The organism is Luminiphilus syltensis NOR5-1B, from assembly GCF_000158175.1.
GTDB lineage: Bacteria > Pseudomonadota > Gammaproteobacteria > Pseudomonadales > Halieaceae > Luminiphilus > Luminiphilus syltensis.
The window spans coordinates 2,003,918-2,061,588 of the sequence record NZ_DS999411.1 but is presented as its reverse complement, the minus strand read 5'-3'; the positions used below and the strand labels follow the sequence as shown (position 1 = coordinate 2,061,588).

At 56.2% G+C, this 57,671-nt stretch carries 53 protein-coding genes and 1 pseudogene (1 of these 54 cut by a window edge); 13 read left to right on the top strand and 41 right to left on the bottom strand.

The annotated features are described in order from the left end of the window. The 3 genes from NOR51B_RS09325 to NOR51B_RS09315 all read left to right on the top strand — a co-directional run. Positions 1–121: the final stretch of an ABC transporter ATP-binding protein gene (locus NOR51B_RS09325; protein WP_009019304.1), read on the top strand. Its footprint begins 1,703 nt before the window's first position; the window shows 121 of its 1,824 coding nt (coding positions 1,704–1,824); its start codon lies beyond the left edge, outside the window; its stop codon occupies positions 119–121. A gap of 198 nt (positions 122–319) precedes the next feature. Beyond that, entirely contained in the window at positions 320–1,633 is a 1,314-nt protein-coding gene (locus NOR51B_RS09320) for a TldD/PmbA family protein (RefSeq protein ID WP_230198438.1), read from the top strand. Positions 1,634–1,638: 5 nt separating this feature from the next. Further along, positions 1,639–2,919, top strand: coding sequence for a metallopeptidase TldD-related protein (locus NOR51B_RS09315; RefSeq protein WP_009021048.1), 1,281 nt, complete (start codon positions 1,639–1,641; stop codon positions 2,917–2,919). A 21-nt stretch (positions 2,920–2,940) separates the two neighbouring features. Here the strand turns inward: NOR51B_RS09315 and NOR51B_RS09310 are convergent, their stop codons facing one another. Genes NOR51B_RS09310 through NOR51B_RS09285 form a run of 6 tightly spaced genes read right to left on the bottom strand, consistent with a single transcriptional unit; the run spans position 2,941 to position 10,968 of the window. Beyond that, positions 2,941–3,936, bottom strand: a complete 996-nt coding sequence (locus NOR51B_RS09310; RefSeq protein ID WP_009021076.1) for an ABC transporter ATP-binding protein — start codon at positions 3,934–3,936, stop codon at positions 2,941–2,943. Next, entirely contained in the window at positions 3,933–4,913 is a 981-nt protein-coding gene (locus NOR51B_RS09305) for an ABC transporter ATP-binding protein (protein ID WP_040481985.1), read from the bottom strand. The genes NOR51B_RS09310 and NOR51B_RS09305 overlap by 4 nt, the downstream gene beginning before the upstream one ends. Positions 4,914–4,916: 3 nt before the next feature. Further along, positions 4,917–6,902, bottom strand: a complete 1,986-nt coding sequence (locus NOR51B_RS09300) for an extracellular solute-binding protein (protein WP_009020608.1) — start codon at positions 6,900–6,902, stop codon at positions 4,917–4,919. Beyond that, a complete protein-coding gene (locus NOR51B_RS09295) occupies positions 6,902–8,860 on the bottom strand; it encodes an extracellular solute-binding protein (protein WP_009021068.1) in 1,959 nt (652 codons plus the stop codon). Before NOR51B_RS09295 ends, NOR51B_RS09300 begins: the two co-directional genes overlap by 1 nt. A gap of 20 nt (positions 8,861–8,880) precedes the next feature. Then, entirely contained in the window at positions 8,881–9,948 is a 1,068-nt protein-coding gene (locus NOR51B_RS09290) for an ABC transporter permease subunit (protein ID WP_009020910.1), read from the bottom strand. Positions 9,949–9,951: 3 nt separating this feature from the next. Further along, entirely contained in the window at positions 9,952–10,968 is a 1,017-nt protein-coding gene (locus tag NOR51B_RS09285; RefSeq protein WP_009020659.1) for an ABC transporter permease, read from the bottom strand. A 316-nt stretch (positions 10,969–11,284) separates the two neighbouring features. Between NOR51B_RS09285 and NOR51B_RS09280 the strand changes: the two genes are divergently transcribed. The 3 genes from NOR51B_RS09280 (at position 11,285) to NOR51B_RS09270 (ending at position 13,214) form a co-directional block, all read left to right on the top strand. Next, positions 11,285–11,932: a class I SAM-dependent DNA methyltransferase gene (locus NOR51B_RS09280; RefSeq protein WP_009019367.1), complete on the top strand. Its 648-nt coding sequence runs from the start codon at positions 11,285–11,287 to the stop codon at positions 11,930–11,932. A gap of 87 nt (positions 11,933–12,019) precedes the next feature. Then, a complete protein-coding gene (locus tag NOR51B_RS09275; RefSeq protein ID WP_009021506.1) occupies positions 12,020–12,376 on the top strand; it encodes a cupin domain-containing protein in 357 nt (118 codons plus the stop codon). A gap of 103 nt (positions 12,377–12,479) precedes the next feature. Continuing rightward, entirely contained in the window at positions 12,480–13,214 is a 735-nt protein-coding gene (locus tag NOR51B_RS09270; RefSeq protein WP_009021402.1) for a ZIP family metal transporter, read from the top strand. Between the two features lie 87 nt (positions 13,215–13,301). Here the strand turns inward: NOR51B_RS09270 and NOR51B_RS09265 are convergent, their stop codons facing one another. The 5 genes from NOR51B_RS09265 to NOR51B_RS09245 form a co-directional block, all read right to left on the bottom strand. Beyond that, on the bottom strand, positions 13,302–13,892 hold the full coding sequence (locus NOR51B_RS09265) for a thymidine kinase (RefSeq protein ID WP_009021184.1): 591 nt from the start codon (positions 13,890–13,892) through the stop codon (positions 13,302–13,304). A gap of 54 nt (positions 13,893–13,946) precedes the next feature. Beyond that, positions 13,947–14,489 carry a hypothetical protein gene (locus tag NOR51B_RS09260; RefSeq protein ID WP_009020098.1) on the bottom strand — a complete coding sequence of 181 codons (543 nt, stop codon included), beginning with the start codon at positions 14,487–14,489 and terminating at the stop codon, positions 13,947–13,949. A 110-nt stretch (positions 14,490–14,599) separates the two neighbouring features. After that, positions 14,600–15,766, bottom strand: coding sequence for an ABC transporter permease (locus NOR51B_RS09255; RefSeq protein WP_230198437.1), 1,167 nt, complete (start codon positions 15,764–15,766; stop codon positions 14,600–14,602). Further along, complete coding sequence (locus NOR51B_RS09250; protein ID WP_009021634.1) at positions 15,763–16,497, bottom strand: ABC transporter ATP-binding protein; 735 nt, start codon at positions 16,495–16,497, stop codon at positions 15,763–15,765. Before NOR51B_RS09250 ends, NOR51B_RS09255 begins: the two co-directional genes overlap by 4 nt. Continuing rightward, positions 16,494–17,924 carry an alpha/beta fold hydrolase gene (locus tag NOR51B_RS09245; RefSeq protein WP_009019576.1) on the bottom strand — a complete coding sequence of 477 codons (1,431 nt, stop codon included), beginning with the start codon at positions 17,922–17,924 and terminating at the stop codon, positions 16,494–16,496. The genes NOR51B_RS09250 and NOR51B_RS09245 overlap by 4 nt, the downstream gene beginning before the upstream one ends. A gap of 114 nt (positions 17,925–18,038) precedes the next feature. Between NOR51B_RS09245 and NOR51B_RS09240 the strand changes: the two genes are divergently transcribed. Further along, positions 18,039–19,466 (top strand): sodium/proline symporter, encoded by a 1,428-nt coding sequence (locus tag NOR51B_RS09240; protein WP_009020480.1) that lies wholly within the window; start codon positions 18,039–18,041, stop codon positions 19,464–19,466. Here NOR51B_RS09240 and NOR51B_RS09235 read toward each other — a convergent pair. Beyond that, entirely contained in the window at positions 19,418–20,182 is a 765-nt protein-coding gene (locus tag NOR51B_RS09235; protein ID WP_050759451.1) for a hypothetical protein, read from the bottom strand. The genes NOR51B_RS09240 and NOR51B_RS09235 overlap by 49 nt on opposite strands. A gap of 166 nt (positions 20,183–20,348) precedes the next feature. Here NOR51B_RS09235 and NOR51B_RS09230 point away from each other — a divergent pair, with 166 nt between their 5' ends. Next, positions 20,349–20,888: a DUF6702 family protein gene (locus NOR51B_RS09230; RefSeq protein WP_154647652.1), complete on the top strand. Its 540-nt coding sequence runs from the start codon at positions 20,349–20,351 to the stop codon at positions 20,886–20,888. 174 nt (positions 20,889–21,062) lie between these two features. Here the strand turns inward: NOR51B_RS09230 and soxB are convergent, their stop codons facing one another. The 7 genes from soxB to soxC are packed head-to-tail and all read right to left on the bottom strand — an operon-like array spanning position 21,063 to position 27,438. After that, the gene (gene soxB, locus NOR51B_RS09225; RefSeq protein WP_009019974.1) at positions 21,063–22,775 is read right to left on the bottom strand and encodes a thiosulfohydrolase SoxB; all 1,713 of its coding nucleotides are present in this window, start codon (positions 22,773–22,775) and stop codon (positions 21,063–21,065) included. A gap of 30 nt (positions 22,776–22,805) precedes the next feature. Beyond that, entirely contained in the window at positions 22,806–23,405 is a 600-nt protein-coding gene (gene soxX / locus NOR51B_RS09220) for a sulfur oxidation c-type cytochrome SoxX (protein ID WP_009019335.1), read from the bottom strand. A gap of 5 nt (positions 23,406–23,410) precedes the next feature. Further along, entirely contained in the window at positions 23,411–24,211 is an 801-nt protein-coding gene (gene soxA, locus NOR51B_RS09215; RefSeq protein ID WP_009021488.1) for a sulfur oxidation c-type cytochrome SoxA, read from the bottom strand. A gap of 34 nt (positions 24,212–24,245) precedes the next feature. After that, positions 24,246–24,557, bottom strand: coding sequence for a thiosulfate oxidation carrier complex protein SoxZ (gene soxZ / locus NOR51B_RS09210; protein WP_009020010.1), 312 nt, complete (start codon positions 24,555–24,557; stop codon positions 24,246–24,248). Between the two features lie 12 nt (positions 24,558–24,569). Next, positions 24,570–25,040, bottom strand: a complete 471-nt coding sequence (gene soxY, locus NOR51B_RS09205) for a thiosulfate oxidation carrier protein SoxY (protein ID WP_009021627.1) — start codon at positions 25,038–25,040, stop codon at positions 24,570–24,572. Positions 25,041–25,070: 30 nt separating this feature from the next. Further along, positions 25,071–26,111, bottom strand: coding sequence for a c-type cytochrome (locus NOR51B_RS09200; protein ID WP_040481982.1), 1,041 nt, complete (start codon positions 26,109–26,111; stop codon positions 25,071–25,073). Beyond that, positions 26,095–27,438: a sulfite dehydrogenase gene (gene soxC, locus NOR51B_RS09195; RefSeq protein ID WP_230198436.1), complete on the bottom strand. Its 1,344-nt coding sequence runs from the start codon at positions 27,436–27,438 to the stop codon at positions 26,095–26,097. Before soxC ends, NOR51B_RS09200 begins: the two co-directional genes overlap by 17 nt. 204 nt (positions 27,439–27,642) lie before the next feature. Here soxC and NOR51B_RS09190 point away from each other — a divergent pair, with 204 nt between their 5' ends. Next, entirely contained in the window at positions 27,643–28,083 is a 441-nt protein-coding gene (locus tag NOR51B_RS09190; protein WP_009018920.1) for a DsrE family protein, read from the top strand. Beyond that, positions 28,080–28,457, top strand: coding sequence for a thioredoxin fold domain-containing protein (locus NOR51B_RS09185; protein ID WP_050759450.1), 378 nt, complete (start codon positions 28,080–28,082; stop codon positions 28,455–28,457). Before NOR51B_RS09190 ends, NOR51B_RS09185 begins: the two co-directional genes overlap by 4 nt. A 244-nt stretch (positions 28,458–28,701) precedes the next feature. On the opposite strand, the gene NOR51B_RS09180 is transcribed toward NOR51B_RS09185, so the two are convergent. The 19 genes from NOR51B_RS09180 to rluD all read right to left on the bottom strand — a co-directional run bounded on the left by NOR51B_RS09180 (position 28,702) and on the right by rluD (position 50,951). After that, positions 28,702–29,655, bottom strand: a complete 954-nt coding sequence (locus NOR51B_RS09180; protein WP_009019007.1) for a hypothetical protein — start codon at positions 29,653–29,655, stop codon at positions 28,702–28,704. A gap of 22 nt (positions 29,656–29,677) precedes the next feature. Then, positions 29,678–31,708, bottom strand: a complete 2,031-nt coding sequence (locus tag NOR51B_RS09175) for a polysaccharide biosynthesis protein (RefSeq protein ID WP_009019544.1) — start codon at positions 31,706–31,708, stop codon at positions 29,678–29,680. 67 nt (positions 31,709–31,775) lie between these two features. Further along, positions 31,776–32,750 (bottom strand): MraY family glycosyltransferase, encoded by a 975-nt coding sequence (locus tag NOR51B_RS09170; RefSeq protein WP_009021205.1) that lies wholly within the window; start codon positions 32,748–32,750, stop codon positions 31,776–31,778. Continuing rightward, entirely contained in the window at positions 32,750–33,679 is a 930-nt protein-coding gene (locus NOR51B_RS09165) for an NAD-dependent epimerase/dehydratase family protein (protein ID WP_009020738.1), read from the bottom strand. Before NOR51B_RS09165 ends, NOR51B_RS09170 begins: the two co-directional genes overlap by 1 nt. 24 nt (positions 33,680–33,703) lie before the next feature. Next, entirely contained in the window at positions 33,704–34,006 is a 303-nt protein-coding gene (locus NOR51B_RS09160) for a ComEA family DNA-binding protein (RefSeq protein ID WP_009020693.1), read from the bottom strand. Between the two features lie 100 nt (positions 34,007–34,106). Next, positions 34,107–34,829, bottom strand: coding sequence for an orotidine-5'-phosphate decarboxylase (gene pyrF, locus NOR51B_RS09155; protein ID WP_009019469.1), 723 nt, complete (start codon positions 34,827–34,829; stop codon positions 34,107–34,109). Then, a complete protein-coding gene (lapB, locus tag NOR51B_RS09150; protein ID WP_009019377.1) occupies positions 34,822–36,039 on the bottom strand; it encodes a lipopolysaccharide assembly protein LapB in 1,218 nt (405 codons plus the stop codon). The genes pyrF and lapB overlap by 8 nt, the downstream gene beginning before the upstream one ends. After that, entirely contained in the window at positions 36,032–36,337 is a 306-nt protein-coding gene (locus NOR51B_RS09145) for a LapA family protein (protein WP_009018951.1), read from the bottom strand. The genes lapB and NOR51B_RS09145 overlap by 8 nt, the downstream gene beginning before the upstream one ends. A 2-nt stretch (positions 36,338–36,339) precedes the next feature. Further along, positions 36,340–36,636 carry an integration host factor subunit beta gene (locus tag NOR51B_RS09140; RefSeq protein WP_040481981.1) on the bottom strand — a complete coding sequence of 99 codons (297 nt, stop codon included), beginning with the start codon at positions 36,634–36,636 and terminating at the stop codon, positions 36,340–36,342. A 231-nt stretch (positions 36,637–36,867) separates the two neighbouring features. Further along, complete coding sequence (rpsA, locus tag NOR51B_RS09135; protein ID WP_009020257.1) at positions 36,868–38,541, bottom strand: 30S ribosomal protein S1; 1,674 nt, start codon at positions 38,539–38,541, stop codon at positions 36,868–36,870. 96 nt (positions 38,542–38,637) lie between these two features. Then, positions 38,638–39,333 carry a (d)CMP kinase gene (gene cmk / locus NOR51B_RS09130; protein WP_009020239.1) on the bottom strand — a complete coding sequence of 232 codons (696 nt, stop codon included), beginning with the start codon at positions 39,331–39,333 and terminating at the stop codon, positions 38,638–38,640. Then, positions 39,330–40,631, bottom strand: a complete 1,302-nt coding sequence (gene aroA / locus NOR51B_RS09125) for a 3-phosphoshikimate 1-carboxyvinyltransferase (RefSeq protein ID WP_009019985.1) — start codon at positions 40,629–40,631, stop codon at positions 39,330–39,332. Before aroA ends, cmk begins: the two co-directional genes overlap by 4 nt. Then, entirely contained in the window at positions 40,628–41,521 is an 894-nt protein-coding gene (locus NOR51B_RS09120; protein ID WP_230198435.1) for a prephenate dehydrogenase, read from the bottom strand. The genes aroA and NOR51B_RS09120 overlap by 4 nt, the downstream gene beginning before the upstream one ends. A 7-nt stretch (positions 41,522–41,528) precedes the next feature. After that, entirely contained in the window at positions 41,529–42,635 is a 1,107-nt protein-coding gene (gene pheA / locus NOR51B_RS09115) for a prephenate dehydratase (RefSeq protein ID WP_009019078.1), read from the bottom strand. A gap of 13 nt (positions 42,636–42,648) precedes the next feature. Beyond that, positions 42,649–43,728, bottom strand: coding sequence for a 3-phosphoserine/phosphohydroxythreonine transaminase (serC, locus tag NOR51B_RS09110; RefSeq protein ID WP_009020370.1), 1,080 nt, complete (start codon positions 43,726–43,728; stop codon positions 42,649–42,651). Positions 43,729–43,731: 3 nt separating this feature from the next. Further along, the gene (gene gyrA, locus NOR51B_RS09105; protein ID WP_009018987.1) at positions 43,732–46,329 is read right to left on the bottom strand and encodes a DNA gyrase subunit A; all 2,598 of its coding nucleotides are present in this window, start codon (positions 46,327–46,329) and stop codon (positions 43,732–43,734) included. Between the two features lie 221 nt (positions 46,330–46,550). Then, positions 46,551–49,133, bottom strand: coding sequence for an ATP-dependent chaperone ClpB (gene clpB / locus NOR51B_RS09100; protein WP_009019198.1), 2,583 nt, complete (start codon positions 49,131–49,133; stop codon positions 46,551–46,553). A 113-nt stretch (positions 49,134–49,246) separates the two neighbouring features. After that, positions 49,247–50,002 carry a peptidoglycan editing factor PgeF gene (gene pgeF, locus NOR51B_RS09095; protein ID WP_230198434.1) on the bottom strand — a complete coding sequence of 252 codons (756 nt, stop codon included), beginning with the start codon at positions 50,000–50,002 and terminating at the stop codon, positions 49,247–49,249. Further along, positions 49,992–50,951 (bottom strand): 23S rRNA pseudouridine(1911/1915/1917) synthase RluD, encoded by a 960-nt coding sequence (gene rluD, locus NOR51B_RS09090; protein ID WP_009020516.1) that lies wholly within the window; start codon positions 50,949–50,951, stop codon positions 49,992–49,994. Before rluD ends, pgeF begins: the two co-directional genes overlap by 11 nt. 106 nt (positions 50,952–51,057) lie before the next feature. Here rluD and NOR51B_RS09085 point away from each other — a divergent pair, with 106 nt between their 5' ends. Further along, a complete protein-coding gene (locus NOR51B_RS09085) occupies positions 51,058–51,963 on the top strand; it encodes an outer membrane protein assembly factor BamD (RefSeq protein WP_154647651.1) in 906 nt (301 codons plus the stop codon). 6 nt (positions 51,964–51,969) lie between these two features. On the opposite strand, the gene NOR51B_RS09080 is transcribed toward NOR51B_RS09085, so the two are convergent. Then, entirely contained in the window at positions 51,970–53,583 is a 1,614-nt protein-coding gene (locus NOR51B_RS09080; protein ID WP_009021702.1) for an NAD+ synthase, read from the bottom strand. A 128-nt stretch (positions 53,584–53,711) separates the two neighbouring features. On the opposite strand from NOR51B_RS09080, the gene NOR51B_RS09075 reads away from it, so the two are divergent. Further along, complete coding sequence (locus NOR51B_RS09075; protein ID WP_009019169.1) at positions 53,712–55,361, top strand: sensor histidine kinase; 1,650 nt, start codon at positions 53,712–53,714, stop codon at positions 55,359–55,361. 14 nt (positions 55,362–55,375) lie between these two features. Further along, positions 55,376–56,755: a sigma-54-dependent transcriptional regulator gene (locus NOR51B_RS09070; RefSeq protein ID WP_009019651.1), complete on the top strand. Its 1,380-nt coding sequence runs from the start codon at positions 55,376–55,378 to the stop codon at positions 56,753–56,755. A gap of 8 nt (positions 56,756–56,763) precedes the next feature. Here the strand turns inward: NOR51B_RS09070 and NOR51B_RS09065 are convergent, their stop codons facing one another. After that, positions 56,764–57,270: a GspH/FimT family protein gene (locus NOR51B_RS09065; RefSeq protein WP_009021355.1), complete on the bottom strand. Its 507-nt coding sequence runs from the start codon at positions 57,268–57,270 to the stop codon at positions 56,764–56,766. Between the two features lie 109 nt (positions 57,271–57,379). Then, positions 57,380–57,671, bottom strand: a pseudogene (gene ispH / locus NOR51B_RS15700) (4-hydroxy-3-methylbut-2-enyl diphosphate reductase); the annotation flags it as partial.

Sequence of the window (57,671 nt, the reverse complement as noted above, 5' to 3'; positions counted from 1 at the left end):
CCGATTGGTCGTCATTGACCGAGGAAGCATTATTGAACAAGGCTCCCACGAAGCGCTTATTGCGCAAAAAGGCTTGTATAGCGAATTGTGGCGGCGACAGTCGGGTGGCTTCATCGAATGATCCCTCGGCACTTAAGATCAGCACTGCATCCCTTGATACGATCCACCGTTACTTGGGCCTCGTGACCTTGTTCTCCCGAGACATTATTCTTCAGTCCTCCCTGGAGTGGCCGCACAGCACCGACGATATTAAGGTATGGCAATCATGCGAAAAATGACGACAGCCCCGGGTTGCGATTATGTCGAAACACGCGAGCATATGTTAACGACAGACCGGAAAATGATGGTTAATGGCAATCTCACAGCCAACGCTGAAACGGCGGAGAGCGGGGTCAGCGCGCGGGTTTACCATCACGGGTATTGGGGCTTCGCATCCACCCCCGCCACTGACTCAAAGAGTCGGAATAAGGTGATGAACAAGGCGGTCGATAATGCCAGGGTTATGTCCCAGTTTGGTGATCGGCAGGCACTCGACTTGGGTGCAACGGCTTACCAGGGAGATCAAACGCCCCAGCGCAAACCGGCAATGAGCCAGAAGGAAACCATCGATTTTATGCAGGCGATTGACGACCACTGCAAGCAACGGTACCCCGGTTTGAAATCGACTACCGTCATGCTGCAGGAGGAGCACCATCGGAAGCGCTTTGCCACCAGCAATGCGGGAGAGGGCCTCAACACAATCGACCGCGCTGCCTGCTATATTTTCATGATCGCCGAAGATAAAAATGGCAAGCCTGTTGAACTGGCTGAATACGTTTCCGGAAAAGGCAGCTTCGCGGACATTGACCTTTCTATCGAAGGGCTGGAGCCCCGGCTGGATTCGCTTTACGACCACCTTCGGGCCAAGTGTGATGCGATTCCGGCAAAAGGCGGCGAACACACCATAGTGCTTTCACCCGAGCTCGCAGGCATGCTCGCTCACGAAGCCATGGGCCATCCCTGCGAGGCAGATCTGGTGCTCAGCGGCTCCGCAACCGGCGGTCTGGTGGGCGAGCCGGTAGCCAGCGAGCTCATCACCATGGTTGATTTTGCCCACCACTACAATGGTAAGGAACTCATGATACCTGTGTATGCCGACGATGAGGGTAGTGAGGCCATCGACGCGGTGTTGATTGAAAACGGCATCATGCGCAATTTTATGACCAGCCGTGAAACCGCCGCGCGACTGGGTATACCCTCCACTGGCAATGCACGCGCCTATCGATTCAACGACGAGCCCCTGGTCCGCATGCGCAATACCGCAATCTTACCGGGCACCAGCTCACTCGAGGAAATGATCAGCGACGTTGAGCAGGGTTACTATTTGATGAAGACCGGCAACGGCCAGGCCGACTCCACCACCGAATTCATGTTCGGCATTGATCTCGCCTACGAAATCAAAAACGGCAAACTTGGACGTGCCATCACCGACACCACAGTATCGGGAACCGCCATCAATATGCTGAAAACTGTCGATGCGGTCTCCAATGATATGTCGTGGTCCTGCAGCGGCTACTGTGGCAAGAAGCAACCCATGGTAGTGTCCATGGGTGGTCCCGCCATCCGGGCAAAAGCCCATCTGGGTGGGGAGTAGGGACCATGGAACACGAAGCCCATGTAGTCGCACAACAGATACTCGAATCGATGCATCACGCCGGTTTCGAGGAGAGTCGTGTGTCGGTGACCTTCACCGAGCAGGACGAGCTCAACATCGCGCACAACGAACCCGCCTTGTTGCGCAGCACTGAGGACTACAACCTGGCGATCAGCGGTATCGTGGATGGACGCAAAGCATCAACCACCCTGTCTGATATCGACTCCGCAGCGATTGGCGCCGCCATTTCCTCCATCCGAGACAGCGTTTCGTCGGCTCCACAGGACGAGGCCAATCGCTTTAGCGCGGATCAGCACATGACCGTTGAGCAAGGCCCGCTCGAATGTGATCGTGATTTACTTTCAAAAAAAGCCCTAGAGCTGCTCGAGTTCCGCGCTGCGACCACACCGAAAGTCATGATCGAAGAGTTCGCCGCAAGCCATCGACTAAGAAGATCCTGCGAACTGACCAGTCGGGATACAACGCTCTCCAGTGTTGTCGGGTGCTATAGCCTGGGCGGCATGTGTATCGCTTCTGAAGGCGGAAAGACCAGTTCACTTAACTTCACGGGAGGTAACGCCAATGACCTCTCCGAGAAGATGGGTTCTGAGTGGTTTGGGCTCGGTGAGATGCTTCGGGATACCGAACGCCAGATTCATACTCGCGCGCTGGGTCCGCACTTTACCGGAGCAGTTGTTCTAGCCCCCACTGCCGTCACCGATCTGGTCAGCTGGTTTTTGCAGCAACTGGGCTCCAGGGCCTTGATTGCAGGATCGTCCGTCTATCGGCAGTCCGTGGGTGAAGCCGTTGCCGCACCAACCCTTTCATTGCAGAGTGATTTTTCCGCCGCCGGCCATACGCCATTTAGTACCGATGGATTTATTGCCCCCGCGATTACCCTGATCGATAACGGCATTCTCACATCGCTACTACCGGATCTGTACAGCAGCTTAAAGACCGGATCACCTCATACCCCCAGCGCGTCGAGCTGGCGCATAAGTCCGGGCGCCGAGTCGCGAAAGGCGCTGATTGAGGGTGTGGAGCGAGGCGCCCTGGTAACGCGTTTTTCCATGGGCAGGCCCGCCGCCAATGGAGACTTTTCGGGGGTCATCAAGAACAGCTTCATTATTGAGGATGGCGCGGTTGGGGAGGCACTTTCAGAGACGATGGTCGCTGGCAACATGAAGCAAATGCTCCGGGACATCAACGGGATCTCGAAGGAGCATATCAATTACGGGGGTGAAGATTTCCCCTGGATCCGCATTCCCAATATGCATTTTTCGTAGGGAACTGATGGAATGACGCAGTCACCCGGTCGAGTCTGCTGAAGCCCCAAGCTGATTGTTAAGGTGGCAAGCGCTACGATGAGCTTCACCGACCAATTCAAGACTCGGGTATTCCACCTTACACCGTTCCTCGGCGCGGGGGCATCGTGGATGGAAATGACAGCCGGCTGGGGGTGCTATTGGCGACGGAACATCACCGGTTAAAATCTCACGCTCTACATTCCGATGCGGATCCGGAATGGGGATCGCTGATATCAAGCTGCGCGTATAAGGATGTCTCGCCTCTTTATAGAGCGTCTCGCTCTCCGCTGTCTCGACGATCCGGCCCAGATACATAATCGCGATTCGATCGGAAACATGCTTGACGACAGCCAGGTCGTGGGCAATGAACAAATAGGCAAGATTGAATTCTTTTTGCAAATCCACCATGAGATTCAGCACCTGACTCTGGATGGATACATCGAGTGCCGAAACGGGCTCATCGCAAACAATCAGCCGGGGGTTAAGGGCGATAGCCCTCGCAATACCGATGCGCTGTCGTTGACCGCCAGAAAACTCGAAGGGATAGCGACTCACCGAACGGGCGGGCAGACCGACAATATTCAAAAGCTCTCTAACGCGCGCCGCACGCTCCGGACCCTTACCGAGACCCTGAACCAATAATGGCTCTTCGAGAATCTCCCCCACCGTATGCCGCGAATTGAGCGACTCCATCGGATCCTGGAAAATCATCTGTATATTCTGACGTAATGGTCTCAGCGCACCCGGGCGCAAATGCGTTATATCGCTGCCGTCGAAACTAATCGACCCTCCTGTGGGTTGATAAAGGCGCACAATGCAGCGCCCCAAAGTCGACTTACCGCAACCGGACTCGCCCACAAGACCGAGGGTTTCCCCAGGATTGATGTGCAGCGACACGCCATCCACCGCACGATTGAAATACCTGGACCGATTGAAAATGCCCTCTCGAACCGGAAAGTGCATCTTCAGATCATTCACCTCCAACAGCGGTGTCATACGCTCACCCGGTGGTAACAGCTTACGCGATGGCCATCCGCAATAACCTCTTCCGCGGGGGGCTTCTGTCTGCATTCCTCGCTGGCCAGTGGACATCGATTTTCAAAGCGACACCCTGCGGGTAAATCGCGCAAGCCGGGTACCATTCCCTCGATGACGCTCAATCGTGACTTCGGTTGCGTATCAAGCCGGGGAATCGACTGCAAAAGACCACGGGTATACGGGTGCGCTGGACGATCGAAAATGTCGTACACACTACCCTGCTCGGCCACTTTACCGGCATACATCACCACAACGTCTTCACAGGTCTCTGCGATGACCCCAAGATCATGGGTTATCAGCATGACAGCCATACCCATCTCTTTTTGCAGGTCTTTGATCAGTTCAAGAATCTGAGCCTGAATGGTCACGTCCAACGCCGTGGTAGGCTCATCAGCGATGAGTAGCGCAGGGCGACAGGCGAGTGCGATGGCAATGACCACGCGTTGGCGCATTCCGCCCGATAACTGGTGCGGATACTCTGACATGCGAATATCGGGGCTGGGTATGCCTACCCGATCCAGAATATCCACACCCTGCTTAACGGCCTCTTCCAAACTCAGGTTTTTGTGCAGCCTTAAGCCCTCAACCAACTGCTTGCCGATGGTGTGCACCGGATTCAGCGCCGTCATTGGCTCCTGAAAAACCATACCGATATGGTTGCCCCGAATGTGCGCCATCTCGGCAAAAGTCAACGTCGCCAGGTCTTGACCGCGAAATCGAATATTGCCACCGGCAATACGACCCATGGGCTGCGGCAACAAACGCATGATCGACAGCGCCGTGACGCTCTTCCCGCACCCCGACTCACCCACAATACCCACGGTCTTCCCAGGTGAGACATCAAAACTGACGCCATCGAGCGCCCTGACCGTGCCCTCATCGGTATCAAATTCGGTAACCAGTTGGTCCACCCTCAATAGGGGCTGCTCAGACAACGCTCACTCCTTCCATTGATCATAGACATTGATCTCAGGCGGGAACGTCCGATCAGACTCTCTTGCCGACAGTACTTCCTCTTTTAAATCGCCATCAATCCAATGCAGCCACCATTCACCAACCGCCGGGTTCATCTGTACCCGACGATGATTGAAGTAATCAGGAAAGCGTACCCAACGCCACGTCGCCAGTCGCGCAGCCGGCTTGTAAAAGCCGGGAACAAAGGAACCGTAATCATAATGTCGCTCCAACATCCGATGCGACAGTTCAACCATCTCTTCGCGGTCGCTGGACGCACGGTAGGCATCAATCATGCTATCCATCTCGGGATCCGCAAAAACCTCCAGATTGTTGGTCTGAGGCTTAATCATTCGCTCAGGGTTAATTGAGCCGTCCTCAAGAAACGCGTCATCGTAGGCATTGTCTGAATGATAGAAATCCCAAAAGCGGGGATACTCCTCCCCAGACAGCGCGAATGCCACAAAATGGATTTCGTGCTTTTTCTCCTGTACTTTTTTCCAGGCGGCGGTGGCATCCATCATCTCAACCCGAAATTCAAGCCCTGCCTTGGCGGCTTCCTGCTTGAGAATCGTCAGGATATCCGCAAAACGCTCGTAGCCGGTCGACAATGTAAATGCCAGCTTCTTACCGTCGGCGTTAACGAGTATGCCGTCGGGGCCCCGCTCCCTGAATCCCGCCTGCGCAAAATACTCCTGAGCCTTTTGCACATCGAATACTCTTGCCTTCAAGGTTGGGTGGCTATAAGCGCCATAACCCATCGCAGGGGTGTTGATACGGTTTGCATCCCCGCGAAAATATTGATCGATCACCAGTTGCCAATTACTGGCGTGTTGAATGCCAAGACGGATATTGCGGTCGTCAAGCAGCGGTTTTGACGTATTGATCCATAAGCCGTAAGGCGGTCGGGTGAACTGATTATAGAAGGTCGATTTAGCGATATAGCCCGCCTGGACGTCGGGGTCGGAATCCGGAAGTTTTTCATACCAGTAGGCGGCAGTACGTGCCAGGAACTGATCGAGATCACCGCGCTTGAAGGCCTCGAACCGCTTCGCCGTGTCGCGGATCACACTGAACTGTAATCGATCAGGGTTGTAGCGATAGCGGTAATGTTTCTTGTCCCTGGCCCACCAGTCTTTATTACGAGTCAGGGTGATGGCGCGACCCTTTCGCAGATCGCCCTCCTCTAAAACATAGGGGCCTGTGGTGGGACTGAATCGCCACTGGTATCGCTCGACAAAATCGCTGCCAAACTCATCGTAAAAATGCTGTGGAATCGGATGCAAACCCAGAACGCGAAACGCAAAATCGGGTTTCTTGGTAGCAAAAGTGACAGAAAAGGTGTGCTCATCGAAACGCGTAATATTGGTATAACGCGAACCGAACCAGTTGTTGTACCAGGGCGCTCGAATCTCCTCGGAAGTATAAAACCAGAACATGAAAAGAAAATCATCGCTGGTGATGGGTACTCCATCAGACCAGCGCGCATCGGGGTCAAGCCGGACATAAACGGTACCGGTCTCCTCATCAAGAGCCCACTCCTTGGCAAGCCCGGGGATAAAATTCAGGGTATCCGGATGCTGGAGCGCCAGCGTAACGATCACATCATCGAGTATGTAGTTGCGAAAGGACCCGTTGGAGTCGGGCCCGACGGTGCGCAACGTTCGAGGAAAGTCAGTGATGTGAATGTAATTGGTACCGCCCTTCTTGGCCAGGGGCGAACCCACCTCGGGCTCGTCGGCACCATTTTCCCAGACGAGGTCTGTTCGCAGGTCAGCCGGAGTTTTAAACGTGTAAAACTCCGGGTTTTCCCCGTAATCGGCGTCAAGCCGCTCCGCCAGCGTTGGCCCTGATTCCTCAGATACGGACTCCGACTCGGAATCACCGCCGCCGCAGCCGAACATGACCGAAACAAGGCCTACCAACAGCAAACGGATAAAAGTACCCGGTTGCCGGAAAGAATGACCCATTACTCGGATTGCTCCTTCCATTGGTCGTAAGTGTTGAGCATTGGTGGGAAGGTCTGGCCTGACTTCCGTGCCGCCTGCACCTCTTCTTTCAGATCAGTATCAATCCAGTGTACCCAGGTCTCGGTGGGCAATGAAATCTGCTTGTGGTTGAAGAAATCGGGGTAGCGCAACCACCGCCAGTGCGCGATTCGTATCCAGGGTTGATAGTATCCGGGCACGTAGGACGCGTGCTCATGCAAAATCTCAAGCAGGCGATGCGAAATTTGCTCCATCTCTTCGCGATCCGTTGACGCTCGATAGGTTTCAATCAGCGCATCAACTTCCGGTATTGCGATCGACTCCAGATTGTTGGTCTGCGGTTTTAGCTGACGCTCGGGGTTAATGCTGCCATCCTCCAGAAATGCTTTATCGTAGGCATTTTCAGAGTGGTAATGTTCCCAATAGCGAGGATACATTGCTGCAAATCGGCCGAAGGCTACCAGGTGTATTTCATGTTTCTTTTCCTGAACTTTTTTCCAGCCGGTCGTGCCATCAAGAATTTCCAGCCGAAGCTCAAGGCCCGCCTTCTCTGCCTCCTGCTTCAAAATTGTCATCACATCCGAAAGACTTTCATAGCCGGTGGAAAGAGTAAGTGCCAATTTTTCACCCGCCGCGTTGGTCAAGATTCCATCGGGCCCGCGCTCATCAAAACCCGCGGCGGCGAAATACTCCTGAGCCTTTTCGATGTCATATTCCCGCGCCTCGATAGTCGGATGATCAAAGCCTGGATAATCCTTCTGCGGAGTATCGAGACGCTCAGCATCGCCCCGGAAATATTGGTCGATGACCAGCTGCCAGTTGCTGGCATGCTGGATGCCGAGTCGAATATTACGGTCATCCAATAGTGGCTTTGCAGTATTCATCCAAAGGCCGTAAGGCGGGCGTGGATGTCGGTTGTAGAAAAAGGACTTCGCGATATAACCCGCTTGCACGTCGGGGTCCGAATCCGGGAGCTTTTCATACCAGTATTCAGATAACTGCATTCGCATCTGATCGATGTCACCCCGCTTAAACGCCTCAAATCGCTTGGCGGTGTCGCGGATAATGTTGAAATGCAGGCGATCCGGGTTGAAACGGTATCGGAAGTGCTTTTTGTCCTTCGCCCACCAATCCTTATTGCGGGTTAAGACGATATTACGCCCCTTATCGAGATCACCTTCTTTGAGAATATAGGGCCCTGTAGTCGGTACATATCGCCACTGGTAACGCTCGACAAAATCGTCGCCCACTTCCGAGTAAAAATGGCGCGGCGCTGGGTCCAGGAACGCTCGGGTTTCAAAATCGGGTTTATCGACCACTACGGTAATGGAGAGTGTTCGTTCGTCGTAGCGGGTAATATTCGAGTATTGGGTATTGACCCAATTAGTACGATAGGGCGCGCGAATGTAATCAGAGCGCGATAACCAGAAAAGAAACATAAAGTCGTCACTGGTAACGGGTACCCCGTCAGACCAGCGCGCATTGGGGTCAAGCCGGAAATAAACGGTCGTATTGTCGCGGTCGATCGCCCACTCGTCCGCCAGCCCCGGGAAGTATTCATTGGTATCGGGATGCACACCGACGAGTCCTACTGCCATGTCATCAAGCAGATAAGGCCTGAAGGAGCCATTGCTATCAGGACCCATATGTCGGAGGGTTCTGGGAAAATCAGTGAGCGCTATATATTCGGTACCCCCTTTATTAGCCTCCGGCGAGCCCATTTCGGGGATATCCCCACCGCGCTCCCAGACCAGATCGTCGGGCAGATCATCAATCGTCTTGAAGCTGTAATAATCCGGATCGGCGGCATAGGCAGCCTCCACTTCCGCGGTATTGTCGATGACCTCTTCGACCTCGCCACTGTCTTCGGCGCCGCATCCAAGCACCAGTGCGGCGACTGCCGGAACAAACCATCGGCCCAGCTGGGTAACTGACTTCATTGGGATAACCTCTTTCTCAACTACCGATACACGGAATAGGTTTTTGGATCGAAAGACTCACGGACCGCCTCTCCGATAAATGTGATCAACGTTAACAGGAGCGTCAGTGTCGTAAAGGCTGAAATAACAATCCAGGGCGCTGTTCTCAAATTGGCGGCGCCCTGTTTTAATAATTCACCGAGGCTGGGCGTCGGTGGCGGTAAGCCAAAGCCCAGATAATCGAGGGCAGTGATCGCCGTCACGGCTCCGACAACAGTAAAGGGCATAAACGTGACCAACGTCGACAGGACGTTGGGCAGAATGTGCCGGAAAACAATACGGGTATCCGAAGCGCCAATAATTCTCGCCGCCGACACGTAATCTCGCGACTTCTCTTTATAAGTCTCGGTGCGCATGTAATAGGTCATTCCGGTCCATGAGAACAGCACCATCACCAGGAGCAAAATAATAATCCGCGTAGGCACCGAGAACGCGGCAGGAATTACCGAAAAGATGATGATTACCATGTAGAGAAAAGGAATGTTCGACCAGATTTCTATGACTCGCTGGAAAAACAAATCGAAAGCCCCACCGATATAACCCATAGAACAACCGATCGCGATACCGATGATGTAGACCGCCAACATAAAGCCCAAGGCAAAAATAAGGGCAATTCGAGTGCCGTAGAACAAACGAGCTAATATATCCCGACTGGTCGTGTCGGTACCCAGGTAGTGCTGGGCATCGAGATCCGGCGGTAGCGGTTTGAAAATACCGCCGGGCGCATGATTCTCATAAGGGCTGTAGGGTACCAGCGGCATTAGCACCCAGTTATCAGATTGCGTCTGCTCGAAGCGCGTCTCAAGGTCGCGGTAATTCACCTCGTAATCGTAGTCAAAGCCAAAATCAGTCCCCGGATGAAACTCTGTGTACGTCGGGAAAAACAGCTCGCCCTCGTAGCTGACTATCAAGGCTCGATTATTGACCACCAGCTCACCCAGCACCATGACAAGGGCGAGGCCAAGAAGAAACAGAAAGCTGTAATAACCACGGCGGACATTTCGAAAGCGCCGCAGCTTCTTGACGGTCTGGGGATTCAGGTCAAACATGGGTCAGGTAAACCGTATTCTAGGGTCAACCAGCGCAACCAAAATATCGGAAATAATATTGCCGATGAGAAGCAGCAGACTGGCCAGTAATACGGTCCCCATAACGACCGGGTAGTCACGGTCCAGAATCGAACTCAGACCCAGCAGACCAAACCCATCGATATCAAAGATTGATTCGATCAGGAACGATCCGCCAACCAGCAAAGTAATATTCTGACCAAAGGTTGTCGCAATGGGAATCAGAGAATTCCGCATTGCATGCCCGGTCACCGCCTTGCGGAAAGAAACCCCCTTGGCTATTGCGGTACGGATGTAGTCGGACGCCAGGTTGTCCATCAGATGATTTTTCAGCAGCAACGTTACCAGCGCAAAGCTCCCGACCAGGTAACAGATCAGCGGTAATACCGAGTGGGAAACAATATCTATTGCCTTGCCTGCCGCGGTCAGATCTCTGAAGTCATAACTGACGAACCCACCCATCGGAAACCAATCGAGACGGACGGCAAAAAGCAGGATGAGTAGCGATCCCAACGCGTAACCCGGAATGGCATAACCGATAAAAATCAGGACCGAGGATATCGTGTCGACAAAGGTGCGATGACGAATGGCCTTGAGTATTCCCAACGGGATACAGACCGCATAGGTAATAATCAGTGTGACTATTCCATAGTATAAGGACACAGGGAATCGAGCGCTTATCACATCCCATACGGGCTCGTTGTACCGGTACGACATGCCCAGATCACCGGTTACTACCTTACCCAGCCACTCGACATAACTCTGTAACACCGGCTTGTCGAAACCGTAGTACTCCTCGAGCGCCTTGAGCTGCTCATCGGAAATCGCCATGCTCTGGCCTGCTGACGCACTGCCACCGTCGGTAGACATTGCCTGACTTTCCATAATGGCCCGCTCAAGGGGACCACCAGGCACCAGTCGGGTAATGGCAAAGACAATAATGGTGACGCCAAGGAGTGTCGGCGGAATCAACAAAAAGCGCCGCAAAAAATAATCGCGCATTGGAAGTTATGGTCGCAGGTGTAGGTACCAAGAAGTTACAGCGCAGTATAACATTACGCAAGATAGAAGGCGTTCAGGAGTCGCGGGTCTTTACCCAATTATCGACTGAACGGCAGTACCCCATGCAGAATTCCGGAAAAACCGTCTTGATGAACCCCTCGGCCGCAGGGAAATGACTTCCCGGCGATGATCTGTCGACCGATGACTTCTCCGTGCAGCCCGAATAGAGGCTTTATCCGGTAAATCAGCTTGGATTGATGACTCACACTGCGAACCCAGTAATGGGGAATAGGCGAATCACACCGAGGAGGTCGCAATGGGCATTGTCGATGAAACACCGGGTATTTGGGGCAAGGGTTACTCCACGAACAGCAAGGAAGTGGAGCGCGACTACGATACCTTTGCCGCTACCGGAAACTATGACGCGTCCTTCGTCGATTGGGACTACGTCGGGCCGACAACCGCGGCGGCGATTCTGCGCAATTATGTACCTCTGGATGCGCAGATACTCGATGCGGCCTGTGGATCGGGTTTGACGGGTACTGCGCTGTCGTCACTCGGATATTCATCCATTGATGGTATGGATATTTCAGGGGAGTTGCTCAAGCTGGCGGAGCAATCCGGCGTTTATTCACAACTCCATAAAGTCGACATGCAATCGATACCACTTCCCATCGCCGATAACCACTACGATGCGGTCAACTTCATTGGTGCGCTAACGTATTTCGAGACGAACGATATTCTCGTCGAACTGTGTCGCATTATTAAGCCCGGCGGCCATCTGATATTTTCTCATCGAGAAGACATCATGCGTGACAAAAACGTTGCCGAAACTCTGCGGGCCATGGAATCAGACGGGGTGTGGAAGCGACTCTTTGGTACCGAGCCCATGCCCTATCTGCCCCACCATCCCGACTACGGCGACGCAATAAAAGTACAGTATTTTGTTTATGAGGTGATGTGAGCCAACCACCAGCAAAGCGTAGGCTTCGAGTAATAATTGATTGTTCCGTGGTTAATCATTTTAATAGCACACCCAAAGGAGAAACCAATGTCAGTAAAACAGGTCAAGGCCGTCGCAGATATTGCTTCAGACGAGCTCGATGACTGGGGCCCGGTTGGCCTCCCTGTCTCAGAACAGGTATCCCAGCTGCGAGGCAGAATCATCAATGAACACAACGATGGCTCTGAGGCCGGGATCTGGGAATGCACGCCAGGCACCTGGACAAGGCAGGTTATGGACGCCGAAATCAGTACCTTCGTGAAAGGGCATGCCCTGTTCCATCACGAGAACGGTGAAACCTACGATATTAAAGCAGGCGATACCGTCTATTTTGATGAGAATAGCCGGGGCACATGGGAAGTTCTTGAGACTGCACGCAAAACTTACCTTACTTTCAAGCGTTAAATCCCAATCAAACTGAGAAAAATGGTCCCGTATGGCGTCCAGATTTCTCGCCTGCCGCCGCATCGAAATTTCGACAAGGCCGCTGAAGTGAGTCGCTGAAACAATGGCCGTATTGCCGTCAATACCCGACGCTCTTGAGGTCATTCTTTTGACGCTGGGCGCCGGCATCACTATGGGGATCGGAGCTGCACTGGCGAGCGTTGAGCACCTCCGTTCCGAGTGGCTGGAAGAAGAACTGCGCCATGGCGTGATTGCCTTTGGTGGTGGCGCCTTGCTGGCGGCAGTAGCACTGGTGTTGATTCCCGAGGGATTACAGGAACTGACCCTGCTGCCCGCCTGCCTCGCCTTTATCGGTGGTGCCCTGGCATTTATGGCGCTGGATGTCTTTCTTGCGCGACGCGGCACCCCCGCCAGCCAACTGGTGGCCATGCTATCGGACTTTCTACCCGAATCATTGGCACTGGGCGCTCTGGTCGCCAGTGGCAGTACAGCCGCGCCATTGCTGGCTTTGATTATCGCCCTTCAAAATCTTCCCGAGGGCTTTAACAGCTTTCGCGAACTTGGCCACAGCACGCATTACTCTTCGCGCCTGTTGATCTTTTTATTTTTTATTGCATCACTCGCCGGACCCGTCTGCGGTCTGATCGGGTTTTATCTGTTAAGCGACTTACACACGGTAATCGCCAGCGTGATGTTGTTTGCCTCCGGCGGCATTCTTTATCTCATCTTCCAGGATATTGCCCCCCAGGCGCGCCTCGAGAGGCACTGGGCACCACCACTAGGTGCCGTATTGGGGTTTTTACTGGGATTGATCGGCAAAGTGATTTCGGGTGCGTAACGCCATTGTTCTACGCAAGATCATCGAGATCAATGAACGAACAGCTAACGCCAACGGCAATAAATCCACTGTGCGCCTTACATAACCTCAATCACCGAACAGGTCCTGATTCTGCCGATTGGTATGACTGTGATAACAGGGGCCGCATACGGGCCTATAACGATCATCCGCACCCAACTCGATTTGCGGGCCGTCGACCTCAGCACCCAACGCTGAAATACGCAAATTAAACACCGCCTTTCGGTTGCAAAAATGGCAGACGGTTTTTACTTCTTCCAACGTATCAGCCACCTCCAGCAGCCGCCCGGAACCGGAAAAAGACCGGGTTTGGAAGTCGGTACGCAAGCCGTAGCAGATCACCGGGATATCAAGATCCCAGGTAATTTGGCGCAGTTGATCAACCACGTCGCAGGAGAGAAATTGCGCCTCATCGACGAGAATACAGGCCACACCCTGCAGAATTTTACGGTCGATTATTGAATCAACATCCACCAGCACATCGGCGATCCTCTGGATTCCAGTCCGGCTGACTACCGACTCAGCGCCAAAGCGATCATCGAGCCGAGGCCGGATAACAACAACCCGCTCCCCTTTTTGCTCATAGTTGTGCGCCACCGCCAGCAGGTTCAAGGTCTTTCCACTGCTCATGGTGCCGTGACGAAAATAGAGCTTTGCCACGAAATTAGACGCGAGCGCGTTCTGAAAAGGCCGGGAAGGATTTCAGCGGGATCATCAGATCGCGACCAGCAACCCAAACAGGGTAATACCGGCAATGACCGACACCAGGGTCTTGGAGCGCAGGATGGGTGATGTCAAACCGAGCCATAACCCGCTGACAATCACGAATATCAGACCGGCAGCAAAAACCTTGGAGTAATGCTTGAACCACCCAGGGCCATGTCCCTTGTGCAATTCAACCATTTTCTTGACCAGGTCAGGCTTCACCCGATTGATGACAATCGCGTCACCACCGGCGTCAATCAGATAGTGCTCCCGGGAAGTCGGTCGGGTTACAGCGGTTGTATCCGACTGTTTGACGTATTCGAAGTCGTGATCGCTGATATCGACCCCGGCAAGCAGACGTTCAACGTCGGCCTTGGAGGCCTTCGCTGGCAGTATGTGCTCAGACTTCAGCAACGTACCGACAGTAGTTTCGCTTGTGCTTCCCTTGTTGCCGAACAGATAAAGGCCACCGGAAATAGCCACGAGCAGCACATTGGCGGCGAGAAAAGACGACAAATAAAGATGGATGGTGATCAAGGTTCTTCGATTCATTGTTGCCTCTGAGAAAAATGGATTGTTGATAGATATCCGTGTAGCAGCCGATAGCCGGCCCCTACTTCATCACTATCGTCGTTTTCGAACGGGCGGACCGGCAAACACCGCTAGGCCAGAATTAATCGGGGCTTACTGTACTGGCGAGAGGCCATTGCAGCAAAAATAAAACCGGGAATCAAAGAACCCAGTGCCGACAACAACCAGGCATAAGGTGCTATTTCAGCACCTTTCAGCACACCATTGACCAGATACTGCTGGGACCATAGGGGAACAAGCAGCCAAAAGTCATCAACCCGAACCTGCATGATAATCTGCAGTACACTCGGTATCACCGCAACGATCAAGACCACAGAGAGCCAGGTTTGCGCTTCTCGAACCGTCTTCGCAAAACAGCCGAGAAAAGTCATTAACGGTGCCACCAAAAACACCAATGGCAGCAGCCCGATAGCGACCTGAAGAAACAACCGCGGACTGATCATAAGTCCGATCTTTTCCACTGGCAGCGCCAGACTACCGAGCAAAAATGCCATCGAAGACAACGCGATAACACACACACCGGCGACGGCATTGATCGCGATTTTTCCGAGGACTACCTGACTCGGCGCTACAGGATTGATCAATAGCGGCTCCAGTGTTTGCCGCTCACGCTCTCCCGCGGTGATATCCGAGGCGATAAACATTGAGGCCTGAAGCAAACCCATGATGAGAAAGTAAGGCAGCATCACCAATAACTGACCGCCGCCCCCACTGGCCTCATCAATATCGATGTTCTTTGGACCGATTACCCGAATCAGCGAGGGGTCAATTCCGCGCATTAACAAGCGCAGCGCCCCGATTTCGCTGTTGAGTTTGCCTAGCGCTGCGCTCACGCGATCCCGTTGCACCTCAGATTTGGTGCTCGAGCTGTCAAAAATGACTTCAACAAACGCCGGTCGACCGCTTTGGTAGGCCTCGGCGAGATTCTCAGGAAATCGCACCGCAATCTGATACTGCTGCGAGCTAACCAGTGTCTCGAGATCATCGGTGGTTTCAAAAAGCGCAATATCATTCAGTTTGAGTCGATCAACCACCATTGGCACACGTTCTGTGCCCTGTGCCGGTATGGAAAGCGCTCGCTCGCTCTCCTCGATCATGATCGAAATGGTCAGTGCGAGTATGCCCATCGCCAGAAACGGGCCAAACAGGGCGCCCATGAAGAACACATTGGTCATCGTGCGCCGGTCCCGCGAAAGGTCACGGGCTTCCTTGAGCATGACAATGCACCAGACCCTCACGCCATCAACCCCTCGTCCGTTCCGATCAGGCTGACGAAGGCCTCCTCAAGGGATGATGCACGAGCCTGATCCATTAACTGCTCTGCGGAACCCGCAGCACGCAGGGTACCATCGGCGATAATAATGACGTGATCGCACAGCGCGACGACCTCCTGCATCACATGGGTGCTGAGAAGAATGGCTTTTCCCGCATCACGCTTTTGCAACAAGAACCGGCGCAGCGCGCGAGTACTCATAACATCGAGACCATTACTGGGCTCGTCGAGCATTAAATTCGGTGGGTCGCCAATCATTGCCCTCGCAATCGCCACCTTGACCCTCTGGCCCTGGGAGAACCCCTCGGTTCTCCGAGCCAGAAGATCACCCATATCGAGATCCTCCGCCAGTTTCGCGATGCGTTGAGACAGTGTATGGGCAGGGACCCCCTGAAGCTGTCCGTAATAGACAAGATTCTCCCGGGCCGTTAATCGGGTGTAGAGACCTCTGGAGTCAGGAACCACACCGAGTCGCTGCTTGGCCTTGAGTGGTTGTTTAAAAACCGAAAAACCATCGATGGTGACGGTTCCTTTATCGGGCGCCATCAGCCCACAAATCATGCGCATCGTGGTGGATTTACCCGAACCATTGGGACCGAGCAGACCGGTGATCTTACCGTTGGGCACCTTGAGGCTTAATGCGGTGACCGCTTTCAGCCCACCAAATTGCTTGGATAGTGCCGCCGCCTCAATCACAGGGTCGGCCCCGCCAATCCGGTGACCAGAGGCAGTCCCCAGCGTTGCTCAGCGCATTCGGTTTCATCCGCTGAAAATGCCTGGTTATCGATGAAGCTCGCAACAAGTCGTTCAAAACAGGGCTCAATGGAAATAATATGGCCCAGTCCCAGACCGATAATGTGCTGCCCATTGGTGAACTGCCTCAGCGCCTGCTCGGCAAAGCTCGGCGGGGTTACCGGATCTCGCTCTCCTGATAACAACAGCACCGGCACGTCGGATCGGAATGGCGTTTGGATACTGGGATTCGACTCCCCTACAGGCCAGAGCAGGCACAACTCAAGCAATTGCTCGTCCAGACCTCCGATCAGCGCCCCCGGGGATTGCTGACGCTCGGCCGGCCAACCCGGTACATCCTCACTACAGACAACACTATTGTGCATTCCCATGGCGATCATGCCCTCCATGCGATCTGCGACGAACAGGGCGTGGGCCATCAGGGTTCGCCAGTCCCCATTGGCAACCTGGTGCAATAGGAGCGGTATCATCGCCTGGGTCACCGGGTGATAACTAAATAGGCGCAGCGCCACATCCATGGCGCTTCGGTTCGCGTCGATAACTTCCCACTCGCCAGTGACCGGGTGACGAATCGTAAGGTCGCGGCTTTGCTCAGGGTCAATCGCAAGGTAAGCGAGATAATCTGCCCGCAGTGTAGGAAAGGCCTCTTCACAAGGTCGGGACATCTCACAGTCATCGATCAGCATTTCAATGACCCGTGTCAGATTTTCCGAATGCTTCAGACCCAGTCTTTCACTCGGCGGCGCTACGCCATCGAGAACGACTGCCCGCACCGCGTGGGGATAGGCGCGCAGGTATTCCTGTGCCACCCGCGTTCCGTAGGAATAGCCAATCAGGTTGACGTAGTCGTAACCCAATGCCGCCCGGATCGCGTCGAGATCATCAACGGCCTGGGCGGTCGTGTAAAAACGGGGATCACCGGGAAGGTCGTTCAGACAATCGGTGATAATCTGCTCAGTGGCCTCCTCTTCAATCAGCAGCGTTTCGAGATCATCGATATCGCAAGTCAGGGCATTCGATCGCCCCGTTCCCCGCTGGTCCACGAAAACAATATCGCGCTGCATTTGCAGCGCCGAGAAATTACCAGTCTGTTGTAGCAGCAAGTCGATTGAAGACTGGCCTGGGCCGCCGGCAATCACAACAACAGGATCCAAATTGGGTGTGTCTGTTTGCGCGGGGAGGACCGCGACTTCGATCGAAATGGATTTTCCCTCTGGCTGTGCGGGGTTTTCGGGGCGTAAAACACGGGTACAGAGCGCATCTACGACCTGGGGTGATGTCACCGACGTCACACGACACTCCTCAAGGTCAAGGGCCTTCGCCGGCGCCAGGAAAATACCCAGCAAGACCGCCACGATCAGACGTTCCACCCCGTTTACTCCGTCAGAAAAGAAGAGGGGAAAGTGCCACAGCGCAGGCACCGGTACAAGCCGACAGCGGGACACGATTAGCAAAGCGCCGCCCGAAACGCTAGGCTTATAACTATGACTGTTTTTTCGTTTCTGGTTTTTCTGGGGCTTTTTACACTCATCGGACTGAGTTCAGCGGCGAAAAGCCGCGGCAATAAAGCCGACTACTACGTCGCCAGCGCAACCATTAAGCCATGGCTGATCGGCATGTCTGCCTTTGCCACGCAAAGCAGCGGCTATATGTTTATCGGGGTGATCGGATTTACCTACACCACTGGCCTCGCTGCGTTTTGGTTGATGGTGGGATGGCTGCTCGGGGATTTCATTGCCTCCACGCGTATTCATCGGCGGCTCCGGGAAGCCGCTGAACGGACTGGTGAGGTCAGTTACGCGGGGGTGCTCAGCCACTGGTACGGGCAGAATTACACGACGCTGCAGCGTGTTATTGGCATCATTTCATTGATTTTTCTGACCACATACGCCTCCGCCCAGTTACTGGCCGGTGGCAAGGCGCTTCATGTCCTGCTGCAGTGGCCGGATTGGTCCGGCGCGGTCGCGGGTGCTGTCATGGTCGCTGCCTATACCATGGCTGGCGGTATCCGTGCGTCAATATGGACCGACGCTGCCCAGGCGACGGTAATGCTCTTTGCGATGGGCCTGCTTCTTTTTATAGGAACCCGGGAAGCCGGCGGTATCGGCGCGGTAGCCGATTCGTTGCAGCAGATTGAGGGGTACACCGACTGGATTCCACCGAGTCTCGCAATCCCCGGGCTTGCGGGCCTGCTGCTGTTTATTCTTGGCTGGATGTTCGGTGGCGCCTCGGTCATCGGACAGCCGCAGGTCATGGTGCGATTTATTGCCCTCGACGACGCCAAAAACATGAACACCACGCGGGTCTGGTACTACGTCTGGTTCGGTGTTTTTTATCTGCTCGCCACCGGGGTCGGTATGTTGTCCCGAATCTACCTGAGCGGTGCTGATTTTGATGCGGAACTGGCACTGCCGACCATGGCGATGGAGCTCCTGCACCCGGTATTCGTGGGTCTGGTTCTCGCCGGTGTCTTCGCCGCTACCATGTCGACCGCCGATTCAGTGGTGCTCAGCTGCTCTGCCGCGGTCACCCACGATATTCTACCGTTTACCGAAGAACGCTTGTGGGTGCTTAAAGCGACGACCATCACGATTATCCTGTGCGCGCTTGGCTTTGCGCTTTTTAATTCCGGGAGCGTTTTCAGCCTCGTCATCTTTTCATGGGCCGCACTCGCCAGCGCGTTCGCCCCGCTCCTCATTGCCCATTGCTTTGGCGTAAAGACCTCGCAAAGAGCATCCATTCTCGCGTTATTCAGCGGGCTCGCGGCCGCCCTCGGCTGGCGACTGGCGGGCCAACACGACTGGCTCTACGAAGGTACTATTGGCATCCTGGTCGGCTGCCTGGTCCTGTTTATCGCTGGACGTCAGCCGCAGGAATCAGCCGCACCCAGCGTTGCCAACGTTTCCGGCTGACGGACGGCGGTCTCAAGGGCACCCAGGGTTTCGCTATCGCCGGCCAGGGATTGGCAGAGGTTCGCCAGATACAGGGGGCCATCGTAGTACTTACGGTAAACCGCGAGGGCGCTGGTATCACTCGTATGGCAAGCCATTAACAGGTCCGGACTGATCGCACCCGCCTCCGGTAAAAGGTCAAAGTCGACAAGATTGTGCAGCGCTTTGAGCAACTTCGGACCAATCATTTGTGGTGCCAGGTGATCTGCATCAGCGCGGCGCACAATCGATGTCGCCGCGTAAATCAAAAAATCCAGCACCGGTGAATCACTTCGAAACAGACAAAAGGCATTGTGCGGTTGCCGATGGATTGCCCACCGACCCGCCGTGTTGTGTTGGAGCCAATGCTCCTGGCCAAAAGCCGTATGGAACCGGTCTTCGATCTGCCAACGAGGATTCAGCACCAGGGTGTCCGCGTCCGCCCAGATCACGCGGTAAACGCCCGACTCCAACAGGCGCTGAATATGCAGAAGGCGGGCCAGATCGGCCGCCATTGGCAGTCGCTCAGCCGTCTTTTGTCGGAACCAGCCCGGCAGGATATCGAACAGCTCGTCACCGATGAGCAGGCGCTCGTAACCCACGGCGTTGCACCACTCATTGACCGATGTCAGACAGCCCGTCACCCACTCTGGCGGCTCCGCGGGTGCCGACTGTAAAACCAGTGTTGCTAGCTCCATATCGTCCCTCTCAGCCCTGCATCCCATCACTGTTTTCAGGCCACCAAACTCCCTCAATAACCGTCCTTAAACTGCCATATTTCTGTCATACAGGTGTCACAAACCGGCGTTACAGTGCGCGAATCCAATCCTCTTTGCCGCTCTTGTGGCGACCTGTGGACACACTATGAAACAGTATGGCTTACGTCACCTAACCGCTCTACCGAGTCTGATGATGATCAGCTTGCTGGTGATGCTGTCGCCTCGGCTTTTCGCGGCGGAGCAGCGAGTCACCTGGACCGATGTTGTTTGGGTGGAGGGGCATTACGAGATCGTGCATCGCATCGCGATCAGCGACGCCGAGGAGCTGCTTACGGCGATGCAAGTAACAGTCGACGTCGAATCGAGTGAGGCATTGACGCTTATGGCGCTCTATGTCGAAGCCGGCTTCAAAGCCACCGCAGGAGACACTCCCGTGGCCATCGAGACGTACAGCGCGGAAATCGACGACCATTTCGTCTATGTCAGCCAGGGACTGCTCGGGGCCAATCTCGATACCGTGCCTCGTTTCGACAATCAGCTGTTGAACCATCTTCCTGTTGAAGTCGCCAATATCATCAGTATTGATGTACCCGGGCTATCGAAAACCTTCGTTGCCGATCAAGCATCGACGCGCCAATCCTCACCAGAGCCGCAGCCGGAACCAACAGTCCGCTGGTCGATCTAAAGCTTAACCGGCGGGTATGTCGCCCTGCTCACCGGTAACTGACACAAGCGATCCACCAAAATCTAAAGCGGTGAACGACGCGTTGTGACATTCGGATGCCGACCAACGGGGAGGACAGCGGCAACACTGCGCCGACATACCCGACGCACCATCTCCCCACCCAAACTCGGTTAATCAGGCCGCCGAGATACCCTTATTGTCGGAAATCCCTTTGATGACGGGTTGATTGGGAGTAACCGGCGGAAGTGTCTGTTGGGAGCGCAAATATCGGGCGCATACGTCCCAAATCGGCTCACCATCGGCATTGGGATCCATCGATGCCCAACCTGCGACGCGATAACGCCCACCTGGCGTCAATGGCTTTCCACCGAGCTCCATATCGTTGATGCGCTTGCCCGCATCAGCCATGGGATCGATCGAATATTTCAGGCCGCCCACGCGCACCATGTCACCACCCTGCTGATAGTAGGGGTCGGGATTGAAGAGATTATCCGCAACGTCCTCAAGGATGGCCTTGATCTCAGCGCCCGAACGCTCAGCCAGCGTGGTCGCCGGGTAGGTGATAGCCACCTGCGCCATGAGGTCCTCCATGGTGATGGTATCGCCGGGGAGCAACGTGGTGCCCCATCGGAAACCAGGAGATAGCGCGATATCGGCATCAAGCTCGGTCATCAACGCATCGACGATCACCTGATCGAAGCTGCCATTAAAATTGCCCCGCCGGTAAAGCAGCCCATCGGTAGTTCCCAGCACTTCACTCAGCTGTTCTTCGTAGGGCGCTCGACTCGATGCAATCAATGCTGACATATCGTGATCCGCGGGCAGCAAATCACTGAATACAGGCAACAAACGGTACTCCCATCCACGGATCTTTTTGTCCCTAACATCAAAGTCCAGAACGCCAACAAATTTGCCATTGGAACCCGCATTGGTGACCAGTGTCATGCCGCCGGCATTTTCAACCTCGATCGCTTTGGGAATACCATCATGGGTGTGCCCACCGAGAATGGCATCGAGCCCCACCACACGGGACGCGAGCTTCAAATCAACATCCGCACCGTTGTGCGAGAGCAACACGACGACCTCGGCACCGTCTGCGCGAACCGATTCAATCTTGCGCTGGAGTTCGCGCTCCTGAATACCGAACGTCCAGCCACTGGTCAGATAGCCGGGGTTGGCAATCGGGGTATAAGGAAAGGCCTGCCCGATAATAGCGACAGGTACTCCATTGATCTCGCGCAGGGTATGCCCCTCGAATACGGGGTCACCAAAGTCGGCATCACTGACATTGTGGGCTACAAAATCCATCTGGCCGGCCAGGTCATTCTCAATAATTTCGGTTACGCGATCGGCGCCCAGAGTAAACTCCCAGTGCCCGGTCATGACATCGACACCGAGCAACTTACTGGCATCCACCATGTCCTGTCCCCGACTCCACAACGCGGTCGCTGACCCCTGCCACAGGTCGCCCCCATCCAGTAGGAGTGCGCCCGGGCGATTGGCCTTGAGACGCTTCACCAGCGTCGCCAGATGCGCAAACCCCCCTACTTTTCCGAAGTGCTCAGCACCACCGACAAAATCGAGATAGGTAAAAGCGTGTGCTTCACGACTGCCAGCCGCAATCCCGAATTGCGATAACAGCGCTTCACCGACCAAATGCGGCGGTCGGTTTCGAGCGGCATGAATGCCAATATTGACACTGGGCTCGCGGTAGTGGATGGGGTTCAACTGGCCATGGATATCCGTGGTATGGAGCAGATGTACGTTTCCGAATCGCGGAACATCGTAGGCGTTGCCTGCTGAAGCCGAAGCCCTACCGAGCGTGGGTAAGGCCAGACCAGCAGCGGCCCCCAGCATCAGCATTTTATTAAATTCACGACGCTGCACAGTCACCTCTCTGTTTTTCTCAGGTAGTGCTTATTCTTCGACAGGACGATTCACCGGCGAATCCGGGTCCATTAAATAAGCCATAACATCCTTGATCTGCTGCTCGGTCAGAATGCCCTGGGCACCAAACCGGGGCATGTGGGAACACACGTTGTAAGCATGGGTGTCCCAGATTTTGGTCCAGGTATAACGCAGCATCACGTCAGACTGGCCTCGAGCACCGTAGTTGGTCAGCGACGGGCCAATGGTGCCGTACGCCACTTCCCGGGGATCGAGCTGATGGCAGGCATAACAATTTCCGCCGTTGGGTTGCGAAGGGTCATCGCTGTATTGGAGCCCTCTGCCATTGTTGGCAACGTCGTGGCCCTGACGCCAATCACCCACAAACACGCCATCTGCTGGCATGGCTATCGCGGCCAGCCGGCTCTCGCGAATCGCCGCCGCTGTGGAGTAATTCGCCTCATCACGTGGCTTGCTGCAATACGCCTGCAATGAATCCTGGGTTAAGCGATCCATCGATACCGAATTCTTAGCTCGCATGGATTGGGAGAGTACGTCATAAGTCTGGTCCGCCACCGCCATGATTGGCACGAGCGTAACCGCCAGCAGACCTGCCCACTTTATTTTCATAATAGTCACCGCTTGAGTCCGGGAGCCGACATTGGCGCGCCCGCCGCATTCACCGCAAGATACATCTGCAACGCTACACTGGCCTCAGAACCCATGATCAATTCAGGCAGGCGCTGCTGACGAAAACAGTCGCGCATTCGCCATCCCATGGTGCGCACCACCCCCTCAGAAATACGATAAGCGGGCCAGCTCGCGTAGGCCGACGCGGCGTCCTCGTGTTTTGCAAGATTACCCAGTGCCTGTAGTCGAATACGCGCGCCGTCCTGCCCATGGCAGGTAGCACAGGAGAAATCATGGGGTCCTGCACGGTAGTAGAACAGCTGTTCCCCCAAGTCATACATGGCCCGCTCCTGCGGCTGATCCTGCCCCGGTGCAATCGGCACACCGGAGGACTGATCCGCGATCCACGCCGCCAGTGCCTCGATCTCTGTACCCATATCGCCGCGCAAGGAGTAGGGCTTGGCATGAACGTCCTCCGGATCACGACCCTGCAGCTCGACCATGCAGTGGACCAGTCGAGACTCCAGATCCATCACCTGATCGGTGTCCGCAAAGTACCGCGGCAGCTGAGCGTAGGCGCCCGCCACCACACCAGGGCCCAGGCCGAGGTCACAGGTCTCCAACGATACCTGCTTGGGACCCAACTCCTGCAACCAGAATTCCTCGCCCTCCTCGATGACAAATATGGCGGGGTTATCGTCCCCCATCATCTCGCGGTACTCGTCAAAGACACCGCCATCGGCGACCGCCGAGGCTATCGGGACGACTACTGCCAGCGCCGCAATCAGTACTTTTCTAGTTGTCATAACGACCTCTTGGGAGTTTTGGCGTGGGCATTCACTACCGGATCTTGGTGCTGCCTGAGCCCGTTTCGCCCTTGTTGTCGATATAACTCACCGACACCTCGTCGCCGGACTCTCCACCTTTGAAGCGGAAGCCGAGGAACGGATTCTGCGACACCGCGGCCCCCCACTGTGCACTCATCACTACCTTTTCGCCATGCTTACCAGCGACCTCGGTAATAAAATGTGCCGGTATTGGCTCCCCCGCTGCATCCTTGCGCATTCCGGTTTCCATGGGGTGGCGCATCAACGCTTTCACTTCGGTGTACTCACCCTGCTTTTGTGCTCGAATTCTAATTCTTCCCGCCATTATCTCTCTCCTTTAACCGCCGCAACCACCGAGGGTGACCTTGGTTTCTCTTGTTGTCATATACAGCTTGCCATCTGCTTCCACCAGACCGTAGAGCAGGCAGGTCTGGGCCACTTTCACCCGCGTCTGGACACTCGCTTCGGTGCCCTCGGGAATATCGAAGATGGCAGCCAGTGGATTGGGATTTTTTTCGACCATAACGAAAATGCGTGACGTATTGGGTATCGAGCTGGTCACCGTTACCGGCACAACCGCTCCGTTTTCAGCGATATTGGGGGTTTCCAATACAATATCGCTGCTCTCAACAGGCTGCATTCCAAGTTCAGCCAGTGTTGCCTCGACAGTCGTCGCCTGGAAGGCCCCCTCTGGCCGGACCATCGATGCCAATAACTTGATGGGAGCGATGGCCAACGCGGCAAAGGCCGCACCGGCGCGCAGGAATTGCCTCCGCCCAATGGGTCCAAAAGTTTCAGTTTGATTCATGACATTTCCTCGTTTAACGCTTTCAATGTGTTATCTGGCCACAAGCCAGTCGGTAATTTCATCCACGGCCTCGGGTGCCAGTTGCGGCATTGGAGGCATCGCAATGCTTCCCCAAACCCCGGAACCCCCCTGACGAATTTTGGATGCCAGGTAATCGGCAGCATCGGGCTGCCCGGCGTACTTTTCGGCTATCGCTGCGAATGATGGCCCGACCAACTTACTGTCAAGACGATGGCAACCTAAACAACCGTTACTTTGCAAGGCAGCCTCCGGAACTGCTCGATCCGCCGTGACCGGATCAACATCGACATCAACCGGCGCATTTTCCGGTGCCGTCTGAATTCCGGGGAAAGGTCCGTAATCGCGCATTTGATCCTTCAAGTTACCATGCGCATTCATGGCGTAATCGGGAATTGAGGAGGTTACTTCGAGTGGCACGACACAGTTGGACGTGCAATCACTACCCATGACATCGGTCTCACCATCCACCGACCACAATCCGTGATCCGTAGTCACGCCGTTTCGGTTGGGCATGATGGCCTGGACGTCCTCGATATTCTCATCACTGAGGCTGAAATCGTAGTCCACCACGTACGCGAGCTGAAGCAGATAAGCGACCAGCGCATAGACCTCATCGGGCGCCAGCGACTTGGGGGCGTTCCAGGGCATCGCCCGATAAATGTAATCCCATAAGGTCGAAACCGTACTGACCTTCATCAGGGTGGTTCTGACTACACCGGGATCCGTCAACGAAGCCACCCGGCCGGTCTCTATGTCTTCGGCAGTGATATTGCCCAGCACAAGCGGCGAAAAGATCTCATTCGAGTCGCCAAAATCGCCGTGGCAAACCGCACATTTCTCCAGCCAGATCGACTCACCCTCTTCGACTGAGCCCTGACCGGGAGGTAATCCCTGAAAATCAGGGCGTACATCGATATCCCACGCTTTGATTTCATTGGGGGTTGCCTCACGACCGATACCGGCAATGGCATCCACATCGGTGCTCCCCGCCATAGCCCCACAAGCGACGAGTGCCGAAGACAACGCCATTGCTTTAACCCAGTTGGACATTTTCCACCTCCCCGGAAGGCATGACTCGCCAGGTCTGAATGGCATTGTTGTGATAGATCGATCGGGTACCTCGCACTGCCTTCAATTCAGGTTTGGACGGTTGTATGTATCCGGTGCTATCGGTTACTCGACTTTGCAATAACGCTGCCTCGCCGTTCCAGGTCCAGTCAAAATTGAATCGCGTCAGTGCCTTGGGCAGCACCGGCCCTTCGAGCCGCGCGGTTTGCCAATGACGTCCGCCATCGGTTGACACTTCTACTTTGGTCACTGTTCCCCGGCCACTCCACGCCAGTCCCGAGACGTTGTAGTAACCCTGGTTCATCAAACGCTGGCCACCCGAGGGGCTGGTGATCACCGACTTGGCTTCCTGGATGGAGGTGTATTGGCGCAACTGGCCATCGGGCATCAGATCGACGTAATGGATAGTTTCATCTTTGGTGGCATAGGGCGCATCGCCAACCTCGATGCGGCGCAGCCACTTTACCCAGGAGACACCCTGAGCACCGGGAACCACCAATCGCAGGGGATATCCCTGCTCGGGGCGGAGCATTTCTCCATTCATACCGTAGGCAACCATGGCATCGTCGAGGGCGTTTTCAATGTTAATCGTGCGGGTCATACTGGATCCGTCTGCTCCCTCAGCGAGCAACACTGTAGCCCGCTTGAGGTCGAAGCCTGCGCGCTCGAGCAGTAGCGATAGCGGCACACCGGTAAATTCCGAGCAGGACAACATACCGTGGGTGTACTGCACCGTAGGAACTGCGGAGTTCCCCCACTCCAGAGCGGTATTGGCTCCACATTCAATAAAATGCATGCGGGAAACACTGGGCATGCGCATCAGGTCTTCCATGGTAAACACCATGGGCGTGTCCACGAGACCGTTAATCATCAAGCGGTGTTGGCGCGGATCGATGTCTACCCAACCCTGATGGTGCCGCTCAAAGTGCAGGCCGCTGGGGGTGATCATTCCAAATGTACTTTGTAGAGGCGTAAATGAAACGCTGGCCTCGTCGGTCTGGGTGAGACCCGGACTTTGTCGACGAATCGTGGCGCTTTCAAAGCGCGAGGGCTGACCGTAGGGGTTGGTTAAGACTGGGTTGCCGAGTCGGGTGGACCAGGGTGCGGGCTCAACAATCGCGGGATCATCGGGTCTGGCGGTCGCCTGTGCCGCTACAGCGGCAAGCGCACCGGCAAGAGCGCCGCGTAACAGCCCTCGGCGAGTACTATTGACGCCATTGGCGGACACGTCTGCAATCAAATCCCGGTCAAGAAAGGATTCCGGTGCGGGGCGAATATGTCCCATGCTGAACTTATTGTCTGTCGACACCTGCCACTCCTTTTTATCCTGTTTGCCGCAAGATCCTGTTCCCATTAAACGGCATCTGGCTTTATATTACAAATAGATATATGTTTATAACATAAAGGTTTTTATAACAAATCAGTCCAATGCGCCCCGCTTTTTTCGTCGATGGGGCGGTACGGGTTAGGTAAGCTGGGCTTCTGCCGAATAGCGACACCGAGGAGAATCGAGATGGCCCCAGGAAACCGACTACTGCTGCGCCTGATGAATCCACTGCTACTCACCCTACTGCTAGTGGCGGCAATACCTGCGTCCGCTGAAAAGCCAGGCGTTGCCGTACACCTTGATGAGCTTGAGCACATGAACCGGGCACTGCGACAGATTGAAAGACAGCGAGAGGCAGCGCCCGGGCTGCCGATTCACGTCATCATGGTGGCGGGTGCGGTTCACGCCCTGATCGACGGTAGCAAGGACGAGAACGGCGGACTTTTCAGCGCGCAACTCGAACAATTGCTGGCACAGGATATTCGGCTATTCGCGTGTCTCAATACACTGGACGCCTTCAACAAAACCGAAGATGACCTCAGCCTCGGGGTGGAGACGGTCCGATCAGGGGTAGCAGCACTTACCGACCGGCAACTCAACGATGGCTTTGCCTACATCAAGTTATGAAATCTCATCTGGGAATCTTGCCAATCCTCACCCTGGTCCTGATGGCCATCGACGCCCACTCCAGCGAAGCGCAGCTACTGCTGGTCTTTTCGGAACAGTGCGGCGCTTGCCAGAAGTTTGAATCCGAAGTCGGCCCGATTTATGGAAAGACGGCACTCGCTGAGGCCATGCCGCTGACGAAAATTACTATTGAGGAATGGCGTGAGGGACATCATAACCTGCCGTACGAAGAGCTTGGCCCTGTTTTCGGTACGCCGACCTTTATCCAGATCATCGATGGCAAGGAAGTAGACCGGATTACAGGCTACACCAACGATGAGCTGTTCTGGCTCGGCGTGGCGCGTATGGAGAACCGCCTGGGACACTCACCGTAGTTCCTGCAACCAATAATACCTAAAGCTGCGGTCAACGCCTGTGAGGCAGAAAAAACTTATTCCTCAAGTCTTCACCAATGACGCGCCTATAGCAGGGACTAAGTAAATCACTTCCTCCCAGCGCGATTGCAAAAAGCCCCTTTTGTGTAGGCCGCCAAAAGTGATTGATCGCTGGCCCGAGGCCTTGCAGCCTGCTCATCGCTAACGCCAATACGTCGATGGTCCGGAACAGCCAATCGGGCAATCAGCGGTATTGCGCGCGCAAGGCATCGACGAAGCGATTTAAATCCGCCTCGGCCAGGTGGTTGATTCCGGCTGCCGCCGAGCGCCCGCCCCCGGTATCAAATTGACGACAGACTTCATCGGCACCCTGTCGATTATTCAAAGGCGCACGAACGCTAACCAGAAACCCACCCGGCCGATGGGTGAGCACCGCATGGGCGCGACCCGGGCAGAGATTGGCCAGGTGATTGCCATAGACACCACTCACTCGCCGCGACCAGGGCTCATCGGGAAGTTCAATGACAGCGATCGCCTGATCTTCAACCGTTCTTGTCGACGATTCAGCACTGGCCATATCCGCTTCGTAACCCCCCTGAAGCGTCTCAAAAAGCGCAGCATCTTGAGCAAGAAAATCATCAGGAGATGGGTGTGGCAGAAGGCGCTTAAACAGTTCGCCGGGATCAAAATGCAGATCGCTAACTGTAGCTCCGTACCCGTTGTAATTCAGAAGCACGCCCAGTTCGCGCCAGGCATTGAGGTCTACCGGCTTCTCAATAGTTTTCGCAAGTTTGTTCGCGGTCGCATTGAGATTGTCACCGAAGCAACCGACGACGGCCCACGGCGCCCGGGCGCCCTTGAGTGAGCCGTTGATCAAGGCACTGGTACTCACCTCAGGTGCGGTATTGATCAGCGCCCTAAGATTGGGGTGTTCGGGTATTTCACCGGGATAATGGTGGTCACAGTAAAACACTTCTGCGCCCACCTCGAGAATCTCAATCAGTGCGGCTCTATTTTTATCCAGTGATATATCAAGCACGGTGATTTGGTCACCGGTCGTCGCGGAGACGTGTTGCAGTAGCGCTATATCACGCTTAACGCCAGTAACGAGTGTTGCATCACGGGGATCGACCTGTCGCAACTGCAGCAGCGCACAGATGCCATCGGCATCACCATTAAACACGTCATAGGCAGTCACGGCAGGTGTACTCGCGCTCGATTTATACGGTGGGGATAGAGGCTTTACCCTGAACCGGGAATTCAGTCACTGTGCTTGGCTCCGACGGGCGGCGGACCCGTTTACCGGCGCGGCCACGCTTCACCCACACGTAATCGTACCGAGGTTCATGTCCGGAAAAGCCGTCGACGCGGAGCTTGAGTATCTCGGTGATTCGGCCACACTCCATCATACTGCAGGCTTCCAGCAGCTCATCGACAGACTGCTTGAGACTATCGTAAGACAGCGAGTCCTCTTCGGCGCGCATGATCATTGGGTGACCCGTACCCGAGACCGAGGTACCCAGTAGCAGCTCTTCATGGAGCTTTTCACCGGGGCGGAGACCAATAAATTCGATATCAATATGCTCCGATGCCGTGAGTTCAGTGCCCAAATCGTACCCGCTCAGCCTGATCATTCGTTTGGCGAGATCGACGATTCGGACCGGCTCTCCCATATCAAGCACAAAAACATCGCCACCCGTGCCCATCGCCGACGCCTGAAGTACCAGTTGCGCCGCCTCCCGAATACTCATGAAATAACGGGAAACCTCGGGGTGGGTCACCGTCAGCGGCCCACCCTTTTCGATCTGCTGGCGAAACAGGGGGACGACCGAACCTGAGGAACCCAGCACATTACCAAACCGGACAATGCAGAAACGCGTCGGCAGGTCCGTCTGCGCCAGGGCCTGTAAAACCAATTCAGCGAACCGCTTCGAGGCCCCCATCACATTGGTGGGGCGCACGGCTTTATCGGTCGAAACCAGCACAAAAGTTTCTACACCCGCACTGGCGGCTGCCTTCGCAGCGCACCAGGTACCGTGAACGTTGTTGGCTACACCTTCGGAGATGTTGTACTCGACGAGGGGTACATGCTTGTAGGCCGCGGCGTGATAAACCGTCTCCACGGCAAAGGTGCGATAAATCGATTCGAGCCGCTTTTCGTCTCGAACCGAGCCCAGCAGAGTCACTACGGGGAAGCGATAATCGCAACGCTGGTTCAACTCCCGGATCTCACGTTCGATCGTGTAAAGCGCGTATTCAGAACTGTCGAGCAATATCAATTCCCGGGGAGAGGATTCGGCGATCTGGCGGCACAATTCCGAGCCAATACTGCCACCCGCTCCGGTAACCATGACGACTTTATTGGTAATGCAGCGATCGATGAGTTCCGGTTGCGGGGGCACCGCTTCTCTACCGAGTAAATCATCAAGATCCACGTCCTGAATCTGATTGACACTGGCACGACCTGCAACCAGTTCGGAAATCTTTGGCACGGTCCGCACATGAACCGGCATCCCCACCAGCGAATTGATGATTTCCCGGCGTCGCTCCGGGGTGGCCGAGGGTATTGCGAGTAACACCTGCGCCACGTCATGTTCAATGATCACGTCCTCGAGATCTTTGTGCCCGATCACGGGGCGACCGTTAATCACTGACGTGTGCAAGCGCACGTCGTCATCCACAAACGCCACCACGCGATAGTCGGTACCGTGGTTCAAGGCATGCAATAACTGCCTTCCCGACTCACCTGCGCCGTAAACCACCACATTACGCGCCCCCTGACGGGCGCTGCTCTGGTGCCAGGCGCGGGTTACAAGACGAATGCCCCCCATCGTGAAAAAGAGCAATAACCAGAAAACAAAGGGCGTGGTGCGGGCAACGTCTACCCGGGTGACGAGCATCATCGCGCTGAGAACCAATGCCGAATAGGTTGTAGACCACACAAGGTCCCACACCGCCTGCTGACCCATATAGCGTATCAGCGCGCGGTAGAGGCCCTGGCGCACGAAAATAATGCCGCTGGCGACCAGCAAGCCAAGACCAACCACGACCTCAAGCTCGGTCGTCGGCAAGCTGGGCCGACCGGCACCAATGCCCACGGCGCCAGCGAGCGATGCGAGTACAGCAAGCAAATCACAGAGCAACAGAAAGCTCAGGCGAACCCCATAACGGAGCTGGCGGTCTTCGTGTCGACCGACGCCACGCAAGCGTCCACTGGAACGGGAAATACGCGACCTGAAATTATCGACCATAAATGTCTGTCACCCGTTCCTTGGTTGAACTGTGCGCTAACAATGGCGCTCTCAGTGACCCTTAAGTCTACGTCGATCGCCGGGTATAGGCCAGCAACACAAGGCTTGGGACAGTCGCTAAAATTACCAAAAAAGGTGCCCATTCAGGCTTGATAACCGCGACAACAGCGCAAGGGAATTGAAAACACAAGTGCATTAACTGCAAACCGATATTGACCAACAACGGTGAATCTGTGCGCCGGGCGAGGCGTTGGTAAGCATGGTCCGCATGTGCAATATGCGGCATCAAACCCTGAGATAAACGCAGGAATAACGTTGCAGTGGCATCGACCAGAAAAGGCATCATCAGAATGACCCATGCCAAACCCAGCACAAGATTCTCCTCGAACGCCTTGAGGCCGAGAACGCCGAGTAGGAAGCCGATGGCTATCGAGCCGGCATCACCCATAAACATTCGTGCCGGCGGCCAGTTGAAACACAAAAAAGCAGCCAGCGCCGAGGCGAGTACTGCGCTGGCTGCCGCTAAATCAGTGGCTGCGACAGGCCCAAAGAATGCGAGCAACCCCATACCAATAGCCACATTGAGCGCCTGCAAGGTCGCAAACCCGTCCAAGCCATCCATAAAGTTGAAAAGATTGATGACCCACACCAGGGCGACGACCACAAAAACACTCATCCACCCCATGACCAAGGGATTAGACTGAACACCTACAGCGGCAACGGCTGCAGCGAAAAACACCAACAGGCGCCAGCACACGGGTAGGTGAAATCGATCGTCAACGAGACCCACAGTGGACAACAGCAGTGCGACCACAATCAGCAACTGCGACTGGGGCCAGGGATGAATTCCCACGGACTCAAGGGCGAGGACACCACCTGTGATACCCATGACAACAGCGAAGCCCGCGCCAACCACAGTGGGGTGGCGGTGCTGACTTCTGGCATTGGGGCTGTCAATCAGACCAAAACGGGGCGCTACCACCCCATAGCCCAACAACAGTATGAGAGTCACCGCAAAAACCGACCCGCAAAGCAGCAGCATTAATACCTTCCCGGCGCCAAAAGTGCTTCGAGCGTATACCGAGGCTGCCAGTCTTCAGGCGAATCCACCGCACCGACCCAATGATCGCTCCCAACAGCCGCCCAGGTCGTGCCGGCGGGTACGCCCCGCAATACATCCCACAAGGGGCAAAACAATCGCCAGCACATCTGAGGTACCGGGATTTGCGCACGGCTGGCGAGGGCACTCCCAATTCGTTTTGACATGTATCGCTCGCCATCAGCGGCCACAATAATCCTGACCGTCGAGGCGCTATCGGCCTGAGTCAGGTCAGCCGCGGGCGACCGAGGTCGATGGGCTAGCAGTGCAAGGAGATCGACGAGGTCAGGACGGGCAATCATCATGCGCGATCCCGCATCAGGGAGTGCAACCGGCAACCAGCGAGTCAGGCGTTGAAGCAGGTCCAGATTCGCCACTAACTGGCGGTCATAGACCAGTGAAGAACGAACGATGGTCAGATCGCAGCCTGAATGGGCGAAGCACTGTATCAACTGACGCTCTGCGTGCCACTTCGATTCGGCATAGGCACTCGCAGGCTTTGGTAAATCATGGGGCGAAGCCGCGGCATCCCCCGAAGTCACAGGGACCACATTCAGACTGCTCAGAAAAATAAAGTGACGACAGTCTGACGCTACCGCACTCTGACCCAGAGCAATGGTCGCATCAACATTGATTCGCCGATAATCGTCAACGGTGCCGCGATTATGAGCCACTCCCGCGCAATGAATGACAGTATCCACACCCGAGAATAGATCGCGATCCAAGGTGGCGGTCAACAAATCGAGGGGGCGGTGTTCGATGTTCTCCGCTATCGATACTCGACCCGCGGTCACTACCTCTCTGTCCAGCGCAATCAGCCTCTGCAAAAGCGCTTTACCGATGTAACCCGAGGCACCCGTCAGCATTATCATCGGGGCGCCTCGACTGTTATTGGCTTAATCGAGAACGATAATCTGTCGATTCTTGTCCACCGTGGACTCGCCAATTCCATTGACCTCAGACAACTCATCGATATGCTCGAAGGGACCATTGGCCTCGCGATACTCAACGATTTTCACAGCCTTGCTCATACCAATGCCCTTCAGGGCATCTGACAGCTGTTCTGCCGTCGCGGTATTGATATTGACAGGCAAATCCTCGGCCAAGCTGAAATCGGCGGCCAACAGTAACGCCAATGCCAGAAACAACGAGCCGACGAGGCGCGAAAAGTGATGGGGTAGAACGGGTAAAGATTGCATAGTGATTTCTCCAATTAGGATAGCGGTTGAGCACACAGGGCTCAGGGGCAACCTTAGAGAAACGACTGGCGCTGGAGCAGATCACGGGGCGCTTTTGCTACTAGCCGATCGCTATCGATGCCAGGACGCTGTCTACGACCTGCGCCGGATCGCGAGCGCCGGTGATCGAGCGCCCCATGACAAGGTGCGATGCTCCGGCATCGATAGCATTTCGAGGGGAGACCACCCGCCGCTGGTCATCGGCATCATCTCCCGGTAAACGAATCCCCGGAGTCACGCGAAGAAACTCGGGTGGCGTACACTCAGACAACAGCCCCGCCTCCTCAGCAGAGCAGACAACACCGTCAAGACCACAGGTTGCGGTCAGCTGGGCGAGGTGCCGGACACAATCCGCGGGAGATCGAGTAATACCCAGTTCCGCGAGATCCTCCGGCCCCATGCTGGTCAATACCGTTACCGCCACCAGCAACGGTGGGTGCTGGTAGTGCGTAAGCGCATCACGGGCAGCACGCATCATCCGCGCTCCTCCGGACGCATGCACATTGACCATCCAAACACCAAGCTCTGCTGCAGCAGCCACGGCTCCGGCGACGGTATTGGGAATATCGTGAAACTTGAGATCAAGAAAAACGCCAAACCCAAGTGATTGCAGTTGGGTGACCAGGGCAGGCCCGGCGCGGGTAAACAGCTGCTTACCCACCTTTACACGAACCAGCCGTGGATCGAGTCGCCGCGCCATAGCAAGCGCCGCATCAGGCTCCGGGTAGTCCAGCGCCACAATCAGCGGCGATTGACCCGTGCCGGGCAAATCGGTTTCAAGCATGAACAAATTCTCCCAGCGCGCCCTGTTCTTTTATGGTTCCCCAGTGCTTGCAACCGGGACAATACCAATGCAACTGCTGAGCTTTAAAACCACAGTGCTGGCATCGATACAGTGAACGGGCACTCACCAGACGCTGAATAATATCCACCTCCAGCGCCTCATCGGTACCCGCCTCATCGGCGTCGTGCAGTGACATCAGCATCGCCAGACCGCGCAATGTGGGCTTCTCCCGCAAGCTTTCGCGCAGGAACTGCTTGGCACTCTCCGGTGATTCGGTATCGCTTAACTCCTGGGCAATGGCCAACACCAGCATTGTCGAAGGCCGCGCCCTGAAGCAGGATTCAAGATAGTTGCGAAACTGTGGCCGCTTGTCGATGGCGCTATAACAGGCTCTTAGCGCGGGAACCGTTTCGGGAACAAAATCAGCATCCTGATCCTGAACCGACTTCAGCAACTTCAATGAGCGGGAAAAATTACTGGTCCTGAACTCGATGTCCGCGAGCATCATCGATGCCCGAACGCAATCGCCATCGTATTTCAACGCCTGATCGAGTAACTTCCTGGCCGCTGATAAATCGCCCATCTCCTGCGGGCTCTCTGCCTGCTCACAGCAGAAGTGCGCAAGAATAAGGTTCACCGGCTGGCCCACTTCATCAGCCTCCACCGCCGGTTGCGTGAGCAGCGTCTTTTTGGGAAGCAATGCTTCGGCAACCTCTCGCGCCGAGTCCCAATCACTCTGGGCTTCATAAATCTCTATGAGATGTCGCTGAGCTACCCGTCGGTGATTGCCCGACTCACTGACCAGATCGAGGAGAAGCCGCTCCGCACGATCGAACAAACCGGCGGAAATATAGTCCCGTGCGAGCTCGAGATGAGCCAGATGGAGCTGCGCAGCAGGAAGGCTGGGACGTGCCAGCAAATTCTGGTGTATGCGGATGGCGCGCTCCACCTCACCGCGCCTACGCAATACGTTACCCAGCGCGATGTGGGTATCAAAGGTCTCTGAATTGACCTCGAGTGCTCGGGTAAAAGCGTCGATGGCATTATCCTGACTGCCGTCCAGTAGAAAGTTGAGGCCACGATAATACTGGGACGGCAGCGACGCGCGCCATAGCGATCGGGGGGCCACACCGGGAATTCCGCCACGTCCCAGCAACCAACCCAGACCTACAGCAACAAAAAATAGTCCCAGCAACGCGGGGTCACTCACCCTCGGTAATCCCCACCCTGCGCAAACTGTCGAGCTCCCGGGTCAACTGTGCTTTTTGTCGCGTCAGCCGGCTGAGTCGTGCGCGCTGAGCGAGCAGCAATCCGCTGGCACCCAGGATACCCATCACCACGCCAATGAGGAGGCTGAGTAGCAGCCACAGGGATATCGTGCGTGGACCAAGTTGAACAAATAACAGATCCAGCGGCACCGTCTGCGTATTTTGCAGCGAGAAAAGTCCGCCCGCGGCAACAGCACAGAGGACCAAGATAAAGGTAACCAGCAAACGCAACACACCCACGCTCAGAACCCCGCCTTGAGCGAGCGATTGACGCGCTCACGCAATTCCTTACCGGGCTTGAAGTGCGGCACGTATTTGCCGCTCAACTCAACGGTATCGCCGGTCTTTGGATTGCGACCTTTGCGCGGCTCTCGATAATGCAGCGAAAAGCTACCAAAGCCCCTGATCTCGATCCGCTCACCGCTCGCCAGCGCTTCCGCCATGTGATCAATAATCAACTTCACGGAGAGTTCCACATCTTTGGGACTCAGTTGCGTCTGGCGTGACGCAATTAGCTCTATCAACTCGCTACGGGTCATGATTGTTTGTTTTCAGACGCGGGACCTTCATTCTCTAACGGCTGTAAAACAAACGCAAGTCATTCATTTAAATGGATATTTTGGGGCAAAAATAGCTTTACCGGGCGTGCATGTCGATGCTGGCCGACTCGGGCGCCTGACAGCAGCCCACTCAACAAGTGCGACGCTCTGAACCCGTCCTCGGGCAAAAAAAAGGCCCGCATCAGCGGGCCTCAGAGGAAAAACGTCGAATCACTTGTTTTCCATTTGCGCCTTGATCAGATCGCCAATGGTACCGGGTGAGGACACTTCATCCTGCTGCTTCAGCGACTGGACCGCTTCTTTCTCATCGTCCATGTCCTTCGCTTTGATCGACAGACCGAGCGCGCGAGTCTTCCGGTCGACACTGATGATCTTCGCTTCGACAGAGTCACCCACATTCAATACCGAACGTGCGTCTTCAACGCGTTCACGGGCCAGATCAGACACCTTGAGGTAACCGTCCACCTCATCCGACAGCTTGATCAACGCGCCGCGCCCATCGACCTCGGTAACCGTACCGACGACAATCGAACCGCGGTCGTTATCGGTGAGGTAGAGCGTGAATGCGTCTTCCTCAAGCTGCTTAACGCCCAGCGAAATCCGCTCGCGCTCTGGATCAATGGAAAGAATAACGGTCTCGATTTCGTCACCCTTCTTGTAGTTTCGGACCGCTTCTTCGCCGACTTCGTTCCAGCTGATATCACTCAGGTGAACGAGGCCATCAATATTGCCTTCGAGGCCAATGAAAATACCGAAGTCTGTAATCGACTTGATGGTGCCGGAAATTCGATCACCTTTACTGTGCTCTGACGCAAACGCATCCCATGGGTTCTGGGTGCACTGCTTGATACCCAGAGAAATGCGACGTCGCTCCTCATCGATATCGAGCACCATGACCTCGACTTCATCACCCAGCTGGACGATTTTCGAGGGGTGCACATTTTTGTTGGTCCAATCCATCTCTGAGACGTGGACCAGACCTTCGACACCTTCCTCGATTTCGGCAAAGCAACCGTAATCGGTCAGGTTGGTGACGCGCGCCTTGACACGGCTGCCTTCCGGATAGCGGTTGGTGATTTCAACCCATGGATCTTCACCCAACTGCTTGAGGCCCAGTGATACGCGATTGCGCTCGCGATCAAATTTCAGAATTTTAACGTCGAGTTCCTGGCCAACTTCGACAATCTCGCTAGGATGCTTGATGCGCTTCCACGCCATATCGGTGATGTGCAGCAGACCGTCGACACCGCCGAGGTCAACAAAAGCACCGTAATCGGTGAGGTTCTTGACCACACCCTTGACGGCCATACCTTCCTGCAGGCTCTCCAGCAACTCTTCGCGCTCCGCGCTGTTAGCCGCTTCCATAACTGCGCGTCGCGATACCACGACGTTGTTGCGCTTCTGGTCGAGCTTGATCACCTTGAATTCAAGGTCTTTGTTTTCGAGATGTGCCGTTTCCCGAATCGGGCGCACATCAATGAGCGAACCGGGGAGGAACGCACGAATCGAATCGATATCAACGGTAAAGCCACCTTTGACCTTGCCATTGATAATACCCGTGACCACTTCGTCAGCGGCGTGAGCAGCTTCCAGTCGCTTCCAGGCTTCGGCACGCTTGGCCTTTTCCCGGGACAGCTTGGTCTCTCCAAAGCCATCTTCGACGGTCTCGAGAGCAACCTGAACTTCATCACCCACGTTCAGGGTACATTCACCATTGGCGTTGGTGAACTGGTCGAGAGGAATAACGCCCTCTGACTTCAATCCGGCGTGAACCGTGACCCATTCGTTGTCAATATCAATTACGACGCCCGTAACTATCGATCCGGGCTCCATTTCTACGGTTTTGAGGCTTTCCTCAAATAACTCGGCGAAGGATTCGCTCATTAAAAATACCTATTTAAAAGAGGGCTGCGTGCCCATACCGGCTTCCAAACCAACCGGGTCTATTTCAATCAGGCGACGTTCCGCGGGGTGTGGCCGTTATTCGGATGTTCGCTCTACCAAGCCTCTTGAGGCCGCTTCATTCAGCACCCGAGACAACACTGCATCAATTGACAATCGCGTGCTGTCAATGGTGGTAGCGTCATCTGCGGGCACCAGGGGTGAAGCATCGCGATTGCTGTCACGCGCGTCACGCTCCTGGATGGCTCCAAGAAGGCGCGGGAGACTAACACTTTCGCCCCGTTGCATCAACTGTACCTGGCGTCGCTCAGCGCGAGCCTCAGCGCTCGCGGTGAGGAAGATCTTCAGTGGCGCATCGGGGAATACAACGCTGCCCATATCCCGGCCATCGGCAATCAATCCGGGAGCACGCGCGAATTCCCGCTGGCGCGCCAGCAACGCCTCACGTACCTCTGGAATCACGGCGACTGCCGAGGCGCCCTGCCCGCCAAACTCCGAGCGGATCGCATCGGTGACATCCTCCCCGGAAAGTGCAACCGCGACCCCCGCTTCGGTGGAGGAAAATGCCACATCGAGATTACGGGCAATTGCGGTGACCGCGGGCACATCATCCCAGGCTGCACCAGCCAGTGTGCAGGCATGTCCAACAACCCGATATAAGGCGCCGCTATCGAGCAAATGCCAGTGCAGCTGCGTCGATAGCCGCTGCGAGATAGTGCCTTTGCCCGCGCCACTGGGCCCATCAATACAAATGACGGGAACCCGGGTTGTCACGATTCGATGCGCAGCCCCAAGCCTGCCTCCTGCGCCAGTGCCGCGAAATTGGGGAAAGAGGTGGCCACGTGATCACAGTCAAGGATTTCAATCGGCTCCTTAGCACGGAGCCCGGCAATGGCAAAACTCATTGCAATTCGATGGTCATGGAAAGTGCGCACCGAGCCACCACCCAGCTCACCGCCATGAACCACGATCCCGTCCTCACGCACTTCATTACGGATACCGAGTATCGTCAGACCCTCGGCCATGCTGGCTATGCGGTCGCTTTCCTTGACTCGGAGTTCCTCAGCGCCAGACAGGGTAGTCACCCCTTCGGCACACGCGGCGGCAATGAGCAAAACAGGGAATTCGTCGATCGCCAACGGGACTTCCTCTACCGGAATCTCAATGCCTCGCAGCGCACTGTGACGCACCCGGAGATCGGCAACGGGCTCGCCCCCAACCTCCTGTTCATTAAACACCTCGATGTCCGCACCCATAAGACGCAGGATGTTGATCACGCCTACGCGCGTAGGGTTCATGCCCACATGCTCAAGGGTAATATCAGCACCCGCGGTGATAACGGCCCCCACTATGAAAAACGCGGCGGACGAGATGTCTGCGGGAATATCCAGTCGAGTCGCCCGCAGACTCCCCCCCCCTTCGAGACTGATAACGCCATTCTCGGTGTGCACCGAATAGCCGAAGCCGCGAAGCATCCGCTCCGTGTGATCACGGGTAGGCGCAGGCTCCGTAACCGACGTCCGGCCCTCAGCGAACAAGCCAGCGAGTAGCACACAGGACTTGACCTGAGCACTCGCCATCGGCAAATCGTAATGAATACCGCGCAGCTTTTGCCCCCCGGCGATCTCGAGCGGCGGCCTGCCGCTATCCGCAGCAGTAATCATGGCGCCCATCAATGACAGTGGAGTGATGATGCGACCCATCGGCCGCTGCTGCAGCGAGACATCTCCCGACAAGACGCTGGAGAAAGGCTGGCCCGCCAATATCCCGCTCAACAGGCGAATACTGGTCCCGGAATTCCCCATATCCAGGTTGTTCGCTGGCGCCGAAAGACCGTGCAATCCCACGCCCTCGATACTGACAACACCATCATCGGGGCCCGTTATGGAGACCCCAAGATCACGAAATGCAGCCACCGTCGCCAGCGCGTCATCCCCCGAGAGAAACCCCGTTGCCCGCGTGGTTCCGGTCGCCAATGCACCCAGCATAATCGCGCGGTGGGACATTGACTTGTCACCGGGTACCCGAAGTGTTCCGGACATCGTGCCGCCGGGCTCGATGATAAACTTCATGATGCCGGCTCCCGCGGTTCAAGCATTGGGTTGAGAATCCGATCATAACCGCGGCGCACCTCGCGACAATGGGCGAAGTAGCGCTCGAGCTCTTCACCACTGCCCGTAGAGATGAGTTCACGAAGCTGATTGAGCTCGCCGTCAACGGCAGCCATCGCGGCGAGTAGCGCGTCGCGGTTGGTCAGGGCGACATCGCGCCACATCACGGGATCAGAGGCCGCTATCCGAGTCATATCGCGAAGAGCGCCACCGCCATGCTCAATAGGTGCCAGGCCGTCTTTCGACAGCGCCATGGTCAGTGCGTACGCGATCATATGCGGCGAGTGACTGCTTGCCGCCAGGGCTGCATCGTGCGCGTCGACCGCCATTTCAGTAACTCGCGCACCGGTCATGCGCCAAAGATTGGCCACCTCGGACGTTGCCGACTCGTCGGTGGTCGCCAGCGGGGTCAAAATAACCTCGCGCCCTGCAAAAAGTTCAGACCGTGCCGCCGACACGCCTGAATGCTCTGATCCCGCTATCGGATGCCCGGGGACAAACCCCGGGTAATCGGTCGGTGCCTGCGCCACGATATGGCCTTTAATACTGGCCAGATCGGTAACCACCGGTGTCTGCCCATTTTTCCTGAGTGCGACAAAGACAGCGTTCAAGACCGAGGCCGTCGCCGCCGGCGGGGCGCCGACGACAACAATATCCGCACCGTCCAATGCGGCCTCCAAATCCAGGGTGTACTCGTCGATTACACCCAGCGACAGCCCCCGTTTCAAGCTGGGTTCACGCGGACCCCAGGCCACAATGCTTCCCCGCCACGACGTCGCCTTCAAGGCCTTGGCCAACGAGCCGGAAATCAAACCCAGTCCGAGCAGCGCAATACGTGTGCCCTTAATCATGGCCATATCAGATCGGCGCTTTGGGAAAGGAGCCCAGCCGCTTCAATAGAATCGAGTGCTCTTCCAGCTCACCCATAATCTGGGCAATAACCTTGTCGGCAAAATGCCCCTCGAATTCAATATAAAAGACGTAGGTCCACTTTTCGGTTTTTGAGGGGCGGGAATCGATGCGGGTAAGGCTGACCCCGGCGTCTTCAAAAGGCCGCAACAGACTGAGCAGGGCCCCGGGACGGTTACGACTCGACACCAGAATCGAGGATTTGTCGGCGCCACTGGGCGGTACGGCCTCACGCCCCAGCACGAGAAAGCGGGTGGTGTTGTAGGCGCTGTCCTGAATCGCCTCGTGCAGTGCCACCAACCCGTAAGTCTCGGCGGCAAGATCACCGGCAATCGCCGCAACACCCCCGTCCTGCTGAGCACGCCGCGCCGCCTCCCCATTACTGCTGCACGCCTCCCGCGGCACGTCGGCGAAATGACCATCGAGCCAGGTCCGACACTGCGCCAGTGCCTGCTCGTGCCCGCAGATCAGGTCAATCGGCTGATTGGCGCCCGAACCAGACACCAGAAGATGATGCACAATGGGAAGCTCGACCTCTCCCACAATCTGCAACGGCGACTCCAGAAAGCAGTCGAGAGTCTGCCCCACCATGCCTTCGGTAGAGTTTTCCACGGGCACTACGCCAAAATCACAATGGCGATCCTCAACCTGACGAAAAACCGTGCGTATCGAACTGTGAGCCTCCGGCAGCGCGGACTGCCCAAATTGCTTCCTCGCCGCCAGCTGACTGAAGGTGCCCGGGGGCCCGAGGTAGGCGACCGTCAATGGTTGCTCCAGCGCGAGACAACTGGACATGACCTCGCGAAAAATCCTGGCGACATAGTCCGAGGGTAAGGGTCCGGGGTTGCGGTCCTGTATAGCCCTCAAAACCTGCGCTTCGCGCTCCGGCCGATAAAAAACCGGCTTCGATTGCGCACCATCGCGACGCGCAGCCTCCAACTTGATCTCGGCGACTTCCTGGGCACAGGACGCACGCTGGTTGATCAACGCCAATAACTGGTTGTCGATCGCATCGATGCGCCGACGGATATCGGCTAACTGCTCATCGGAAGCCATAACCTGGACCTGGTCAGCCGTTTCGTTTGGCGAAATCGGTCATAAATTCTGCCAGCGTGGCAACAGCGCTTTCATCTACCGCGTTGTAAATGCTGGCGCGCATTCCACCGACCGATCGATGACCCTTTAGATTGAGTAACCTAGCCGCCTCAGCATCCGCGAGAAATGCTTTGTCCAGGCTGCTATCCGCCAAAGTGAACGGCACATTCATCAACGAACGGCTCTCAACTTCGACCGGGTTAGCATAAAAATCATTGGTGTCGATGAGATCGTATAACATCGCGGCCTTGCGTCGATTGACCACGGCCATCGCATCGAGCCCACCCTGCGCCTCGATCCACTCGAATACCAGGCCCGCGAGATAAATCCCGAAGGTAGGCGGCGTGTTATACATCGAGCCATTATCTGCGGCCTTTTGCCAATCCAACATCGCGGGGCAGTCGCTACGGGCACTGCCGAGCAAACTTTTCTTGACGATAATGACCGCAAGTCCCGCAGGACCGATATTCTTCTGCGCGCCGGCGTAAATAACACCGAAACGGGGTACATCAATGGGCTCCGAGAGAATCATCGAGGACATATCGGCGACAACGGGCACCGCCGCTTCGGGGATGTAGTTGAATCGCACCCCGCCAATCGTTTCATTGGGGCAATAATGCAGATAGCGGGTATTGGCCGGTAAGGACCATTCTTCGGCCTTGGGGACCTCGGTGAAATTCGAGGCCTGGGAAGAGCCAACGACCTCGACGTTGGTGAAGCGCTGCGCCTCGGCAATCGCCTTCTTTGACCACTGCCCGGTGTTCAGATAGGCAACCACATCATCGGAATGCGCCAGATTGAGAGGGACCGCGGCAAATTGCTGCGAGGCGCCACCTTGCTGGAATATCACCGCATAATCATCGGGAATTGCCATCAAGCGCCGAAGGCTGGCTTCGGCAGCCTCGGTCATCGCCACGATTTCGGTGCTGCGGTGACTCATCTCCATAACAGAGCAGCCACTTCCCTGCCAATCCATCATTTCTTCGCTGGCGCGCATCAGTACCGGCTCGGGCAGTGCGGCCGGTCCGGCGCAAAAATTATAGGCGCGGTTCATCGGTTAATCCTCGGTATCTTCATCGGGTGGTGCACTCACTGGCGCCGCGTCACCGGTAGCATCATCGTCTTCGGCAATACGACTGATACTGACCAGCGACTCCTCGTCCCGCGTGCGGATGACGCGGACACCCTGGGTATTTCGGCCCTGAAGGGAGATCTCGTCGATACGGGTTCGGACGGCGGTTCCCTGATTGGATATCAGCATGATTTCATCGCCATCCCAGACCTGCTCCGCACCCACCAGCGCGCCATTCCGATCGCTGGTCGACATCGCTATGACACCCATGGTGCCGCGTCCCCGCACGGGGAAGTCTGCCGTTTCCGAGCGCTTGCCGTAGCCATTTTCGCTCACGGTGAGTATCCGGCCCTGTTGTTTCGGTATGATCAGCGAAATCAGCGAATAATCCCCACCGAGCCTGATACCACGCACACCCTTTGCCGTCCTGCCCATGGGGCGCACGGCAGCCTCATTAAAACGAACCGCCTTGCCCTCGGAAGAGAAGAGCATCACGTCGCAGCTGCCATCGGTTACCGCAGTGCCAACCAGGTGATCGCCTTCTTCGAGTTCAATCGCACGCAGGCCCACGCTTCGCTGGCGTGCAAATTGGGTCATTTCTGTTTTCTTTACGGTGCCCTTGGCCGTCGCCATAAAGATATAGCTGCCCGCCTCGTAGCCTTCCACGGGCAGTATCGAGGTCACCCGCTCACCGTCATCAAGTGGTAGCAAATTCACCATGGGGCGACCCCGAGAATTGCGGCTGGCAACGGGAATATTGAAAACCCTGAGCCAATAAACCTTGCCCAGATTTGAGAAGCACAGAATCGTGGAGTGGGTGCTGGCAATCAGCAGGTGTTCGACGAAATCCTCATCTTTCACCGCGGTAGCACTCCTACCCGTTCCGCCCCGTCGTTGTGCCTGGTAGTCAGTGAGGGGCTGGGTCTTGGCATAGCCGCCATGGGAGATCGTCACCACACGATCTTCTTCGGTGATCAGGTCTTCCACCGTCAGATCGTGAGCAGAATCAGTGATCTCCGTCATGCGCTCATCACCGAACTCAGCGACCGTCTCCTCGAGCTCCTCGCGGATCACCCGCTTCAACCGCTCGGAGTCCTCGAGAATATCGAGATAATCGGCTATTTCAGTCAATTTATCGGCGTACTCCTGCAAGAGCTTTTCATGCTCAAGGCCCGTCAGACGGTGCAGGCGCAGATCGAGAATAGCCTGAGCCTGCGCCGGCGACAGATGGTAGGCGCCTTCGACCAATCCATAACACACGTCGAGATCGTCAGGCCGGCACGCCGCCGCACCGGCGCGCTCAAGCATCGCATTGACGTCGCCCGGGGCCCAGGCGGCATCGATCAGCCGTTCCCGTGCATCGGCGGCCGTCGGCGAGCTCTTAATCATCTCGATGACTTCATCGATATTGGCGAGCGCCACCGCCAGACCTTCGAGCACATGGCCGCGTTCACGCGCTTTCTTTAGCAGGTATACGGTTCGACGCGTGACCACCTCGCGACGATGGCGGACGAACGCGGCGATCATCTCCTTGAGATTGAGCACCTTGGGCTGGCCATCGACCAGCGCCACCATATTCATACCGACAACCGACTGCAGCGCGGTCTGGGCGTAAAGATTGTTCAGGACGACATCGCCGACCTCGCCGCGGCGCAGCTCAATCACCACGCGCAAACCGTCCTTGTCCGATTCGTCTCTAAGCTCGGTAATCCCCTCAATCTTCTTTTCTTTCACCAGCTCGGCAATGCGCTCGATCAATCGCGCCTTGTTCAGCTGATAGGGAATCTCATGGACGATGATGGTGTCTTTGCCCTTGCTATCACTGACCACCTCCGCGCGGGCGCGCACATAAATGCGCCCACGTCCGGTGCGATACGCCTGCACAATACCTGCACGGCCGTTGATGATGGCGCCCGTCGGAAAGTCGGGACCCGGTATGTAGTCCATGAGCTGATCAATGGTGATGTCCGAATTGTCGAGATAAGCCAGGCATCCCGCGATCACTTCCCGCATATTGTGCGGGGGGATGTTGGTGGCCATGCCCACGGCAATACCCGAACTACCGTTTACCAGCAAATTCGGCACGCGGGTGGGCAGGACCGACGGGATGCGCTCGGTTCCGTCGTAGTTGTCGACGAAATCAACGGTTTCTTTATCGAGGTCTGCGAGCAGGGCATGCGCCACTTTGCTCATCCGAATTTCGGTGTAACGCATGGCCGCCGCAGAATCGCCATCGACCGAACCAAAATTCCCCTGGCCATCGACCAGGGTATATCGCAGGGAAAAATCCTGCGCCATGCGCACAATGGTGTCATACACCGCACTATCGCCGTGGGGATGATACTTACCGATGACGTCACCCACGACCCGGGCGGACTTTTTATACGGTTTGTTCCAGTCGTTGTTGAGTTCGTTCATCGCGAACAGAACCCGGCGATGCACCGGCTTCAGGCCATCGCGAACATCGGGCAATGCGCGCCCGACGATCACGCTCATCGCGTAATCCATGTATGACTGTTTGAGTTCGTCCTCGATGTTTACGGGGAGAACTTCGCGCGCAATCTGTGTCGGTGTATCCGCCATTCGGCCTGCTTTTTGTCGTCGGGAGGGATTGCTGTCATTCAGCCACCGAAGTGTACCAAATCCCCCCGAAAACAGCTATTCCAGAGCGGCCCTGAAGCGCTTATCTTGCAGCGAAAATCCAGCGTCGAAAACCGGCGCGGCGAAGCGCAACAATAGCCCGCCCGGGCAGACCATCAGTGGCCGAATCCCCTCCTGCTACCCAGGCAAACGGGAGGGCTTGGTTATGCCGCTTGGGCAGCGAAAACGAGTTCGCCGCCTACCAGAGTGGCCGATACGGTATCCCCGGGAGCATAGCGACCCTCGAGAATCTGCTGTGCCAGCGGGTTTTCCACCAGCTGCTGGATCGCCCGCTTCAGGGGCCGCGCCCCGTAAACCGGATCGAAGCCAGCGCTGGCGAGGTGATCGAGCACCTCCGGCGACAGATCGAGGCCAAGATCGCGGTCGGCTAGCCGCTGGCGCAACGAGTCCAGCTGGATAACGGCAATCCCTCTGATCTCTTCCGCCTTCAGCGGATGAAACACCACCGTCTCATCAACACGATTGATAAACTCGGGGCGGAAATGGGTGCCTACAACCCCCATAACCGCGGCTTTAATCGCCTCGTAATTCTCGTCGCCGGCCATCTCCTGAATCAGATCCGAGCCGAGATTCGACGTCATTACAATTACCGTGTTCCTGAAATCAACGGTGCGACCCTGCCCGTCGGTCAAGCGCCCATCCTCCAACACCTGGAGCAAAATATTGAACACATCGAGGTGGGCCTTCTCGACCTCATCGAGCAGTAATAGCGAATAGGGCCGGCGACGAACGGCCTCGGTTAGATACCCGCCCTCCTCATAGCCCACGTACCCGGGTGGGGCACCTATCAGGCGAGCGACCGAGTGCTTCTCCATAAACTCCGACATATCGATCCGGACCATCGCCTGTTCACTGTCGAACAGATATTCCGCGAGCGATTTGCACAGCTCCGTTTTCCCAACGCCGGTTGGTCCCAGAAACAAAAACGAACCATTGGGTCGATTGGGGTCGGATAAACCGGCACGCGAACGCCGCACCGCGTTCGATACCGCGACAACGGCTTCATCCTGACCGACGACACGCTCGTGCAGGCTCAGCTCCATCCGCAACAGCTTCTCCCGGTCGCCCTCGAGCATCTTCGATACCGGAATGCCCGTCCAGCGCGACACGACCTCGGCCACCTCCTCCTCGGTCACGCGACTCTTCAGCAGCGTGGGCTCGGGGGCATCGGAGCTGTCCGCCAACTGCAGACGCTTCTCGAGCTCGGGCATTACACCGTACTGGATTTCTGACATGCGCGTGAGGTCGCCCGCACGTCGCGCCGCCTCCAGATCGACCTTGGCCGATTCAATGTCAGCCTTCACTTGCGCTGCGCCCTGTACCTGCGCTTTTTCCGACTTCCAGACTTCCTCGAGATCGGAATACTCCCGCTGCACCAGCTCGATTTGCTCGTCGAGCAGTTCGAGTTGCTTCTTGGCCGCGTCGGTGACGTCCTTCTTGACGGCCTCGCGCTCGATTTTCAACTGAATGAGCCGGCGCTCCAGTCGGTCCATGGATTCGGGCTTGGAGTCGATCTCCATTCGAATCCTGCTCGCGGCTTCGTCGATCAGATCAATCGCCTTGTCGGGGAGTTGACGATCCGTGATGTAGCGCTGGCTGAGTCGCGCCGCCGCGATAATCGCGCTATCGGTGATATCAACACTGTGGTGCACCTCGTAGCGCTCTTTCAGGCCGCGCAGTATCGCAATGGTGTCTTCCTCCGAAGGCTCCTCGACCAGCACCTTCTGGAAGCGTCGCTCCAGAGCGGCGTCCTTCTCAACATACTGCCGGTACTCGTTGAGGGTTGTCGCACCGACGCAGTGAAGTTCACCGCGGGCCAGGGCCGGCTTCAACATATTGCCCGCATCCATCGAACCTTCGGCCTTACCGGCACCGACCATCGTGTGCAGCTCGTCGACAAAGAGAATCACACGACCCTCTTCCTTTGAAAGCTCGTTGAGAACCGCCTTGAGGCGCTCCTCGAAATCTCCGCGGAACTTGGCGCCGGCGAGCAGCGCACCGAGATCCAGCGACAAGATGCGCTTGTCCTTCAGCCCCTCAGGCACCTCGCCATTGATAACACGTTGGGCGAGCCCCTCGATGATCGCGGTTTTTCCGACTCCGGGCTCACCAATCAATACCGGATTATTTTTGGTTCGACGTTGTAACACCTGAATGGTTCGCCGAATCTCATCATCACGGCCGATCACAGGATCGAGCTTCCCCTCCTCTGCCCGAGCCGTCAGGTCAATCGTGTACTTTTCGAGGGCCTGCCGAGACTCCTCTGCCTCCGGATTATCGACACCGGCACCACCGCGAACCGCTTCAATGGCGGCCAGTAACGACACCTCGGTAATACCGGCACTCTCAAACGCCGCAGACAGCGATGAATTCTTATCGGCCAGCGCCAGTAGAACCATTTCGGTCGCCAGATACGCATCTTTTCGCGTCTGCGCGAGCTTGTCAGCCCTGTTCAGCAGTCGATTGGTATCCTGAGAAATATGCACATCACCGGCCGCACCGCTCACCGAAGGCAATTTCTCGATCTCGGCCTCGACCTCCCGCATTAACGTAACCAGGTTGGCCCCCGCCTTCTGTAACAGGGGTCGCGTCGAGCCGCCTTCCTGATCCAGGAGCGCCTTTAATACGTGTGCCGGCTCAATGAATTGATGATCGCGGCCAACGGCCAGCGACTGCGCATCACCAAGGGCACTCTGCAACTGATTGGTCAATTTATCCATGCGCATGTCAGCCTCCAGCCACTGCGGCAATGTTCTTTGGTTAACCAATAAGTGGGGTCAAAAAGACCACTTTTCAAGTGGGGGTTTGATTCCTGCGCCGGAAATACACCGGCGCCGATTTAGCCCGATCCGGGATCAATGCCAATGAGCGTCGCGGTCCGGCCGGTAACACCATCCCGGCGGTAGGAAAAGAATCGATCGGCCTGGGTCACCGTACAACACCCTCCGCCCGATACCGAAGTTACGCCGGCCCGATGCAGAAAGTCGGTGGCAAGGGAGTAAATATCGGCAAAGGCGTGGCCCGCGCGCTGCGCCGGTCGGAAGCTGTGGTTGGCCCTGGCCCCCAAAGCGGCATCAAAGGCCTCACGCACCTCCGGGCCAACCTCGAAAGCCTGAGGCCCTATGGCGGGGCCCAGCCACGCCTGAAGGCGATCCGGTAAAACCGGCAGTTGCCGCACTGTGCTATCAACCACACCCGCGACCAGGCCGCGCCATCCGCAATGCACCGCGGCGACACAGCGACCGTCTCTATCCGCCAGAAGCAGGGGTAAACAGTCCGCCGTCATAACCGCACAAAAAACGCCCGGCACATCGGTCCAGGACGCATCTGCTTCGACAGAACCCTCCTTAACGTGATGCGCCGACACGACATTACTGCCATGCACCTGATCGAGCCAGACCACTCGTGATTCATGGGGCAATGCTGCGGTCAGTATCTGCCGATTGCGGGCAACACGACCCGGATCGTCGCCGACATGATGGGCGGTATTAAAACTGTCAAACGGGGCGGTACTCACACCGCCACGGCGCTCGGTCTGAAGGGCAATCACCCTGGGTATTCCCAGATTCAGTCGCCGTACCGACTCAGTCGACACCTGGACTCTCCGCCTCGAGGACGGCAAGCAGCCCCCTGAAATCGTCGGGCAAATTGGCATCGAACTGCATTCGTTCACCGGTTGCAGGATGGTCAAAACCCAGGCTGCGGGCGTGCAATGCCTGACGCTGAAAATCGGCCAGGGCCGATTTCAGTCGATCGCTGATACCGGCAGGGATTCTAAGGCGCCCGCCGTAAACGGGGTCACCAACCAATGGATGCCGGCACCAGGCCATGTGCACGCGAATCTGGTGGGTACGGCCCGTCTCCAGATTAACCTGCAACTGTGTGAAGTGTTCGAACCGGTTTGCCACGCGAAAATGGGTAATTGCAGGCTTTCCATCGGAGACCACCGCCATCTTTGTCCGTGCCGTAGGATGACGCCCAATGGGTTGATCGATGGTGCCGCCAGCGACCAATTGGCCGCTGCATAGGGCGGCGTACTCGCGGGTGACTGAACGTGCCGACAACTGGGTCACCAGGGACCGGTGCGCACGGTGTGACTTGGCAACAAACATCACACCCGACGTGTCTTTGTCGAGTCGATGCACAATCCCCCCCCGCGGCTGCTGCTGCAGCTCGGGGGCATGCGCCAGTAGCGCATTGACCAGGGTGCCGGTGGGATGGCCTGCAGCGGGGTGCACGACGAGCCCGGCTGGCTTGTTAACCACAATAACATCGTCATCTTCGTAACAAATATCCAGCGGCAGTGACTCCCCTGACCACGCCACCTCCGCCTCAGCTTCAGCGATCAGTTCGAGCTGGTTATCAAGGGCCACTTTATCCTTCGGCCGCAGCACGACGCCGTCCACCGTCAGCTTCCCTTCCTGAATCCAGGTCTTAAGCCGTGAGCGCGAGTAGTCCGGGAAGAGCTCTGCAGAGGCCTGATCGAGGCGCGCGCCGTGCAAGTCGGCAGGCACTGCGGCGCGGTGTTTAATAGGGTCGGTCATTGCGCCTCAGCAGGGTATCAGTCGAAACAATCATGGAATACGTGCCAGTGCAGTGGCTATCGGTTTACAATGCGCCGATGCTAGCACGATGGAAACCGACCGCCCGATGCGCTCTTCAGTAAACAAGATGTACCGAACGCTTACCCTAGGGGCGTTGACGGCCTGCGTTGTCGCGATGCTTGCCGCCTGTTCAGGTAATGATGAGCTGGAAATGGCCGCAGATTCCGGTGAGCAGCAGATTTACCTCGAAGCGCAGCGCTATCTTGAAAACGACAGCTTCGATCTCGCGATCCGCACGCTACAAATGCTCGAGAGCCGTTACCCGTTTGGGCGTTACGCCGAACAGGCGCAGCTGGAGCTGGTGTTTGCGCACTACGGTGGGCGGGAGTTCGAAGCCGCCATCGAGGCCGCCAATCGATTTATCCGCCTTCACCCCCAGCACCCCAATGTTGATTATGCCTATTACATGAAAGGCTTGGCCGCCTACGATATTGACGGTGGTTTTCTTGCGTCGCTGGTACCCACCGATGATACCAAGCGCGACGTCGGTCATATGAAGGAGGCACTTGCAGAGTTCGCGCAACTATTGGCACGCTTCCCGGACAGTCCCTATGCGCCCGACGCACGACTGCGAATGGTGCACCTCCGCAATATGCTGGCACGGCACGAAATCCATGTGGCCAATTACTATTTCAGGCGCGGGGCCTATATGGCCGCACTCAACCGCGGACGCTATGTGGTCGAGAATCTTGAACAAACGCCATCGGTCGCAGACGGGCTGGCCATCATGGCGCAAGCCTACCTGCTACTCGGTCTCGACGACCTGGCTATCGATACCATAGAGGTACTCAAGGCCAATTATCCCAACCATCCCAACCTCGACGACAACGGCGAGTACACCAGCGTTTATACCCTTCAGGGGCTACAGCGATCATGGATCAACAAAGTATCGCTGGGACTGTTTGACCCCCCGGAGCCGCCCCAATTCAATTACCGACCGAAGCCCAACTGAGGCCCGTTAGCGCCACGCCCAGGTAATCGGATAACGACGGTCCCTGCCAAAAGCGCGCTGCGAGATGCGAACCCCCACGGGTGCCTGGCGGCGCTTGTATTCATTAAGATCGACCAGCCGTATCACCCGGCGCACGTCCGGCTCCTCGAACCCACGCGAGATAATTTCGATCGCTGTCAGATCCTGTTCGACATAAAGCTCGATGATTTGATCGAGTACCTCGTACGCGGGCAGACTATCCTCATCCTTCTGATCGGGCGCGAGTTCCGCCGAAGGCGGCCGCGTAATCACGCGCTCCGGAATAACCGGCCCGACGCTGTTACGGAATCTGGCCAGCGCATAAACCAACATCTTCGGGCAGTCCTTCAGCACATCGAATCCGCCGGCCATATCGCCATAAAGCGTCGAGTAACCTACCGCCAGTTCGCTTTTGTTACCGGTAGTCAGTACCAGTAGATTCTTTTTATTGGAAATCGACATCAGCAGAACGCCGCGACAGCGCGCCTGTAAATTCTCTTCGGTGATATTGGGTAGCAGTCCGGCGAACTCCTCCGACAGACTGGCCATAAAGGCTTCGTAAATCGGCTCTATCGAAATTGATCGATAATCAACGCCCAGGGTAAGCGCTTCCGCCTCCGCATCCTCAATACTGATAGATGCCGTATACCGAAACGGCATCATCACCGCGTGCACCCGATCAGCACCGAGGGCATCTACGGCGAGGGCAAGGGTCACCGCCGAATCAATGCCACCGGACAGACCGAGAACCACACCCGGGAAACCATTCTTGTCGACGTAATCCCGCAAACCGAGGACCAGGGCGCGCCAAACCGCCTCGATTTCCTGAAGTGGCGTTGCGACCGTGTCGGGGGTGATGGCTACCGTGGCGTCCTGGTAGCCAAGTTCCAGCCACCACAGCCCCGCGTCAAAATCCGGCGCCGCACAGACCACTTCACCGGCGGCATCGACCGCAAAAGAACCGCCATCGAACACCAGTTCATCCTGACCACCGACCTGATTGACATAGACAATCGGAAAATGGTTTTCCCGGGCACGATCGGCGAGCAATGACCAGCGCTGGTCCCGTTTGCCCCGGTGGTAGGGCGATGAATTGAGATTGACCAGCAACCGGGCCCCCGCCTGTCGGGCGGAAGCGGCGGGAACCGGACTCCAGATATCTTCACAAATACTCAGCCCTACCGGCATACCCGCCACCTCGACGACGCAGGGGTCGTTACCCGCCGAAAAATACCGGACCTCATCGAACACCGCATAATTGGGCAACCGCTGCTTGTCGTACTCGGCGATGATAGCGCCACGATTAATCACAGCCGCGGTATTGAAAAGCCGACCCTCGCGATGTCGGGGAAAACCCAGGATAACCCACAGCGATGCAGGCAACTCGCGACACAATCGCTCCAGGCACTCGTTGACATGATCCTCCACACTCGGACGCAGCAAAAGGTCCTCGGGCGGATACCCACACAGGGTGAGCTCGGGAAAAACCACAATGGCCTCGGGATCAATCGCTACCGCCTCGGCACAAGTCGCCAGCACCTGTTCCGTATTACCCCGATAGTCACCCACCATCGTGTTGATTTGCGCCATGCAAAGCTTCATGCCCGCTCCGGTTCCTGGTTGTTGGATCAAGGTGTGCGCTGGAAGTTTAACCATCTGCGGCCACCGTGTAACGCGGACAGCGACAAATGCCCCACTTTTACCCGGTAGCACCCTGATATAGTGCGCGAATGAGCGACTTTCAGGACCCCATGGTCGACATTGTTAACTCGGGCGCCGACCCTTCGCCCCTCGGGGATAATCGCGGGCGCGTCCAACAGCGTCCATTTCGCATCTATAACGGCTATCGGATTCTGGTAGGTCTGGTGCTGATCGGAATATTCGCCAATCCCGATACCCGTGATCTGGTGGGCAACTACGGTACAAACACGTACCTCGCCGGCTGCGGTTTCATGGTCATCACCGGCGTGATTCTACTGACCCGCCTGGGCCAGGCCCTGTGCCAGAGCGAAACGGGGGTATTCGCCCTCATGTTCTCCGACGTGGTCTCGCTCAGTTTGATCTCCAATACCAGCGGTGGGCTGGCAAGCGGTTTTTCGGTGCTGTACATGGTCACCGTGGCCGCTGCGGCGGTACTCATCTCAACCCGCATACTCAGTACACTGATCGCCGCACTTGCGGTTCTGGCGGTACTGTCCGGAACGCTTTGGTTTATCAACCAAAGCGACTCCGACTATAGCCTGATGCTCCCTGCCGGCGTGCTCGGGAGCCTTTTGTTCGCTATCTCGTTGTTGGTGCAGAGTCTTGCACGGCGTCTGGAGAGTGCGGAAACCACCAGGGATGCGGCGGAATCCCGAGCCGCGGCACTGCAGCGCCTTAACCAGCAGATTATTCTTCACATGCAGACCGGTATTTTACTGGTGTCGGCCAACCGGCGTGTTACTCCTGTGAATGCCGCGGCGCAACGCCTGCTTCAGCTGGGAGGTCGACAACGGGTCGCGCTGGCTGACATCAGCCCGGTGCTCGCGGAACAATTTGACGAGTGGCAAGAAGGGAGTTTGCAACAGACAGAACCGTTCGTGATAAAACATGGCAATCCGCCCGTCATCGCCAATTTCTCAAGTATTGAGCAGGATTCGGGTAAGGCATCCCTCATTTTCATCGATGACTACACACCGGTCACTCAGTTCGCACAGTCGCTGAAAATAAACTCCCTCGGAAAACTGACCGCCAGCATAGCCCACGAGATACGTAATCCGCTGTCATCAATCAGCCATGCGATTCAGTTACTCAACGAGTCCGATAACCTCAATGAATCCGACCAGGGTTTGTGTGACATCGCCTTGAAGAACGGGCGTCGGGTTGATGAGATTATCGAAAGCGTGCTCGAGATATCACGACGCAAACCTCCCAGAAGGCAGGTCCTCGACCTTGATGATTGTCTACCCGAACTCATCAGCACCTACCTTTCCCAACCCGATTCTCACGACAAAATTGCGGTTGATATCATGACAAAGCAAATCCGCATCGCATTCGATGTCGAAAATTTGAACCGGGTTCTCTTTAACCTTCTGGACAACGCACTTCGCCACTCGGAGCAGGCGCGCGGAGAGCGCCTGGCACGAATCGATGTGAGCGTCGACGATGATCTATCGCTTTGTTACATCGATGTTGTTGATGCGGGTAACGGCGTGCGCGAAGCAGATGTCGCACAACTGTTCGAACCGTTTTTTACAACCTCTGCACAGGGTTCCGGGCTCGGCCTTTACCTTTGCCGAGATTTATGCGAAATCAACCGTGCCAGCCTGGAATACCGCCCGACAAACGACGGTGAAAGTGCCTTCCGTTTAACCGCCAAATTGGAGCCCGCACCCCTTTGACTCAACAAACAGTAATGCTGGTCGATGACGAGCCCGACATCTTACGTTTACTGGAAATCACCCTGGCGCGTATGAATCTCTCGACGCTGCGCGCTACCAATCTTGCCGACGCCTATGAACTGCTTCGCCAACATGAACCCGACCTCTGCCTGACGGACATGAAGCTACCCGATGGTAATGGCATGTCTCTGATTGAGCACATCCAAACCCACTACCCCACTATACCGGTGGCGATGATCACGGCACATGGCAGTGTTGAGGCCGCCATCGATGCGCTCAAACTCGGTGCCTTCGACTTCGTCAGCAAACCCATTGCGCTGGAGAAGTTACGCGACATCGTCAATCACGCGCTTCAGGTGAAAGACGCGGGAGACGACGCCGCATCAGATCAGTTATTGGTGGGAGATACACCGGCTATGGAGCGACTGCGACTCCAGATTCAAAAAGTTGCCCGATCGCAGGCACCGGTGCACATCCACGGCGAATCCGGGGTTGGCAAGGAGGTGGTGGCGCGATTGATTCATCAGCTCAGTCCACGCGCTGAACAACCCTTTATTGCTGTCAACTGTGGCGCGATACCCGCCGATCTGGTCGAAAGCGAACTCTTCGGGCACAAAAAAGGGTCATTCACTGGGGCTGCCGCTGACAAGCCCGGGCTATTTCAGGCCGCTGCCGGCGGTACCCTCCTGCTCGACGAGGTTGCAGATCTGCCACTTAACGTGCAAGTCAAACTGCTCAGGGTCATTCAGGAGAAGGCGGTCAGGCCTGTGGGCGCCCAACAGGAAGTACCGACCGATGTGAGGTTGCTCAGCGCGACCCATAAAGACCTGTCTCTAGCGGTTCGCGATGGCCACTTTCGTGACGATTTATTCTATCGAATCAATGTTATCGCCATTGACGTACCCAGCCTGCGAAAGCGACGTGAGGACATACCGTTACTGGCAACGCATTTACTGCAGCGTATCGCCATGGACAATGGTAGTGACGCGATCAACATCGATACGGCAGCCCTCACAAAACTGTGCGACTACGACTTCCCCGGTAACGTTCGTGAGCTTGAAAATATTCTTGCCAGAGCGCATGCCCTGGCCGATGGCGGCGAACTCACCATCGATGATATCCAGTTCCAGACAATGGGCGCGTCGGAAATTACCGAGCATCATGCCAAAAGCGATGAGTCGTATCCCGAGGAGCCGCCACACGTCCCCTCCGGTAGGATTGACCTGTCTGACGTCAACGGTGACCTGGAATCATTTTTGAACACCATTGAGCGCGAGGTGCTCGATCAGGCAATGCTGAAACATCGTTGGAACAAAACCGCCGCCGCCAAGGCGCTGGGTATCAGCTTCCGAAGTTTGCGCTACCGGCTGAAAAAATTGGGGCTGGAAGACTAAAAAAATGGCTATTTCGGGCATGTACCCCACTGGTCGGTAACTCTGGGCCTGCCAACACGGTTAAGCACGACAGCCCGATTAACGTTCCCGCTTGGACCACAAACCGAGAGCGTTCCATTGCGGGAACCCAGGCCACGGGTATTCCAGCGAAAAGCGGTGCCTATACGTTCGCTACCCTGACGATTCATGATGAGCAGTCGACGGCGGTTGCCCGGGTAGAGCTTCAGAGGCGTCAATCCGGACTCGGACTCGAGGAAAACACCAAAACCCCGGGAGTAATCCCCGCCGCAAACAAACCCCTGATTGGAGTCTTGATCGAGCGGACAGAGCACGGCGTCCTGGGAGCGACCCATGGCGCTTTGACGCGCCAGCATCACCGCCGAAAGCAACCGGGCGGTCTCCGAGCGGACCGACAGGACCTCGAGTTGATGACTGAAAGATGGAATAGCGACCGCCATCAATACGAGCACGAGCGTCAGCGTTATCAATAATTCAAGCAGCGTAAAGCCCCGCACGAAGGGCGTACCTCAGTGACCCGCAGGAGCGAGGGACTATCGATACAAAAAGGAGTGAAGCCGATATCGCCGGCAAGAAATAACGACAAGTGGCCGAATGCGATGCTATTTAGAGGTTAGCGGCGGGGATCCGCAATCCCTTGGGTAGCGAAAAGGTAATATTCTCCGGTTCTCCATTGAGTGGCGTCACTTCGTCGGCGCCCCGGGCTTGCAAGGCGGTCACCACATCCTGCACCAGTGCCTCGGGCGCCGACGCACCTGCGGTTACCCCCACAACGGACTCCGGGGTGAGCCAGCCCTCCTCAATCATGGTGGCATCATCGATCAGATAACCCTGTGCACCACAGCGATCGGCCAGTTCCTTGAGACGGTTGGAGTTGGAGCTGTTGGTCGAACCGACA

Bases quoted from the DNA above. Each gene is read 5' to 3' on its own strand.
- NOR51B_RS09085 (WP_154647651.1), top strand. From the start codon at position 51,058: ATGCGCTCTTCAGTAAACAAGATGTACCGAACGCTTACCCTAGGGGCG.
- NOR51B_RS09165 (WP_009020738.1), bottom strand. From the start codon at position 33,679: ATGATAATGCTGACGGGTGCCTCGGGTTACATCGGTAAAGCGCTTTTG.
- NOR51B_RS09290 (WP_009020910.1), bottom strand. From the start codon at position 9,948: ATGTTTGACCTGAATCCCCAGACCGTCAAGAAGCTGCGGCGCTTTCGA.
- NOR51B_RS09285 (WP_009020659.1), bottom strand. From the start codon at position 10,968: ATGCGCGATTATTTTTTGCGGCGCTTTTTGTTGATTCCGCCGACACTC.
- soxY (WP_009021627.1), bottom strand. From the start codon at position 25,040: ATGAATCAAACTGAAACTTTTGGACCCATTGGGCGGAGGCAATTCCTG.
- NOR51B_RS09120 (WP_230198435.1), bottom strand. From the start codon at position 41,521: ATGATTAAGGGCACACGTATTGCGCTGCTCGGACTGGGTTTGATTTCC.
- NOR51B_RS09295 (WP_009021068.1), bottom strand. From the start codon at position 8,860: ATGAAGTCAGTTACCCAGCTGGGCCGATGGTTTGTTCCGGCAGTCGCC.
- NOR51B_RS09235 (WP_050759451.1), bottom strand. From the start codon at position 20,182: ATGGAGCTAGCAACACTGGTTTTACAGTCGGCACCCGCGGAGCCGCCA.
- NOR51B_RS09080 (WP_009021702.1), bottom strand. From the start codon at position 53,583: ATGAAGCTTTGCATGGCGCAAATCAACACGATGGTGGGTGACTATCGG.
- NOR51B_RS09230 (WP_154647652.1), top strand. From the start codon at position 20,349: ATGAAACAGTATGGCTTACGTCACCTAACCGCTCTACCGAGTCTGATG.
- NOR51B_RS09175 (WP_009019544.1), bottom strand. From the start codon at position 31,708: ATGGTCGATAATTTCAGGTCGCGTATTTCCCGTTCCAGTGGACGCTTG.
- soxZ (WP_009020010.1), bottom strand. From the start codon at position 24,557: ATGGCGGGAAGAATTAGAATTCGAGCACAAAAGCAGGGTGAGTACACC.
- aroA (WP_009019985.1), bottom strand. From the start codon at position 40,631: ATGAAGTTTATCATCGAGCCCGGCGGCACGATGTCCGGAACACTTCGG.
- gyrA (WP_009018987.1), bottom strand. From the start codon at position 46,329: ATGGCGGATACACCGACACAGATTGCGCGCGAAGTTCTCCCCGTAAAC.
- rpsA (WP_009020257.1), bottom strand. From the start codon at position 38,541: ATGAGCGAATCCTTCGCCGAGTTATTTGAGGAAAGCCTCAAAACCGTA.
- NOR51B_RS09075 (WP_009019169.1), top strand. From the start codon at position 53,712: ATGAGCGACTTTCAGGACCCCATGGTCGACATTGTTAACTCGGGCGCC.
- NOR51B_RS09315 (WP_009021048.1), top strand. From the start codon at position 1,639: ATGGAACACGAAGCCCATGTAGTCGCACAACAGATACTCGAATCGATG.
- NOR51B_RS09190 (WP_009018920.1), top strand. From the start codon at position 27,643: ATGGCCCCAGGAAACCGACTACTGCTGCGCCTGATGAATCCACTGCTA.
- NOR51B_RS09200 (WP_040481982.1), bottom strand. From the start codon at position 26,111: ATGTCCAACTGGGTTAAAGCAATGGCGTTGTCTTCGGCACTCGTCGCT.
- NOR51B_RS09170 (WP_009021205.1), bottom strand. From the start codon at position 32,750: ATGCTGCTGCTTTGCGGGTCGGTTTTTGCGGTGACTCTCATACTGTTG.
- soxX (WP_009019335.1), bottom strand. From the start codon at position 23,405: ATGAAAATAAAGTGGGCAGGTCTGCTGGCGGTTACGCTCGTGCCAATC.
- NOR51B_RS09300 (WP_009020608.1), bottom strand. From the start codon at position 6,902: ATGGGTCATTCTTTCCGGCAACCGGGTACTTTTATCCGTTTGCTGTTG.
- pheA (WP_009019078.1), bottom strand. From the start codon at position 42,635: ATGGCTTCCGATGAGCAGTTAGCCGATATCCGTCGGCGCATCGATGCG.
- NOR51B_RS09185 (WP_050759450.1), top strand. From the start codon at position 28,080: ATGAAATCTCATCTGGGAATCTTGCCAATCCTCACCCTGGTCCTGATG.
- rluD (WP_009020516.1), bottom strand. From the start codon at position 50,951: ATGACCGACCCTATTAAACACCGCGCCGCAGTGCCTGCCGACTTGCAC.
- NOR51B_RS09280 (WP_009019367.1), top strand. From the start codon at position 11,285: ATGGGCATTGTCGATGAAACACCGGGTATTTGGGGCAAGGGTTACTCC.
- NOR51B_RS09270 (WP_009021402.1), top strand. From the start codon at position 12,480: ATGGCCGTATTGCCGTCAATACCCGACGCTCTTGAGGTCATTCTTTTG.
- NOR51B_RS09070 (WP_009019651.1), top strand. From the start codon at position 55,376: ATGCTGGTCGATGACGAGCCCGACATCTTACGTTTACTGGAAATCACC.
- pyrF (WP_009019469.1), bottom strand. From the start codon at position 34,829: ATGCTTGAAACCGATTTGCCCGGCACGGGTCAATCGCCGCTGATTGTG.
- NOR51B_RS09160 (WP_009020693.1), bottom strand. From the start codon at position 34,006: ATGCAATCTTTACCCGTTCTACCCCATCACTTTTCGCGCCTCGTCGGC.
- NOR51B_RS09260 (WP_009020098.1), bottom strand. From the start codon at position 14,489: ATGAATCGAAGAACCTTGATCACCATCCATCTTTATTTGTCGTCTTTT.
- soxA (WP_009021488.1), bottom strand. From the start codon at position 24,211: ATGACAACTAGAAAAGTACTGATTGCGGCGCTGGCAGTAGTCGTCCCG.
- NOR51B_RS09310 (WP_009021076.1), bottom strand. From the start codon at position 3,936: ATGACACCGCTGTTGGAGGTGAATGATCTGAAGATGCACTTTCCGGTT.
- NOR51B_RS09240 (WP_009020480.1), top strand. From the start codon at position 18,039: ATGACTGTTTTTTCGTTTCTGGTTTTTCTGGGGCTTTTTACACTCATC.
- NOR51B_RS09140 (WP_040481981.1), bottom strand. From the start codon at position 36,636: ATGACCCGTAGCGAGTTGATAGAGCTAATTGCGTCACGCCAGACGCAA.
- serC (WP_009020370.1), bottom strand. From the start codon at position 43,728: ATGAACCGCGCCTATAATTTTTGCGCCGGACCGGCCGCACTGCCCGAG.
- clpB (WP_009019198.1), bottom strand. From the start codon at position 49,133: ATGCGCATGGATAAATTGACCAATCAGTTGCAGAGTGCCCTTGGTGAT.
- NOR51B_RS09275 (WP_009021506.1), top strand. From the start codon at position 12,020: ATGTCAGTAAAACAGGTCAAGGCCGTCGCAGATATTGCTTCAGACGAG.
- NOR51B_RS09320 (WP_230198438.1), top strand. From the start codon at position 320: ATGTTAACGACAGACCGGAAAATGATGGTTAATGGCAATCTCACAGCC.